General features: G+C 71.0%; 51 protein-coding genes and 1 pseudogene. 37 read left to right on the top strand and 15 right to left on the bottom strand.

What is annotated here, in order from left to right; genetic code table 11:
* Positions 1–168: 168 nt before the first annotated feature.
* The gene (locus ABZ027_RS33560; RefSeq protein WP_356774987.1) at positions 169–1,527 is read right to left on the bottom strand and encodes a hypothetical protein; all 1,359 of its coding nucleotides are present in this window, start codon (positions 1,525–1,527) and stop codon (positions 169–171) included.
* Between ABZ027_RS33560 and ABZ027_RS33565 the strand changes: the two genes are divergently transcribed.
* Positions 1,495–2,226, top strand: a complete 732-nt coding sequence (locus ABZ027_RS33565) for a hypothetical protein (RefSeq protein WP_356774989.1) — start codon at positions 1,495–1,497, stop codon at positions 2,224–2,226. The two genes, ABZ027_RS33560 and ABZ027_RS33565, sit on opposite strands and share 33 nt — an antisense overlap.
* Positions 2,227–2,289: 63 nt before the next feature.
* Here ABZ027_RS33565 and ABZ027_RS33570 read toward each other — a convergent pair whose 3' ends face one another.
* Positions 2,290–3,582: a DUF1015 domain-containing protein gene (locus ABZ027_RS33570; RefSeq protein ID WP_356774991.1), complete on the bottom strand. Its 1,293-nt coding sequence runs from the start codon at positions 3,580–3,582 to the stop codon at positions 2,290–2,292.
* 72 nt (positions 3,583–3,654) lie between these two features.
* Between ABZ027_RS33570 and ABZ027_RS33575 the strand changes: the two genes are divergently transcribed.
* From ABZ027_RS33575 to ABZ027_RS33590, 4 genes are all read left to right on the top strand, one after another.
* Positions 3,655–4,686, top strand: coding sequence for an HAD hydrolase-like protein (locus tag ABZ027_RS33575; protein WP_356774993.1), 1,032 nt, complete (start codon positions 3,655–3,657; stop codon positions 4,684–4,686).
* A gap of 70 nt (positions 4,687–4,756) precedes the next feature.
* Positions 4,757–5,800 carry an iron chelate uptake ABC transporter family permease subunit gene (locus tag ABZ027_RS33580; RefSeq protein ID WP_356774995.1) on the top strand — a complete coding sequence of 348 codons (1,044 nt, stop codon included), beginning with the start codon at positions 4,757–4,759 and terminating at the stop codon, positions 5,798–5,800.
* Positions 5,797–6,834: an iron chelate uptake ABC transporter family permease subunit gene (locus ABZ027_RS33585; RefSeq protein ID WP_356774997.1), complete on the top strand. Its 1,038-nt coding sequence runs from the start codon at positions 5,797–5,799 to the stop codon at positions 6,832–6,834. The genes ABZ027_RS33580 and ABZ027_RS33585 overlap by 4 nt, the downstream gene beginning before the upstream one ends.
* Positions 6,831–7,697 (top strand): ABC transporter ATP-binding protein, encoded by an 867-nt coding sequence (locus ABZ027_RS33590; RefSeq protein WP_356774999.1) that lies wholly within the window; start codon positions 6,831–6,833, stop codon positions 7,695–7,697. The genes ABZ027_RS33585 and ABZ027_RS33590 overlap by 4 nt, the downstream gene beginning before the upstream one ends.
* On the opposite strand, the gene ABZ027_RS33595 is transcribed toward ABZ027_RS33590, so the two are convergent.
* Positions 7,681–8,028: an SCP2 sterol-binding domain-containing protein gene (locus ABZ027_RS33595; RefSeq protein WP_356775001.1), complete on the bottom strand. Its 348-nt coding sequence runs from the start codon at positions 8,026–8,028 to the stop codon at positions 7,681–7,683. The genes ABZ027_RS33590 and ABZ027_RS33595 overlap by 17 nt on opposite strands.
* Positions 8,029–8,115: 87 nt before the next feature.
* Here ABZ027_RS33595 and ABZ027_RS33600 point away from each other — a divergent pair, with 87 nt between their 5' ends.
* The 6 genes from ABZ027_RS33600 (at position 8,116) to ABZ027_RS33625 (ending at position 14,390) form a co-directional block, all read left to right on the top strand.
* Positions 8,116–8,496, top strand: a complete 381-nt coding sequence (locus ABZ027_RS33600; protein WP_356775093.1) for a hypothetical protein — start codon at positions 8,116–8,118, stop codon at positions 8,494–8,496.
* A 7-nt stretch (positions 8,497–8,503) separates the two neighbouring features.
* Entirely contained in the window at positions 8,504–9,319 is an 816-nt protein-coding gene (locus ABZ027_RS33605; RefSeq protein WP_356775003.1) for a TlyA family RNA methyltransferase, read from the top strand.
* Positions 9,316–10,221 (top strand): NAD kinase, encoded by a 906-nt coding sequence (locus ABZ027_RS33610; RefSeq protein WP_356775005.1) that lies wholly within the window; start codon positions 9,316–9,318, stop codon positions 10,219–10,221. Before ABZ027_RS33605 ends, ABZ027_RS33610 begins: the two co-directional genes overlap by 4 nt.
* A 237-nt stretch (positions 10,222–10,458) precedes the next feature.
* Positions 10,459–12,177, top strand: a complete 1,719-nt coding sequence (gene recN, locus ABZ027_RS33615) for a DNA repair protein RecN (RefSeq protein WP_356775095.1) — start codon at positions 10,459–10,461, stop codon at positions 12,175–12,177.
* A 68-nt stretch (positions 12,178–12,245) separates the two neighbouring features.
* Positions 12,246–13,001, top strand: a complete 756-nt coding sequence (locus tag ABZ027_RS33620) for a hypothetical protein (RefSeq protein ID WP_356775097.1) — start codon at positions 12,246–12,248, stop codon at positions 12,999–13,001.
* 252 nt (positions 13,002–13,253) lie between these two features.
* Complete coding sequence (locus tag ABZ027_RS33625; RefSeq protein WP_356775007.1) at positions 13,254–14,390, top strand: glycosyltransferase family 4 protein; 1,137 nt, start codon at positions 13,254–13,256, stop codon at positions 14,388–14,390.
* 6 nt (positions 14,391–14,396) lie between these two features.
* On the opposite strand, the gene ABZ027_RS33630 is transcribed toward ABZ027_RS33625, so the two are convergent.
* Positions 14,397–16,037 (bottom strand): PucR family transcriptional regulator, encoded by a 1,641-nt coding sequence (locus tag ABZ027_RS33630; protein WP_356775009.1) that lies wholly within the window; start codon positions 16,035–16,037, stop codon positions 14,397–14,399.
* 137 nt (positions 16,038–16,174) lie between these two features.
* Positions 16,175–16,753: a TetR/AcrR family transcriptional regulator gene (locus tag ABZ027_RS33635; protein ID WP_356775011.1), complete on the bottom strand. Its 579-nt coding sequence runs from the start codon at positions 16,751–16,753 to the stop codon at positions 16,175–16,177.
* A gap of 90 nt (positions 16,754–16,843) precedes the next feature.
* Between ABZ027_RS33635 and ABZ027_RS33640 the strand changes: the two genes are divergently transcribed.
* A complete protein-coding gene (locus ABZ027_RS33640) occupies positions 16,844–17,290 on the top strand; it encodes a DUF1772 domain-containing protein (RefSeq protein WP_356775013.1) in 447 nt (148 codons plus the stop codon).
* A gap of 89 nt (positions 17,291–17,379) precedes the next feature.
* On the top strand, positions 17,380–17,805 hold the full coding sequence (locus ABZ027_RS33645; protein ID WP_356775015.1) for a DUF4267 domain-containing protein: 426 nt from the start codon (positions 17,380–17,382) through the stop codon (positions 17,803–17,805).
* 14 nt (positions 17,806–17,819) lie between these two features.
* Here ABZ027_RS33645 and ABZ027_RS33650 read toward each other — a convergent pair whose 3' ends face one another.
* Positions 17,820–19,202: an FAD-binding oxidoreductase gene (locus ABZ027_RS33650; RefSeq protein WP_356775017.1), complete on the bottom strand. Its 1,383-nt coding sequence runs from the start codon at positions 19,200–19,202 to the stop codon at positions 17,820–17,822.
* Positions 19,203–19,272: 70 nt separating this feature from the next.
* Positions 19,273–21,075 (bottom strand): glycoside hydrolase family 15 protein, encoded by a 1,803-nt coding sequence (locus tag ABZ027_RS33655; RefSeq protein ID WP_356775099.1) that lies wholly within the window; start codon positions 21,073–21,075, stop codon positions 19,273–19,275.
* A 515-nt stretch (positions 21,076–21,590) separates the two neighbouring features.
* Here ABZ027_RS33655 and ABZ027_RS33660 point away from each other — a divergent pair.
* The 10 genes from ABZ027_RS33660 to ABZ027_RS33705 all read left to right on the top strand — a co-directional run bounded on the left by ABZ027_RS33660 (position 21,591) and on the right by ABZ027_RS33705 (position 33,739).
* Entirely contained in the window at positions 21,591–23,273 is a 1,683-nt protein-coding gene (locus tag ABZ027_RS33660) for a CTP synthase (protein ID WP_356775101.1), read from the top strand.
* Between the two features lie 140 nt (positions 23,274–23,413).
* Complete coding sequence (locus tag ABZ027_RS33665) at positions 23,414–24,040, top strand: NUDIX hydrolase (protein WP_356775019.1); 627 nt, start codon at positions 23,414–23,416, stop codon at positions 24,038–24,040.
* Positions 24,041–24,230: 190 nt separating this feature from the next.
* A complete protein-coding gene (locus tag ABZ027_RS33670) occupies positions 24,231–26,318 on the top strand; it encodes a tetratricopeptide repeat protein (RefSeq protein ID WP_356775021.1) in 2,088 nt (695 codons plus the stop codon).
* Positions 26,319–26,453: 135 nt separating this feature from the next.
* Positions 26,454–27,578: an alanine dehydrogenase gene (gene ald, locus ABZ027_RS33675; protein ID WP_356775023.1), complete on the top strand. Its 1,125-nt coding sequence runs from the start codon at positions 26,454–26,456 to the stop codon at positions 27,576–27,578.
* A 402-nt stretch (positions 27,579–27,980) separates the two neighbouring features.
* Positions 27,981–29,105: a ParA family protein gene (locus tag ABZ027_RS33680; RefSeq protein WP_356775025.1), complete on the top strand. Its 1,125-nt coding sequence runs from the start codon at positions 27,981–27,983 to the stop codon at positions 29,103–29,105.
* Positions 29,090–29,680 (top strand): hypothetical protein, encoded by a 591-nt coding sequence (locus ABZ027_RS33685; RefSeq protein WP_356775027.1) that lies wholly within the window; start codon positions 29,090–29,092, stop codon positions 29,678–29,680. The genes ABZ027_RS33680 and ABZ027_RS33685 overlap by 16 nt, the downstream gene beginning before the upstream one ends.
* Before the next feature lie 18 nt (positions 29,681–29,698).
* Positions 29,699–30,775, top strand: coding sequence for a segregation/condensation protein A (locus ABZ027_RS33690; RefSeq protein ID WP_356775029.1), 1,077 nt, complete (start codon positions 29,699–29,701; stop codon positions 30,773–30,775).
* Positions 30,772–31,437, top strand: a complete 666-nt coding sequence (scpB, locus tag ABZ027_RS33695; RefSeq protein ID WP_356775031.1) for an SMC-Scp complex subunit ScpB — start codon at positions 30,772–30,774, stop codon at positions 31,435–31,437. The genes ABZ027_RS33690 and scpB overlap by 4 nt, the downstream gene beginning before the upstream one ends.
* Positions 31,437–32,552 (top strand): pseudouridine synthase, encoded by a 1,116-nt coding sequence (locus ABZ027_RS33700; RefSeq protein ID WP_356775033.1) that lies wholly within the window; start codon positions 31,437–31,439, stop codon positions 32,550–32,552. Before scpB ends, ABZ027_RS33700 begins: the two co-directional genes overlap by 1 nt.
* 170 nt (positions 32,553–32,722) lie before the next feature.
* Positions 32,723–33,739: an ADP-ribosylglycohydrolase family protein gene (locus ABZ027_RS33705; RefSeq protein WP_356775035.1), complete on the top strand. Its 1,017-nt coding sequence runs from the start codon at positions 32,723–32,725 to the stop codon at positions 33,737–33,739.
* Positions 33,740–33,808: 69 nt separating this feature from the next.
* Here ABZ027_RS33705 and ABZ027_RS33710 read toward each other — a convergent pair whose 3' ends face one another.
* Positions 33,809–34,213 carry a Rieske (2Fe-2S) protein gene (locus ABZ027_RS33710; RefSeq protein WP_356775037.1) on the bottom strand — a complete coding sequence of 135 codons (405 nt, stop codon included), beginning with the start codon at positions 34,211–34,213 and terminating at the stop codon, positions 33,809–33,811.
* A 214-nt stretch (positions 34,214–34,427) separates the two neighbouring features.
* Between ABZ027_RS33710 and aroH the strand changes: the two genes are divergently transcribed.
* From aroH to der, 5 genes are all read left to right on the top strand, one after another.
* Entirely contained in the window at positions 34,428–34,796 is a 369-nt protein-coding gene (gene aroH, locus ABZ027_RS33715) for a chorismate mutase (RefSeq protein WP_356775039.1), read from the top strand.
* Entirely contained in the window at positions 34,793–35,878 is a 1,086-nt protein-coding gene (locus tag ABZ027_RS33720; protein ID WP_356775041.1) for a prephenate dehydrogenase, read from the top strand. The genes aroH and ABZ027_RS33720 overlap by 4 nt, the downstream gene beginning before the upstream one ends.
* A gap of 132 nt (positions 35,879–36,010) precedes the next feature.
* Positions 36,011–36,697: a (d)CMP kinase gene (gene cmk / locus ABZ027_RS33725; protein WP_356775043.1), complete on the top strand. Its 687-nt coding sequence runs from the start codon at positions 36,011–36,013 to the stop codon at positions 36,695–36,697.
* 62 nt (positions 36,698–36,759) lie between these two features.
* A complete protein-coding gene (locus ABZ027_RS33730; RefSeq protein WP_356775103.1) occupies positions 36,760–37,350 on the top strand; it encodes a lysophospholipid acyltransferase family protein in 591 nt (196 codons plus the stop codon).
* A 103-nt stretch (positions 37,351–37,453) separates the two neighbouring features.
* Positions 37,454–38,929, top strand: a complete 1,476-nt coding sequence (gene der / locus ABZ027_RS33735) for a ribosome biogenesis GTPase Der (protein ID WP_356775045.1) — start codon at positions 37,454–37,456, stop codon at positions 38,927–38,929.
* A 69-nt stretch (positions 38,930–38,998) separates the two neighbouring features.
* Here der and ABZ027_RS33740 read toward each other — a convergent pair whose 3' ends face one another.
* Both ABZ027_RS33740 and ABZ027_RS33745 read right to left on the bottom strand, forming a co-directional pair.
* Entirely contained in the window at positions 38,999–39,376 is a 378-nt protein-coding gene (locus tag ABZ027_RS33740) for a hypothetical protein (protein ID WP_356775047.1), read from the bottom strand.
* A gap of 85 nt (positions 39,377–39,461) precedes the next feature.
* On the bottom strand, positions 39,462–40,244 hold the full coding sequence (locus ABZ027_RS33745; RefSeq protein WP_356775049.1) for a hypothetical protein: 783 nt from the start codon (positions 40,242–40,244) through the stop codon (positions 39,462–39,464).
* A 540-nt stretch (positions 40,245–40,784) separates the two neighbouring features.
* On the opposite strand from ABZ027_RS33745, the gene ABZ027_RS33750 reads away from it, so the two are divergent.
* The 3 genes from ABZ027_RS33750 to ABZ027_RS33760 all read left to right on the top strand — a co-directional run bounded on the left by ABZ027_RS33750 (position 40,785) and on the right by ABZ027_RS33760 (position 43,310).
* Entirely contained in the window at positions 40,785–41,483 is a 699-nt protein-coding gene (locus ABZ027_RS33750) for a transglycosylase family protein (protein ID WP_356775051.1), read from the top strand.
* 116 nt (positions 41,484–41,599) lie between these two features.
* Positions 41,600–42,163, top strand: coding sequence for a transglycosylase family protein (locus tag ABZ027_RS33755; RefSeq protein WP_356775053.1), 564 nt, complete (start codon positions 41,600–41,602; stop codon positions 42,161–42,163).
* A gap of 106 nt (positions 42,164–42,269) precedes the next feature.
* Positions 42,270–43,310, top strand: coding sequence for a YafY family protein (locus tag ABZ027_RS33760; RefSeq protein ID WP_356775055.1), 1,041 nt, complete (start codon positions 42,270–42,272; stop codon positions 43,308–43,310).
* A gap of 43 nt (positions 43,311–43,353) precedes the next feature.
* Here the strand turns inward: ABZ027_RS33760 and ctaD are convergent.
* Positions 43,354–45,021, bottom strand: a pseudogene (gene ctaD, locus ABZ027_RS33765) (cytochrome c oxidase subunit I); the annotation flags it as partial.
* Positions 45,022–45,311: 290 nt separating this feature from the next.
* Between ctaD and ABZ027_RS33770 the strand changes: the two are divergent.
* Entirely contained in the window at positions 45,312–45,527 is a 216-nt protein-coding gene (locus ABZ027_RS33770; RefSeq protein WP_356775057.1) for an I78 family peptidase inhibitor, read from the top strand.
* 123 nt (positions 45,528–45,650) lie between these two features.
* Here ABZ027_RS33770 and ABZ027_RS33775 read toward each other — a convergent pair whose 3' ends face one another.
* Both ABZ027_RS33775 and ABZ027_RS33780 read right to left on the bottom strand, forming a co-directional pair.
* A complete protein-coding gene (locus tag ABZ027_RS33775; protein ID WP_356775059.1) occupies positions 45,651–46,655 on the bottom strand; it encodes a phosphatase PAP2 family protein in 1,005 nt (334 codons plus the stop codon).
* Between the two features lie 247 nt (positions 46,656–46,902).
* Positions 46,903–48,108, bottom strand: coding sequence for a mannosyltransferase family protein (locus tag ABZ027_RS33780; RefSeq protein WP_356775061.1), 1,206 nt, complete (start codon positions 48,106–48,108; stop codon positions 46,903–46,905).
* Between the two features lie 271 nt (positions 48,109–48,379).
* Between ABZ027_RS33780 and ABZ027_RS33785 the strand changes: the two genes are divergently transcribed.
* Positions 48,380–50,023, top strand: coding sequence for an MFS transporter (locus tag ABZ027_RS33785; RefSeq protein WP_356775063.1), 1,644 nt, complete (start codon positions 48,380–48,382; stop codon positions 50,021–50,023).
* A gap of 112 nt (positions 50,024–50,135) precedes the next feature.
* Positions 50,136–51,308 carry an acyl-CoA dehydrogenase family protein gene (locus ABZ027_RS33790; RefSeq protein WP_356775065.1) on the top strand — a complete coding sequence of 391 codons (1,173 nt, stop codon included), beginning with the start codon at positions 50,136–50,138 and terminating at the stop codon, positions 51,306–51,308.
* 46 nt (positions 51,309–51,354) lie between these two features.
* Here ABZ027_RS33790 and ABZ027_RS33795 read toward each other — a convergent pair whose 3' ends face one another.
* Together ABZ027_RS33795 and ABZ027_RS33800 are read right to left on the bottom strand one after the other, a co-directional pair.
* A complete protein-coding gene (locus tag ABZ027_RS33795; protein WP_356775067.1) occupies positions 51,355–51,795 on the bottom strand; it encodes a cell division protein SepF in 441 nt (146 codons plus the stop codon).
* Positions 51,796–52,143: 348 nt separating this feature from the next.
* Positions 52,144–53,097 carry an ABC transporter substrate-binding protein gene (locus ABZ027_RS33800; RefSeq protein WP_356775069.1) on the bottom strand — a complete coding sequence of 318 codons (954 nt, stop codon included), beginning with the start codon at positions 53,095–53,097 and terminating at the stop codon, positions 52,144–52,146.
* 431 nt (positions 53,098–53,528) lie between these two features.
* Here ABZ027_RS33800 and ABZ027_RS33805 point away from each other — a divergent pair, with 431 nt between their 5' ends.
* From ABZ027_RS33805 to ABZ027_RS33815, 3 genes are read left to right on the top strand one after another with little or no spacing between them, the layout of a single operon-like run.
* Positions 53,529–54,386 (top strand): amino acid ABC transporter permease, encoded by an 858-nt coding sequence (locus ABZ027_RS33805; RefSeq protein ID WP_356775071.1) that lies wholly within the window; start codon positions 53,529–53,531, stop codon positions 54,384–54,386.
* Positions 54,383–56,149, top strand: a complete 1,767-nt coding sequence (locus ABZ027_RS33810; RefSeq protein WP_356775073.1) for an FAD/NAD(P)-binding protein — start codon at positions 54,383–54,385, stop codon at positions 56,147–56,149. Before ABZ027_RS33805 ends, ABZ027_RS33810 begins: the two co-directional genes overlap by 4 nt.
* 31 nt (positions 56,150–56,180) lie before the next feature.
* Positions 56,181–56,942, top strand: a complete 762-nt coding sequence (locus ABZ027_RS33815; protein WP_356775075.1) for an amino acid ABC transporter ATP-binding protein — start codon at positions 56,181–56,183, stop codon at positions 56,940–56,942.
* Positions 56,943–57,112 lie beyond the last annotated feature (170 nt).

The following is a 57,112-nucleotide window of genomic DNA, read 5'->3' on the forward strand; positions in this document are numbered from 1 at the left end:
GATGGTACTGCAGGGGGGACCCTGTGGGAGAGTAGGACGCCGCCGAACAATTTTTGGAAGGACCCCTGGTCCCCAGCGTTCAGCTGGGGACCAGGGGTCCTTTTGTTTTTCCAGAGCGCATCGGGTACCCGGCTGCGCGAGAATGACTTGCAGTACCGAAGACAGGAGTCACCCATGTCCACCAACTCTCCCGACGATCGACCGGAGCGCGACCAGCGGCGACGGGACAGTGGTGACCGGGGTGACCGCGGCGGCTTCCGCGGAGATCGTGGTGGCTTCCGTCGCGACAACGACCGTGGTGGGTACGGTCGTCGAGACGACCGCCGAAGCGATGACCGCGGTGGTGACCGTGGTGGCGACCGCAGTGGTGACCGTGGTGGCTTCCGACGTGACGACCGGCGGGATGACCGTCGCGACGACCGCCGTGATGATCGTCGGGGCGACGACCGTGGTGGCGATCGTGGTGGTTTCCGCCGGGACGACAACCGGGGCGGCTACGGCCGACGGGATGATCGACGTGAAGGCGATCGCGGACCGCGTCCCGCATTCCGACGGGACGACCGTTCTGCGGGCCCCCGACGGGACGACCGTCCTGCCGGGCCGCGCAGGGACGACCGTTCCGCCGGGCCGCGCCGTGACGATCGCCCCGCCGGGCCACGTCGTGACGATCGTGACCGTGGCCCCCGACGTGATGGAGACCGTCCCACCTTCCGCCGCGACGACCGCGGGGAGCGCCGGGACGACAACCGTGGTGGTTTCCGCCGGGACGACAACCGGGGTGCCGGCTATGGGCGTCGTGACGACCGCCGTGATGACCGCGGTGGTTTCCGGCGTGACGATCGCCGTGACGACCGTGGGGGTGACCGCGGTGGTTTCCGGCGGGACGACCGCCGCGACGATCGGCGTACCGACGATCGCCGGGACGGTGACCGTGGTGGTTTCCGGCGGGACGACCGCCGTGATGACCGCCGCGACGATCGGCGTACCGACGATCGCCGGGACGGTGACCGTGGAGGTTTCCGGCGGGACGATCGGGACCGGGACCGGGGGTTCCGGAGTGACGACCGTGATCGTGGCTTCCGTCGTGATGACCGCGGTGGCGACCGGGGTGGCTTCCGGCGTGACGATCGGGACCGGGAACGCGGTGGCGACCGTCGTGATGACCGCGGTGGCGATCGCGGTGGCTTCCGGCGTGATGACAACCGCGGTGAGCGGGGCGGGTTCCGGGGTCGGGACGACCGTGGTGCCCGTGGGCCTCGCCGGGACGACCGGGGTGAACGTCCCGGTGGCTTCCGTGGACGTGATGACCGGCGCGGCGGCGACGACCGGCGCGGTGGCGGTCGCTTCCGTGACGAGCGTGACCGGGACCGGGAGCCGATCAGGCGGCTGCCGATCCCCGAGGACGTCACCGGCGACGAGATCGACAAGGACGTACGGCAGGAACTGCAGAGCCTGCCGAAGGGGCTCGCCGAGGATGTCGCCAAGAACCTGGTGATGGTGGCCCGGCTCATCGACGAGGACCCCCAAGGCGCCTACGGCTACTCCAAGGTGGCCCTGCGGCTCGCGTCGCGGGTTGCCGCCGTACGAGAGGCGGCCGGATTCGCGGCGTACGCGAACCAGAAGTACAGCGAGGCCCTTGCGGAGTTCCGGGCAGCGCGGCGGATGACCGGCAACGTGGACCTGTGGCCCGTCATGGCCGACTGCGAGCGTGGGCTCGGGCGGCCGGAGAAGGCGCTGGACATGGCCGGTGCCGCCGAGGTGCACAAACTCGACAAGGCCGGACAGGTGGAGATGCGGCTCGTCGCGGCCGGCGCCCGGCGTGACATGGGGCAGTTGGACGCGGCGATCGTCACGCTGCAGAGCCCCGAGCTGGCCTCCCACTCCGTACAGCCGTGGACCGCGCGGCTGCGGTACGCGTACGCCGACGCCCTGCTCGCCGCCGAGCGCGAGGACGAGGCGCGGGAGTGGTTCGCCAAGGCCGTTGAGGCCGACAAGGACGGCAGCACCGACGCCTCGGACCGGCTCGCCGAGCTCGACGGGGTCGAATTCGTCGACGCCTTCGACGAGGACGAGAACGAGAACGAGAACGAGGGTGAGGGCGAGGGCACGGTCGAGAGCGAGCGCTCGTCCGGCGTCCAGTCCCAGGAAGCCTCCGTGGAGCAGGCCGAGGACGGCGACCGGGACGACGACAAGAACGATGACGTGAACGGCGACGGCAAGGACTGACGGCCTTGAGAGAAGGGTGGGATCCCGGGTTCGGGATCCCACCCTTTCTGCTGTCCGGGGCGGCTACAGGTCCAGCGCGCGCAGTACCAGACCCGACGCCGGTTTCGGCCCGAACGAGGTCGACTTGCGGGGCATCGTGACGCCCAGGCGGGCCAGATCGCGGACGACCTCCTCGCGGACGGGGTGCATCAGGACGGCCGTACCGCCGTCACGCTCGGCCTTCTCTATCGTGGCCGCCGTGTCGTGGATGTAGGCGACGCGGGCGGGGTCGTCCTCGGGGATGTGCCAGACGTGGTCGAGGAGAGCGGCGTGCAGGACGGTCGCGTCGAGGGTGCGCCAGGCGGCGGGATGCTCGACGGGGACGGTGCGGGACAACAGGGCAGGATCCGGGCGGTCGATCAGGTGGAACGCGCCGTCGCCGGCCAGCAGGAACGCGTTGCCCTCACCAGCCGCCTCCGCCAGGGCCTCCAGCGCCTGCGCCAAGGGGACGTCGATGCGGCGTACCCGGAACAGGCCGTCCAGGGCGGTCACCGCGTCCGCGACGGGCAGACCGTGCAGGAGACGATGGATGGCACGGACGCGCAGGGGGTAGCGGGCCGTGTCGACGAGGAGGACCAGGCCGTAGTCCCATGGGCTGGGGGAGGGGTGCTCCGCGCGTAGACGCCGATAGGTGGCCCAGCGGTGGTGGCCGTCGGCGATGAGGGCCTGGTGGCGGGCCAGGTCGGACTGGACGCGGCCCACGTCGGTGGGATCGGTCACCGACCACAGACGGTGGCGGTAGCCGTCCTCCGTGGTCGTCGCGAGCAGCGGGGGCTGTTCGGCGAGCCGCTCGACCAGCTCGGTGGTGGCGGACGCGGCGCCGTCGCCGCGGTAGGTCAGGAGCAGGGGCTCCAGGTTCGCCGACGTGGCCCGCATGAGGGCGGCACGGTCGGCGACGACATGAGGCATGACGTCCTCATGGGGCAGGACCACACCCTCCGACGGGTCCGACAGGCGCAGGGCGCCGATGATGCCGCGCTGGAGCAGGAGATCGCCGTCGCTCTGTTCGTAGACGTACAGGCCCGGTTGGGAGTCGGCGGTCAGGACACCCTCGGACAGCCAGCCGCTCAGGGTGCGGGCCGCCTGTGCGTTGCGTTCGGTGGGGGTCGCGGCCTGCGGGAGAATCAGTCGGACGATGTTGTGCGGGTCGGCGGACTGCAGGTGGTGCACGCCGTCGGGGCGTACGACGACGTCGTACGGAGGAGACGTCACGGCGGCCAGGTTGCCGACCCGGTCGGGGTCGTAGCGCAGGCCTCGGAACGGGGTGAGTTCCAGGCCTCGGGGCGCCGTTGCTTCCGAGTGACCTGCTGAGTTCATCCCGGCATCGTACGTGTGTCAGTGGCATGCGGGATGATCGGGGGAAAGCCGTCGAACGAGGAGCGATGCGGAATGAGCCAGCGTGTCAGGACGAGGCCCGAGGGCAGTGGGCAGGCCCTGAGCGAGGGGTACGACACGGCGCTGCTCGATCTGGACGGGGTGGTGTACGCGGGCGGGAACGCGATCGCGTACGCCGTGGAGTCGCTGGCCACCGCGCGCGAGGGCGGAATGCGGCTCGCGTATGTCACCAACAACGCGCTGCGCACGCCGGACATCGTGGCCGAGCACCTCACCGAGCTGGGCATACCGACGGGAGCCTCGGATGTCATCACCTCCGCGCAGGCGGTCGCACGGCTGATCGCCGAGCAGGTGCCGTCCGGTGCGCGCGTGCTCGTGATCGGCGGCGAGGGACTGCGGGTGGCGCTGCGTGAGCGCGGACTCGAGCCGGTGGAGTCGGCGGACGACGATCCCGCGGCGGTCGTCCAGGGATACGGCGGGCCCGACCTGACGTGGAGTCGCTTCGCCGAGGCCTGCTATGCCATCAGGCGGGGGGTGCCGTGGTTCGCCTCCAACACCGACCTGACGATCCCGAGCGCGCGCGGCATCGCGCCGGGCAACGGGGCGGCGGTGGAGGTCGTGAGGATCGCGACCGGTGCCGATCCGCAGGTGGCGGGGAAGCCGCTGCCGCCGATGCACCGGGAGACGATTCTGCGGACCGGTGCCGAGCGCCCGTTGGTCGTCGGGGACCGGCTCGACACGGACATCGAGGGGGCGTTCAACGGGGAGGTCGACTCGCTGCTCGTCCTGACCGGGGTCACGGACGGACCGCAGTTGCTGGCCGCGCCCCCGCAGCACCGGCCGACGTATGTCGACGCCGATCTGCGGGGGTTGCTCACCGGGCAGCCGGAGGTCACCGAGGACGGGAAGGGCTTCCGGTGCGGCGGCTGGACGGCGCAGGCCGGGACCGCGGGGAGGCTGGAGCTGGACGGCGACGGCGAGGCCTTGGACGGGCTGCGGGCGCTGTGCGCGGCGGCCTGGACGGCGGCCGGTGAGGGTGTGTGCGAGCTGGACGGGGGTAAGGCCCTGGCACGGCTGGGTTTGTGAACCCAGTGTCCCGTGGGCCTTCCTGACACCGGGATCGTGGCTGAATGCGAGGGTAGGCTAACCTAACTACGTGTTGGTCGACAGTCCCCCCGAACAGCGCGCGGAGACCGCCCCCGCGCCCCCCAGCCGCAGGGCGATACGCGTCGTCGGTTTGCTCGTCTCGGTCGTGACGCTGATGCTCGTCGCGGTGGCGAGCATCGCGATCGGCGCCAAGGCGCTCTCCGTCCCAGAGGTCTGGCACGGCCTGTTCGAGGAGTCGGGGACGTACGCCGACGTCGTCGTCGCCGACCGGCTGTCGCGGACCGTGCTGGGCTTGCTCGTGGGCGCCGCGCTCGGGCTGTCCGGGGCCGTGCTGCAGGCACTGACCCGCAATCCGCTGGCCGATCCCGGACTGCTCGGCATCAACGCGGGGGCGTCCGCCGCGGTGGTCACCGCGATCTCGTTCCTCGGGGTCACCTCGCTGAGCGGGTATGTGTGGTTCGCCTTCCTCGGCGCGGCCGCTGTCGGGGCCGTGGTCTGGTTCCTGGGCGGCAGCCGGGGGGCCACGCCGGTGCGGCTCGCGCTGGCCGGCACCGCGATCAGTGCCGCGCTCTACGGCTATCTCCAGGCCGTGATGATCCTGGACAACGCGGCGTTGAACAGGATGCGCTTCTGGACGGTCGGTTCACTGTCCTCGGCGAACGACTCGACCATCGCGCAGGTGCTGCCGTTCCTGCTGGCCGGCTCGGTCCTCGCGCTCGCCCTGGCCCGGCCGCTCAACGCCGTGGCCATGGGTGACGACACCGCCAAGGCGCTGGGCGCCAACCTGATCCGCACCCGGGCGCTGTCGATGCTCGCCGCGACCGTGCTGAGCGGGGCCGCGACCGCCGCCTGCGGGCCGATCGTGTTCGTGGGGCTGATGGTCCCGCACGTCGTCCGGTCCTTCACCGGACCCGACCTGCGCTGGATCCTGCCGTACGCGACGATCCTGTCACCGGTGCTGCTGCTGGGCTCCGACGTCCTCGGCCGGGTCGTCGCACGCCCCGCGGAGGTGCAGGTCGGGATCGTCACCGCGCTCATCGGGGGACCCGTGTTCATCTTTCTCGTACGTCGGCGGAGGCTGGCCCAGCTGTGAAGACCACCCGTGTCCTCAGGACCCCCGGCGGGCTCTCGATCCGGCTGGACGTCCGTGCCCTCGTCGTCGTCGCACTCCTGCTGCTCGCCGCGCTCACCGCGAGTGTCGTGCTGATCGGCACCGGAGACTTCCCGATCCCGCCCGCCGACGTGCTCAAGTCGCTGGTCGGCGACGGCAACGCGGGCCAGGAGTTCATCATCAACGAGCTGCGGCTGCCCCGGGTCCTCGTGGGACTCCTGGTGGGCGCCTCCCTCGGACTCGGGGGTGCGCTGTTCCAGGCCATCTCCCGCAATCCGCTGGGCAGTCCGGACGTGCTCGGGCTCGGGCAGGGAGCGGCGGCCGGTGCGCTGATCGTGATCGTGCTGATGAACGGGGACGCTGCCGAGGTCACCGTCGGGGCACTCCTGGGCGGTCTCGTGACCGGGCTCGCCATCTACCTGCTCGCCTGGAAGCGGGGCGTGCACGGCTATCGACTGGTGCTGGTCGGCATCGGTGTGGCCGCGATGCTCACGGCGCTCAACAGCTATCTGCTCACCATCTCCGACCTCACCGACGCGGCCAGTGCCGTGGTCTGGATGACCGGGTCGCTCGACGGGCGGGACTGGGAGCAGGTGTGGCCCCTGCTCGGGCTGTGCGCCGTGTTCGTACCCCTCGTCCTCGCCAACGCGCGCGGGCTGCGGATGACGGAGATGGGTGACGACGTGTCGTACGCCCTCGGAGTGCGCGTCGAGCGGCTCCGGATGATGCTGCTGGTGGTCGCCGTCCTGCTCACCGCGACCGCCACGGCGGCGGCCGGGCCGATCAGCTTCGTGGCGCTCACCGCGCCCCAACTGGCCCGCCGGCTGACCCGCTCGCCCGGACCGAACCTGCTTGCGTCCCTGTGCATGGGCGCCACCCTCCTGGTCGCCGCCGACTGGATCTCGCAACGCGCGTTCGGAGCGGGCCAACTGCCCGTCGGCGTGGTCACCGGCGCCCTCGGCGGGGTCTACCTGCTGTGGCTGCTGGTCATCGAGCGCAAGGCGGGCCGGATATGAGCGTCGACAGCAGAGCCGGTAACGGGCCGAACAATCCAAGGAGCACAGTGAACCGCCTGTCCGCCGAGAACGTGACCCTCGCCTACGATCAGCGGGTCATCGCCGAACAGCTGTCGGTGGAGATACCCGACAACTCCTTCACCGTGATCGTCGGTCCGAACGCGTGCGGCAAGTCCACGCTGCTGCGGGCCCTGTCACGGATGCTCAAGCCGAGTCAAGGCCGGGTGCTGCTCGACGGACAGGTCATCCAGTCGATGCAGGCGAAGAAGGTCGCCCGCACCCTGGGGCTGCTCCCGCAGTCGTCGATCGCGCCCGACGGGATCACCGTCGCCGACCTGGTCGGCCGCGGCCGGTACCCGCACCAGGGAATCCTGCGCCAGTGGTCGCCCGAGGACGAGCGGGTCGTCCAGGAGTCGATGGCGCAGACCGGGGTCGCCGAACTGGCCGACCGCTACGTCGACGAGTTGTCAGGCGGCCAGCGGCAGCGCGTGTGGATCGCGATGGCGCTCGCCCAGCAGACGCCGTTGCTGCTGCTCGACGAGCCGACGACCTTCCTGGACATCCAGCACCAGATCGACGTCCTCGACCTGTGTGCCGAACTGCACGAGGAGCAGGGCCGCACGCTGGTCGCCGTGCTGCACGACCTCAACCACGCCGCGCGCTACGCCACCCATCTGATCGCCCTGAAGGGCGGCGCGGTCATCGCCGAGGGCGCGCCGAACGACATCGTCACCGCCGAACTGGTCGAGGAGGTCTTCGGACTGCGCTGCCAGGTCATCGACGACCCGGAGACGGGCACGCCGCTGGTGGTTCCGGCGGCGCGCAAGGCCCGGACGGCCGAGGTGGTCACAGAAGCTTCCTGAGAGTGAACAGGTCCTTCAGTCCCGCCTCCAGCTTCACCCGGCCCGAACCCCAGGCCTTGGCGAAGTTCAGCTCGCCGTTGACCAGGGCCACCAGGTCGTCGCCCGCCATGGCGAGTCTGATCTGCGCCTTCTGAGGTGGCGGCCCCTGGAGGGTGTCCGCCACCTCGATCCGGCCGTCGACGAGCCGGCCGACGAAGGTGACGTCGAGGTCGGTGATGTGGCAGCTCACCGAGCGGTCCAGGGCCGCGGCCGTGCGGACGTCCCCCTCGGCGGTCTGCAGGTTGTCCGAGAGCTTCTCGAGTGCGGCGCGGCACTCCTCGATCGTGGCCATCGCGATCGACGTTACCCCAGGGCTTCGAGGTAGCGTCTGGGCATGAGCGACTCTGTGCCCGAGTTCGCGGTCCGGGCGGAAGCGGAGATTCCGGTGTCGGACGCGCCGGCCTCGGCGGACGTACCGGCTCCGACGGCCGTACCTGACCCACCCGGGGCACCCCACGCACCCGAGGCCGGGGCACCCCACGTACCCGAGGTACGCGACGCGCCGGACGAACCGGACGGCCAGGCGGAACCGGAGCCCGATCCCGCCGCGCCCGCCCCGCTGGACGTGCCCCGCACCCCGACCGGGAACGCCGAGGTGGACGCCCAGCTGGCCCGGCTCGGGGACACCGACCACCTCGCCACGGACGGCCACATCGAGGTGTACGAGGATGTACACCGAGGGCTGCGCGACGCGCTGACCGCGCTCGACGCCCGCCCGGGACTTCCGGCGCCCGCCGGCCAGTACGAAAACAGGAGCTGAACCGAACGTGGCAGGAGTCGCACGTCGCCGTCTCGACGCGGAGCTGGTCCGCCGGAAGCTCGCGCGCTCCCGTGAGCACGCCGGGCAGCTGATCGCCGCCGGGCGGGTCACAATCGGCAAGACCGTCGCGACCAAGTCCGCCACCCAGGTGGAGACGGCGGCGGCGATCGTGGTCTCGGACGACGACAGCGACCCCGACTACGTCTCGCGCGGCGGTCACAAGCTCGCCGGCGCGCTCGCGGCGTTCGTTCCGCAGGGGCTCGTCGTCGAGGGGCGGCGGGCGCTGGACGCCGGCGCGTCCACCGGCGGCTTCACGGATGTCCTGCTGCGCGCGGGAGCCGCGCACGTGGTCGCGGTGGACGTCGGATACGGACAACTCGCATGGTCTCTCCAGAGCGATGAACGCGTCACCGTCAAGGACCGTACGAACGTACGCGAGTTGACGCTCGAAGTGATTGATGGGGAACCAGTGGATCTTGTCGTGGGGGATTTGTCCTTCATCCCGCTCGGACTGGTACTGCCCGCGCTGGCGCGGTGCGTGAAGCCGGACTCCGACCTGGTGATGATGGTCAAGCCGCAGTTCGAGGTGGGTAAGGAGCGGCTCGGCAGTGGGGGAGTCGTACGGAGTCCGCAGCTGCGCGCCGACGCTGTGCGCGCGGTGGCGCGGCGGGCCTGGGAACTGGGGCTCGGCGTGAAGGGTGTCACCGCCAGTCCGCTGCCCGGACCGTCCGGGAATGTCGAGTATTTTCTGTGGCTGCGGTCGGGGGCGCCCGAACTGGACCCGGCCGACGTCGATCGTGCTGTGGCGGAGGGGCCGCGTTGAACCAGAACCGAGCTCGTACTGTTTTCCTGCTCGCCCACACCGGGCGGCCCGCGGCGATCCGCAGCGCCGAACTGGTGGTGAAGGGGCTGCTGCGCGAGGGCATCGGCGTGCGGGTCCTGGAGTACGAGGCCGCCGACCTGCCGTTGCCCAAGGAGGTCGAGCTGGTCAAGGAGGCGACTCCGCAGTGCCTCGACGGGTGCGAGCTGTTGATCGTGCTCGGGGGCGACGGAACGCTGCTGCGCGGCGCCGAGTTCGCCCGGGCGTCCGGGGTGCCGATGCTCGGCGTCAACCTCGGGCGCGTCGGATTCCTCGCGGAGGCCGAGCGGGACGACCTCGACCGGGTCGTCGAGCGGGTGGCCACGAAGGCGTACGAGGTCGAGGAGCGGATGACGGTCGACGTCGTCGTGCACCGCAACGGGGACATCGTGCACACCGACTGGGCGCTGAACGAGGCGGCCGTGCAGAAGGTGTCCGCCGAGAAGCTGCTCGAAGTGGTGCTCGAGATCGACGGGCGGCCGGTCACCGGGTTCGGGTGCGACGGCATCGTGCTGTCCACTCCGACCGGGTCGACCGCGTACGCCTTCTCGGCGGGCGGGCCGGTGGTGTGGCCCGAGGTGGAGGCGTTGCTGATGGTGCCGATCAGTGCGCACGCGCTGTTCGCGAAGCCGCTGGTGACCTCGCCGGACTCCGTGCTGGCGGTGGAGGTGCTGCCGCACATCCCGCCGGGCGTCCTGTGGTGCGACGGGCGGCGGACCGTCGAGTTGCCGCCGGGGGCGCGGGTCGAGGTACGGCGGGGGGCCGTGCCGGTGCGGCTGGCCCGGCTGCACCACGCGTCGTTCACGGACCGGTTGGTCGCGAAGTTCGCGTTGCCGGTCTCCGGATGGCGGGGGGCGCCCCACTAGAGAGGCCCCAGCGATCCCTCGGGGCGCGGAGCGTCCGGGCCACGCGGCGGTCGTGGCCGGTCGCGTCCACGCGGCCGAGCCTCACATCGACACAGCCCCGAGCCCGGGCCACCTCCACTCGCCCGGGTGACAACCGTCGGCTGTGCACATTCGTTACCTGCACCTTCACACAACAGAGGCGGGGGCCGTCGCACTTCCCCTCCCTGACCTCGTAAGGTCGTGTCCGTGTTGGAGGAGATGCGGATACGGTCGCTCGGAGTCATCGACGACGCGGTCGTGGAGCTGTCGCCCGGCTTCACCGCCGTCACGGGTGAGACGGGTGCGGGCAAGACCATGGTGGTCACCAGCCTCGGGCTGTTGCTCGGTGGGCGTGCCGATGCGGCGCTGGTGCGGATCGGGGCGAAGAACGCTGTCGTGGAGGGGCGGATCAGCATGTCCGCCGGCGACTCGGCTGTCGTGCGGGCCGAGGAGGCCGGGGCCGAGCTCGACGACGGCGCGCTGCTGATCAGCCGTACCGTGTCCGCGGAAGGGCGGTCCCGGGCGCACCTGGGCGGGCGCTCCGTGCCGGTGGGGCTGCTCGCCGAGCTCGCCGACGACCTGGTGGCCGTGCACGGGCAGACCGACCAGCAGGGGCTGCTGAAGCTGTCCCGGCAGCGGCAGGCCCTCGACCGGTACGCCGGGGACGCCGTCGCCGTGCCGCTGGCCAAGTACACCGAGGCCTACCGGCGGCTGCGGGCGGTGTCCGTGGAGCTGGAGGAGATCGTCACGCGCAGCCGTGAGCGGGCTCAGGAAGCCGACCTGCTGCGGTACGGGCTCGACGAGATCGCCGGCGTCGAACCGCGGGCCGGGGAGGACGTGGAGCTGGCGGAGGAGGCGGAGCGGCTCGGACACGCCGAGGCGCTGTCGTCCGCCGCCACGGCCGCGCACGCCGCCCTCGCCGGCAACCCCGAGGACCCCGAGGGCATCGACGCGGCGACCTTCGTCGCGGGCGCGCAGCGGGCCCTGGACGCCGTACGGACGCACGACCCGTCGCTGGCCGCGCTCGCGGACCGGATCGGGGAGATCGGGATCCTGCTGGGTGACGTCGCGGGGGAGCTCGCCGGGTACGCCGACGATCTGGACGCCGATCCGCTGCGGCTGGCGGCCGTCGAGGAGCGCCGGGCCGCGCTGACCGCGCTGACCCGGAAGTACGGCGAGGACGTCGCCTCGGTGCTGGCGTGGGCCGAGCACAGTGCCGCGCGGCTCACCGAACTGGACGGGGACGACGAGCGCACCGGGGAGCTGACCGCCGAACGGGACGCACTGCGGGCCGAACTGGGCGGGCTGGCGCAGGCCTTGACCGACGCGCGGACGAAGGCCGCGGAACGGTTCGCGGCCGCGGTGACCGCAGAGCTCGCCTCGCTGGCGATGCCGCACGCGCGGGTGTCCTTCGACATCCGCCAGACCGAGGACCCTGAGGGCGTCGAGGTCGGGGGCCGCGCGGTCGCCTACGGGCCCGCCGGTGTGGACGAGGTCGAGCTGCTGCTGGCCCCGCACCCGGGGGCCCCGGCCCGGCCGATCGCCAAGGGCGCCTCCGGGGGTGAACTGTCCCGGGTGATGCTGGCGGTGGAGGTGGTCTTCGCGGGGAACGATCCGGTGCCGACCTATCTCTTCGACGAGGTCGACGCGGGCGTCGGCGGCAAGGCCGCGGTGGAGATCGGGCGGCGGCTGGCCCGGCTGGCGAAGAGCGCGCAGGTGGTGGTCGTGACGCACCTGCCGCAGGTCGCCGCGTTCGCCGACCGGCAGTTGCTGGTGGAGAAGACCAACGACGGCTCCGTCACCCGGTCCGGAGTGAAGGTCCTCGAGGGGGAGGAGCGGGTCCGGGAGCTGTCCCGGATGCTCGCCGGCCAGGAGAACTCGGAGACGGCCAGGGCCCACGCGGAGGAGCTGTTGGCCACGGCCAGGGCGGATGGCTAGAGCCTGAGGTCGGTGCCTGTTGCCTGAGTGCGTCGGGCTGCGGCGTGTCCTCGTAGGGTGATCGGATGATGAGCCGTACGCGCGGAACCAGTCGTGGTCGCCGGATCAGTTCGTTGGGGCTCGCCGCCGCCGTCACCCGTGTCGCGACCGCCGCCCTCCGTGCCGAGCCACCCGGCGGGCGTGAGCGCTGGGCTCGGACCAACTACGCGGGTCGGTCGGTCGAGTTGTACGCCGGGCCCGCGTGCGCCTTCGCGGCCGCCACCGGGACGGCGCGGGTGAGGCCTGCCGCCGGATTCGCGGTGCTGGCCGCCGGGGTGTGCGGGGCGTACGACGACGTCGCCGGGGCCGGTGACCCCCGGCGCGGGTTCCGTGCGCATCTGACCGCCCTGCGGGAGGGCGAGGTCACCAGTGGGGCCGTGAAGCTGCTCGGGATCTCCTCGGCGGGGCTCGTCGCGGGCGCGTTGCTGAAGGAGCGAGCGGTCGACAAGGTGCTCGCGGGTGTGGTGATCGCCGGAACCGCGCACCTGGTGAACCTGGTTGACGTACGGCCGGGGCGGGCCGCCGCAGCGGTCGTCGCGCTCGGCGCGCCGGGACTGCTGCGGGCGGGGCCGGGGGCGGAGTTGGCCGCCGCTGCCGTGGGTGCGGCGCTGGCCGTGCTCCCCGACGACCTCGGCGAGCTGGCGATGATGGGCGACACGGGCGCCCACGCGCTGGGTGCCGCGCTGGGCACGGCCGTCGTCGCGGGCAACGGGCGGGCGGGGCTGGTCGTCCATGCCGCCGCTCTGGTCGCCGCGGCCGTCCACGGGGAGGCGCGCGGCGCGTAGTGGGTGCGTCCCCCAGGGTGAACAGTGTGGGCACATGTGTGCGGAATTATGTCCTCCCTCACTCGTGTGGGTGACCCGGGCCGCCGTGCCGCCAGGGCGTACGGCCGACGGCGTTCCCGGAACACCCGTACGTACTGGCATCCTTGGACCAGAACGCAGTACGCGTAGGAAGCGCGCGGTACACCCCCTCCGCCCGAACCTTCTGTACGTTTCCTCGTGACCGCCCGAAGCCGAACCAGGAGCCCCGGCCACGTGACCCCCGTGAGCAGCCACTCACCGCTCGGCCAGTCGCCGCTGCGCACCGTGCAGGTGCTCGGCGGAGGCAACGCCGCCAGCAGCGCGCATGTGCGCTCCCTGGCCTCCGGGCTGGCGGCGCGGGGCGTGCGGGTCACCGTGTGCGCCCCCGTGGAGGCCGACCGCGCCTACGACTTCACCGGCGCCGGTGCCGACCACGTGCACGTGCCGCGCAGCAGCGACCCGGGGGCGGTGGCCGCGCTGCGGCAGGCGTGCACCGACGCCGACCTGGTGCACGCGCACGGACTGCACGCCTCCTTCCGCGCCGTGCTCGCGCTCAGCGGACGGCGCACCCCGCTCATCGTCACCTGGCACGACCGCGCGTACGCCGAGGGTGCCCGCGCCCACTTCCTGCGGCTTCTCGAGCGACGGGTGGTGAAGGCCGCGACCGTGGTGCTCGGCACCACCTCCGTCCTGGTGGACCGGGCTCGCCGTACCGGAGCGCGGGACGCACGTCTGGCCGCCGTGGCGCTGCCCGGCCCGCGCGAGACCGTGGAGCCGGAGGACCCCGACCGGCCGCGGGCCAAGATCCGGGCCGAACTCGGTGCCACCGGACGTCCGTTGCTGATGGCCGTCGGATCCCTCGAACCACACCGGGGCTACGACACGCTGTTGGACGCCGCGCGCGTCTGGCGCCACCTCGACCCGGTGCCGCTGGTGGTGATCGCGGGAGAGGGGCCCTCGCGCGCCGAGTTGCAGTGGCGGATCGAAGGCGAGGGGCTGCCGGTCCGGCTCCTCGGACGGCGGGAGGACATCACCGAGTTGCTCGCCGCGGCCGACCTCGCCCTGCTACCGGGCGGCGAGGAGTCGCGGTCCGTCCTCGCCCAGGAGGCGTTCCACGCGCGCGTGCCGCTCGTCGCCACCGACTCCGGCGCCGTCCCCGAACTCGTGGGCGACGCGGCCGAACTGGTCCCGTCCGGCGATCCCGAGGCGTTCGCGGACGCCGTGGTACGCCTCCTCGGCGACCCCGAGCGTCAGCAGTCGCTGCGGGACAGGGGCGCCCGACAGGCGGCCACCTGGCCGTCCGAGGACGAGACCGTCGCGCAAGTGCTCAGCGTCTACGACGAGTTGACCCAGCCCAGGCCGTTGATCTAGGACCTGTCACGACACGAGCCGGCGTGCCCGCAGGGCCAGGCTCAACGCCAGTACCGTCTGCGGATCGTCGAGGTCGGTGCCCAGCAACTCCCCGATCCGCGCCAGCCGGTTGTACAACGTCTGCCGGTTGAGGTGGAGTTCCCGGGCCGTCTCCGCCTTGCGTCCCGCGTGCGCGAGATACGTCTCCAAGGTGGGCAGCAGCGGCGGTTTGGAGCGGTGGTCGTGGTCCCGGACCGGGCCGATCGCACGATCCACGAAGGCCGCCAGGTCCGGATGGTCGCGCAGCCGCCACAGCAGCAGGTCGATGTCCAGGCGGCGGGCGTCGTACCAGGGACGGTCCGACAGACCCTGAGCCGCCGTCGCCGTCTCCGCCGCGTGCCTGAGCCCCGCCGAGGCCGCCGCCCAGCCGCCGGCCTGCCCGACGACCACCACCGGCGGCTGCGCTCCCGGCCGCTGCATCCCGGCCCGCTCCACGCCCGCCCGCAGCGCCGCCGCGACCCGGTCCGCGACAGCCGGCCTCTCCGACTCCGAACGCAGGCCCAGCAGTACCGGGACACGGCCCTCCACCGGTCGTACGCCGAGCAGGACCGGTACCCCCACCGACGCCAGCTCCTCCGCGACCGCGCGCGCCAGGACCGCCCAGCCGCCGCCGGGGGACAGGGCGTCCCCGAGTCGCATGACCACGGGCAGCAGCGGGCCGTCGCCCGGTTTGAAGCCCAGGACGCGGGCCTGCGCGGGCGCGTCCTGGGCCGCGACCCGGCCCTCGGCGAGGTCGGTCAGGAAATCCCCGCGTCCCCGCGCGGCCAGTTCCTCCTCCTGGCGGGCCTGCATCAGGACCACGGCCAGGATGCCCGCGGCCCGTTCGGCGGCCATGCGGTGCACGGGCGCGAGCGGCGCGCGTACCGGCAGCAGGACGAGGCGGGCCCGGACCGCTCCCGCCCCCGGCCCGCCGCCCGGCACGTCCACCACGACCGAGCCGGCCGGCGGGTTGTCCTTGTGCTGGCCGCGCAGCCCCTCCCACACCTGGAGCGGGTCCGCGCCCTCGGGGCCGGACCCGGCGGCGAACAGGAGCCGGCCGTCCGTCGTCTCCAGGAAGACCGGGTTGTCGCAGAAGTCGGCCAGGATGCCGAGGACCTGCGGTATCCCGCCGCCGCCCAGCAGGGCTTCGGTGCAGCGGCGGTGCACCTCCTCCGCCCGCTGGAGCAGGGCGTAGTGGCCGTTGACGATCTCGGTGTGGATCTCCTCGGTGACCGTCACGAACGGCACCTCGCGATGCAGTTGGACCAGCGGGAGACCGGCCGCGCGTGCCGTGTCGACCAGGGCCGCGGGGAGGCGGGCGAAGCGCGGGCCGAGCTCCACGACGAGGGCCGCGATGCCGCGTTCGGCGAGGGTGCGCACGAACACGCGCTGGTCGGCCGGGCGCGTCCCGAGGCCGTAGCCCGTGGTCAGCAGCAGCTCGCCGCCCTTGAGCAGCGAGGCGATGTTGGGTACCTCGCCCGCGTGCACCCAGCGGACGGTCCGATGCAGCCGGTCGGCGCCCGCGAGGACCTCGGGCAGACCGCTGCGCAGGCCCGGCAGCTCCAGGGCGCGCCGCACGGTGATGCCGCCGCCCTGATTCTCGAATCGGTGGTCCGTGCCGCTGTCCATGCAGCGGACGCTACCCGCGGACCAGCCCGGGAGACATCTCCGGCGATCGCGGGGCGAGCCGCGCGGTCAGGGGACGACCGGCCGCAGCGCGGCGCCGGGTGGCGGCGGGGCATCACGGCCCCCGCCGACATGGTGGGTCAGACAATCGCGAGCCGGTCCACCAGCAACTCCACCCTCCACTCGGCGTCCTCCGGTGGCAGCCGTCCCGCCCGGGTCAGGGTGGCCAGGCCGTGCAGGGCCGCCCAGAACGTCTCGGTGAACAGCCCCGGGTGGACGCCGTCCCCGGCGACCTCGCCCAGCGTCTCCAACAGCGCGGCGAAGGCGTCCTTGAGCGGCTTTGGGGTTTCCTCCTGCGCGTACGCCAGGCCGCCGTCGAGCTGGAACAAGGCGTCGTAGACCGCCGGGTTGCGTGCGGCGAAGTCGAGGTAGGCGCGGGCGAGGGAGGCGACCCGCTCGCGCGGGCTGCCCGCCTTGGCGGTCGCGGCCCGCACGGCCACGGCCATCTCGGTGGCGCCCTCGATGGCGACGGCGCCGATGATCTCGCGTTTGCCGCGGAAGTGGCTGTAGAGGACGGGCTGGCTGTACTCGATGCGTTCGGCGAGCCGGCGGGTGGTGACCGCGTCCCAGCCCTGCTGCTCGGCGAGTTCGCGGGCCGTCGCCACGATGAGGCGCTCGCGCTCCGCCCGTTCGCGTTGCTTTCGTTCCTGTACCGACATGATTCGATCCTAGCACCGCTAGACAAGCGAGCGGCAGTAGTACTAGCGTTGCCTCATCACCTAGCAGTGCTAGATCCAGAAGGGATCATCATGCTCAACGCTCTCGAGGTCTTCACCACCGTGGTCGTCGGTCTGATGGTGGGGGTGGAGTTCTCCGTCGCCTTCGTCATGAACCGGATCTTCAACGCCCTTCCGGACGACAGCAACCAGTTGGCCCACGCCCACGGGGGCCGGATGCTCGGCGCCGTGATGCCGTTCTGGTACATCGGCTCGCTCGTCCTGAGCGCCGTCTGGGCCATCGCCGGATGGCGCGACGGCGGTGCCGGCCTCGTCGTCACCGCCGCCGCGCTACTGATCGTCAGCGTGATCATGTCGATCCTGCTGCTCGTCCCGATCAACAACCGGAACAAGGCCTGGACCCCTGAGAGCCGGCCCGCGGACTGGAAGGAGCAGCTGAACCGCTGGGAGCGCTTCCACTACGTCCGGGTCGCCGTCATCATCGCCGCCTTCACCCTGCTGGTCACCGCCCTTGTCTGACACCGAAGCCGCCCCGACCTCGGGCCTCGCACCGCTCAGCGGCGCCACGAAGCTCACCGAGCTGACGAAGACTCGCAAGGAGAAGAACCATGTCACTGAAGAAGATCAACACCGTCCTGGCCGCCGCCTTCATCCTCTTCATCCTCTGGTTCGGGACGGAGTTCATCCTGAGCCCGGAGACGACGGCGCCGACCTTCGGCCTGCCGAGCTGGCCGTCCGGTGACGGCGGCGGCTTCCTGGTCATCAAGGGAATCCGCGACGTCGTCTTAGCCCTGGTCCTCGGCGTCCTGCTGGTGACGGGCCACCGCCGGGCGCTGGGCCTGGCGCTGCTGGTGGAGGCCCTCGCCGCGTACGGCGACATGGCCACCGTGCTGGCCCACCACGGCTCCGTGGCCACCGCGCTCGGCATCCACTGCCTGACCGCGACACTGATGGTGGTCAACGGACTGCTGATCATGCGCGAGACCCGCAAGGTCGCGGCCGCTCCGGCAACGCCCGCCCCGCAGCCCGTCTGATGCCGCGACAGCTCTCAGCCCGGCCTGATGTTGTGGTTGAAGCGGAAGACGTTGTCGGGGTCGTACCGCCGCTTCACCTCCGCCAGCCGCCGACTGTTCTCGGCGCCCACGCCGGCCACGACCCGGTCGCCGCCCTCGTCACCGATGAAGTTGAGGTAGACCGCGCCGGTGCTCCACGGCCCGACGGCGGTACGGACATCCCGCACCCACTGGACGCAGCGCTCGTCGTCCGCGGGGTCCTCCCACAGCCCGAAGGGGTGCACGCCCCACGGTGCGTCCCGGTAGGGCACGGGATACGTGTGCGGCCCGGTGCCGATCGCGCCGCCCTGCGGGAACAGCGCGTGCAAGGTGCCGGTCGGTACGGGCATGGCCTCCCCCTGGGCGCAGAAGGCGGCCACGAAGTCGTCGGGCGCGCCCGTCAGGTACTCCGCCGACCAGTAGTTCCGCATTCCGGGAGGATCGTCGATCATGCACTGGACGTCGGCGTACGGCATCGCCCCGACGACCTCCGACTCGTGCGGCAGTGCCAGCAGCGGCTCGGCCACCTTGCGCATGTCGGCCTCGGACCCGGCGTACGTCAGCAGCACCCCGCACAGCAACGTCCCGACCAGATGCGGCGGCACGAACTCCTCGGGCGGGCCGGTGAGATAGATGACGGCGCCACCGGCCTCGTCGGGACCGGCGGTGATGACGTCGCGGAAGGTACGCGTGGCCTCCAGGCCGTGCTCGGGGAGGTACAGCAGCAGCGCGATGGAGAACTCGGGCAGCTCGTGCAGCTTCAGGGTGATCGCGGTCGCGACGCCGAAGTTCCCGCCGCCGCCGTGCAGGGCCCAGAACAGGTCCGGGTTCTCGTCGTCACTCGCGTGCACCCTGCTGCCGTCGGCTGTGACCAGTTCCACGCCCAGGAGGTTGTCGACGGCCAGTCCGCAGTGCCGGTCGAGCCAGCCCGTGCCGCCGCCCAGGACGAAGCCGCCCACACCGGTCGTCGACACCCGGCCACCGGTGGTGGCCAGACCGTGGGGCTGGGTGGCGCGGTCCAGGTCGCTCATCGTGGCGCCGCCCGCGACCCGTACCGCCTCGGCCGCGGGATCGACCGTCACGGCGCGCATGTGACGCAGGTCGACCACCACCGCCCCGTCGCCCAGCGCCATGCCCGCCACGCTGTGCCCGCCGCCGCGTACCGCGACCGGCAGATCGAGGCTCCGGGCGAAGCGCAGCGAGCGCACCACATCGGTCTCGTCCACACACTGCGCGATCACCGCCGGCCGCCGGTCGATCATGGCGTTGAAGACGGTCCGGGCGTCTTCGTACCCGAGGTCCTCCGGGGTGAACACGTCGCCGACGAGATCCTCGCGCAACGCGGTCAGAGCCGCGCCCGCCTTGGAGGGGGAAGCCATGGTCGCTCCCTTCCGAGAAGGGGCAATTGTTCTGCTTCCAGCCTAGGCGGGCACGGTCCGCGGGGCTCGCTCAGCCGCCGTACGCCCCCGAGGCCGTCAGGCGCAGGGCCGTGTCGATGAGGGGCACATGGCTGAAGGCCTGGGGGAAGTTGCCGACCTGGCGTTGCAGGCGCGGGTCCCATTCCTCCGCCAGCAGGCCGAGGTCGTTGCGCAGGGACAGGAGCTTCTCGAACAGCTTGCGTGCCTCGTCCACGCGGCCGATCATCGCGAGGTCGTCCGCCATCCAGAACGAGCAGGCCAGGAAGGCCCCTTCGTCACCGGGCAGGCCGTCGACGCCTTCGTTGTCGCCCGAGGTCGGGTAGCGCAGGATGAAACCGTCCGAGGTGGACAGCTCCCGCTGGATCGCCTCGATCGTGCCGATCACGCGCTTGTCGTCCGGCGGCAGGAAGCCCATCTGCGGGATCAGCAGCAGGGAGGCGTCCAACTCCTTCGAGCCGTACGACTGGGTGAAGGTGTTGCGCTCCTTGTCGTAGCCCCGCTCGCACACGTCCCGGTGGATGTCGTCGCGCAGTTCACGCCACTTCTCCAGCGGGCCGTCCGCGTCCCCGGACTCGATCAGCTTGATCGTGCGGTCGACGGCGACCCAGGCCATCACCTTGGAGTGCACGAAGTGGCGACGCGGGCCGCGCACCTCCCAGATGCCCTCGTCCGGCTCGTCCCAGTGCTGCTCCAGGTAGCGGATCAGCTTCAGCTGGAGCAGCGAGGCGTAGTCGTTGCGGGCCAGGCCCGTCATGTGGGCCAGGTGCAGGGCCTCGGTGACCTCGCCGTACACGTCCAGCTGGAGTTGGTGCGCGGCGCCGTTGCCGACCCGGACCGGCCCGGAGTCCTCGTAGCCGGGCAGCCAGTCCAGCTCGGCCTCGCCCAGCTCGCGCTCACCCGCGATGCCGTACATGATCTGCAGGTTCTCCGGGTCGCCGGCGACGGCCCGCAGCAGCCATTCGCGCCAGGCGCGGGCCTCCTCGCGGTAGCCGGTGCGCAGCAGCGAGGAGAGCGTGATGGCCGCGTCCCGCAGCCAGGTGTAGCGGTAGTCCCAGTTGCGGACACCGCCGATCTCCTCCGGCAGGGACGTGGTGGGCGCGGCGACGATGCCGCCGGTCGGGCCGTAGGTCAGCGCCTTCAGGGTGATCAGCGAACGGATCACGGCCTCGCGGTAGGGGCCGTGGTACGTGCAGTGCTCGACCCACTCCCGCCAGAAGTCCTCCGTCGCCTCCAGCGACTGCTCCGGCTCCGGCAGCGGCGGCGGCTCCTTGTGCGAGGGCTCCCAGGAGATGGTGAACGCGATCCGGTCCCCGGGGGCGACGGTGAAGTCCGCGTACGTCGTCAGCGACTTCCCGTACGTCTCGGCCTCTGTGTCGAACCACACGGAGTCCGGACCGGCGACGGCCACCGTACGGCCCTCGTGCTTGTGCACCCACGGCACGATCCGGCCGTAGGAGAAACGCATCCGCAGCGCCGAGCGCATCGGGACCCGGCCCGAGACACCCTCCACGATCCTGATCAGCTGCGGAGCGCCGTCACGCGGAGGCATGAAGTCGATCACCCGGACCGTGCCGCGTGGGGTGTCCCACTCGGACTCCAGGATCAGGGAGTCGCCGCGGTAGCTGCGCCGGGCCGCGGTGGGCGGCTCGTCCCCGGACGCGTGTGCCGGGCCGATCCGCCAGAAGCCGTGTTCCTCCGTGCCGAGCAGACCGGCGAAGATGGCATGCGAGTCGAAGCGGGGCAGGCACAGCCAGTCCACCGTGCCGTCCCGGCAGACCAGGGCGGCGGTCTGCATGTCTCCGATGAGTGCGTAATCTTCGATGCGCCCGGCCACGTGCAACTCCAGTCGAACGGCCACGTCACCCCCGGAACAGGGGGCTGTCGCTTGCGGTAAAAGGGGTTTGGTCTTGGTACTGCGTCGTTGAGCGGTGAATCAAAACAGTCCTACCGCTGTGAGGCAAAACGACAACTGTTGCTCAACGAACTGACGAGCTCTCGTTGTTCCGGTGATGACGGGAGGGGGGTGGGTCCCGTGTTGCCGGCCTGGCTCGGCAGTGAGTGTCCGAGCAGGATACGACGCACGTAGATGATCTGCGTGCTGCCCCGGGCAACGCGGGTGAGCCGAACGGGTGAGCGTGGGGTGAGAAACACGTGAGAGCGTGCGGGTCTGTGGCGGTCTGTGTGCGGAGCGTGGCCGGAAATCGCCGCGCCCGGTCGCTGATACCCTGGTAGCCCGTGGACCGGTGGGCACGAAACCCCCGAACCGCAGCGACGGCGCCTCCGGATAGCTTCCGGTTCGGCAGCCGCACCGCAACCCCAGACCGCGACCACGGGAGCCCCGCCTTGGCCATGCCGCCCGCTGCTTTTCGAAACAGCCCCGCCACGACGACAAAGCACATCTTCGTGACCGGGGGTGTCGCCTCCTCGCTCGGCAAGGGCTTGACGGCCTCCAGCCTCGGCATGCTGCTCAAGGCGCGTGGCCTGCGCGTCGTGATGCAGAAACTCGACCCGTACCTGAACGTCGACCCGGGCACGATGAACCCCTTCCAGCACGGTGAGGTGTTCGTCACCAACGACGGCGCCGAGACCGACCTGGACATCGGCCACTACGAGCGCTTCCTCGACCGTGACCTGGACGGCTCCGCCAACGTCACCACCGGCCAGGTGTACAACACGGTGATCGCCAAGGAACGGCGTGGCGAATACCTCGGCGACACCGTCCAGGTCATCCCGCACATCACCAACGAGATCAAGCACCGCATCCGCCGCATGGCGACCGACGAGGTCGACGTCGTGATCACGGAGGTCGGCGGCACGGTCGGCGACATCGAGTCGCTGCCCTTCCTGGAGACGGTCCGCCAGGTCCGGCACGAGGTCGGCCGGGACAACGTCTTCGTCGTCCACATCTCCCTCCTGCCGTACATCGGCCCCTCGGGCGAGCTGAAGACGAAGCCGACCCAGCACTCGGTCGCCGCGCTGCGGAACATCGGTATCCAGCCAGACGCGATCGTGCTGCGCTGCGACCGCGAGGTACCCACCGCGATCAAGCGCAAGATCTCCCTGATGTGCGACGTCGACGAGGCCGCGGTGGTCGCCTGCCCCGACGCCCGCTCGATCTACGACATCCCGAAGACCGTGCACGGCGAAGGCCTGGACGCCTATGTCGTCCGCAAACTGGACCTGCCGTTCCGCGACGTGGACTGGCGGACCTGGGACGACCTGCTCGACCGCGTCCACAACCCCGACCACGAGATCACCCTCGCCCTGGTCGGCAAGTACATCGACCTGCCCGACGCCTACCTCTCGGTCATCGAGGCGCTGCGCGCGGGCGGCTTCGCCAACCGGGCCCGCGTGAAGATCAAGTGGGTCACCTCGGACGACTGCAAGACCCCGGCCGGCGCCGCCCAGCAGCTCGAGGACGTGGACGGCATCTGCATCCCCGGCGGCTTCGGCGACCGCGGTGTGCTCGGCAAGGTCGGCGCCATCCGCTACGCCCGCGAGCACAAGATCCCGCTGCTCGGCCTGTGCCTGGGCCTCCAGTGCATCGTGATCGAGGCCGCGCGCAGCCTCGCTGACATCCCGGACGCCAACTCCACCGAGTTCGACCCGGCCACCTCGCACCCGGTCATCTCCACCATGGCCGAGCAGCTCGACATCGTCGCCGGCGAGGGCGACATGGGCGGCACGATGCGGCTGGGCATGTACCCGGCCAAGCTCGCCGAGGGCTCGATCGTGCGTGAGGTGTACGACGGCAAGGAGTACGTCGAGGAGCGCCACCGGCACCGCTACGAGGTGAACAACGCCTACCGCGCGGAGCTGGAGAAGAGGGCGGGCATCCAGTTCTCCGGCACCTCGCCGGACGGCAAGCTCGTCGAGTACGTCGAGTACCCGCGCGAGGTCCACCCCTATCTGGTCGCCACCCAGGCGCACCCGGAGCTGCGCTCGCGTCCGACGCGTCCGCACCCGCTGTTCGCCGGGCTCGTGAAGGCGGCCGTCGAAAGGACAGTGGCAGCGCGGGAGAATTCGAAGTAACACACCAGTTGTACGGTGGCCGGGGTGCGATCCTTCAAAAGGTGACCGCCCCGGCTGCTTTTTCACCCGTGGCCGCAGCGCGTCGGACGGCTTCCGGCCGCCTGCGTCGCGTGGTTTCCGTACGTCTGGAAGGACAGGGCATGACGATCAAGGACACCCCCGAGGAGTGGCGGATCCGGTCGACCCAGACCCCCTTCGTGGGCAACAAGACCTCCGTCCGCACGGACGAGGTGGTCATGCCCGACGGCTCGGTGGTCAACCGCGACTACCAGGTCCACCCCGGTTCGGTGGCCGTCGTCGCCCTCGACGGGGAGGACCGGGTCCTGCTGATCAAGCAGTACCGCCACCCTGCGCGGCAACGGCTGTGGGAGATCCCGGCCGGCCTGCTCGACGTGCCCGGCGAGAACCCGCTGCACGCGGCCCAGCGCGAACTGTACGAGGAGGCGCACGTCAAGGCCGAGGACTGGCGGGTGCTGACCGACGTCTACACCACCCCCGGCGGTTGTGACGAAGCCGTACGGATCTTCCTCGCCCGCGACCTGTCCGAGGCCGACGGGGACCGCTTCGAGGTGGAGGACGAGGAGGCCGACATGGAGCACGCGCGGGTGCCGGTCGACGACCTGGTCCGGGGTGTGCTGGCGGGCGACCTGCACAACAACTGCCTCGTGGTGGGCGTGCTGTCGCTGGTCGCGGCGCGGGGCGGCGACGGGCTCGACGCACTGCGCCCGGCTGAGGCGCCGTGGCCCGCACGCCCATTCGACTCCTGAACGCCCGCGCCCGCACTCCGGAACATTCCGAACATTCACACCCCTCCCGGTGTGACCATCCGCTGATCCGATTGAGGGATGTGTCCGCCGCGCTCCGCCCGGAACGTAGCAGAGCGTGAACTAGGCTCTGGAAACGCCCGAACCGGAGTCCCGGCGGGCTTGCGCGTGCGGTGGGACGGGAGTGTGGCCCGTGACGGATCAGGTGGTGGACGCAGACGGTGCACGGCTGTCGGCACAGGCTCCCCGGGACGACCAATTCCTCGGCCGCACACGGGAATTGAAGGAACTGCGCGCCGACATCGAGCGCGCCGGACTGGACACGATCTCCGGCCGCAAGGCCCCCCGCGCGCGCGTGCTCCTCATCGCCGGCAGGCCCGGTTCGGGACGCACCGCCCTCGCCGCGGAACTCGCCCGACAGGTCGCCGACCGTTACCCGGACGGGGTCCTGCGGGCCCGCCTCGGCGAACCCGACGGCACCCCCGTCCCGGTCGAGCGCACCGCCCGCGAACTGCTCGCCGCCCTGGAGGTGCCGGCCCCGGCCGGAGCCGCCGAGGACGACCTCACCGCGGCCCTGCGCGAGGCGCTCGCCGACCGCCGGACGCTGCTCCTGCTCGACGACGCGGCCACCGCCGAACAGGTCGACGCCCTGCTGCCGGACACCCCGGAGTGTCTGGTCGTCGCCGTCTCCGGGGGCCCGCTGACCGGGATCGCGGACGTCCGCCCCTGCACCCTGGGCGGCCTCGACACCAAGTCGGCGGTGGAACTGCTGTCCCGGCACACCGGGTCGGTCCGCATCACCGTCGATCCGCGGGCCGCCGAGGGACTGGTGGTGACCTGCCAGGGTCAGCCCGCCGCGCTGACCCTGGCCGGTGGCTGGCTCGCGGCCCGCCCCAAGTCGGCCGTCTCCGACTTCGCCAAGCACCTGCACGCCGAGGGGGAGGAGGGCACCCCGCTCAGCCGGGTCTTCCGGCTCGTGTACGCCTCCCTGCCCGGTCCCGCCGCCCGGATACTGCGCCTGCTCGCCCTCGCCCCGGCCGGCCTGGTCGACCCGCACACCGCGTCCGCGCTGGCCGGCTGCTCGGTGACCGGGGCCCGCACCACCCTGGACGACTTCGTCGCCCTCGGTCTGCTCAGGCCGGTGGACTCGCCGCTGCCGCAGTACGAGGTCCCCGGGTGTCTGCACCCCCTGCTGAAGGCGCTCACCGAGACCCAGGACCGGCCCGCCGAGCTGCAGCTGGCCCGGGCCCGCATGCTGGAGCGGACCGTGCGGCTGCTGCAGTCCTGCCGGGCGATCACCGAGACCGACAGCCCCGAGGCCCGCGAGAAGCTCCTGGGCATGCCCCCCGCCCTGCGCTTCCCGACCCCTCGGGCGGCCGCCCAGTGGCTGACCCTGCGCAAGCCCGCCCTGCTGGCCGCGGCCCGGCTCGCGGTCGCCGACGGAGAGCTGGACACCCTCGCCCGGCGTCTGATGTCCCAGCTCGTGCGGGCCCTGGTGGCCCACTGCGGCACCCGGGCGGTCGCGGCCGACCTGTACGGCGTCCACCGCCTCGTCCTCGACGTGGCCGAGCGCCAGAACCTGCCCCGGGAGAAGGCCGCCGCGCTGCTGAACCTCGCCGACCTGGACGCCAGGACCGGCCGCACGAACGAGGCACTGGCGCGCTACCGGGCGGCGCTGGACGCGGGACGGGAGGCGAACGACCCGTACGCGACCGGCCGCGCGATGGAATCCGTGGGCGGGGCCCACCTGGAGCTCGGGGACCACGACCGGGCGGCCGACTGGTTCGGCCGCGCCCTCGCCCAGCGGCTGGCCCGGGACGAGCGCGCGGACGCCGCCCGGCTGTACGGCCGTATCGCCGCCGCGCACACCGTCGCGGGTCGTTACGACGAGGCGCTGCGGGGCTGGCGGGCGGCGGTGGCCGGGCACCGCAAGAACGGCGATGTGGCGGCCCACGCGCGGGCGTTGAGCGAACTCGCGCGCGTCCAGGAGTACGCCGGACGTCCCGAGGACTCGCTGCGCACCTGCCACGAAGCGCTGGAGTGGGCGCGCCGCGCCGAGGACGTCCGTCTCCAGGCCGCGCTCCAGCTGCGGCTCGGCGACACGCTGGAGCGTCTCGGCGATCCGGCGGCGGCCTCGCTGCACCGGGGTACGGCCGAGCGGCTGTTGGGCGACGAGCTGCAGACGCCCGAAACACAGGCCGAGCCGGAGCCGGAGCAGGCCGTTCAACTGACGCAAGACGCGAACGCCTGCGAAATCCGCAGTGCATCCGCTGAAGATTGATGCAATGAAAGGCTAGACAGCGGGAACACCTTCATTAGACTGGCTCTGCCGCGCGCTCTCCTGCGGTGTGTCCTGGTGTGCCCGAGCATGCCTGGGTATGTCATGTAATGCCCCCCATTCCCTGAGCCAAGGACCGTGATCGACGTGAAGGTCGGCATCCCCCGCGAGGTCAAGAACAACGAGTTCCGGGTGGCCATCACCCCCGCCGGCGTGCACGAACTGGTGCGCCACGGCCACCAGGTCGTCATCGAGCGGGGTGCCGGGGTCGGCTCCTCCATCACGGACGGCGAGTTCGCCGCGGCCGGTGCCCGGATCCTGGAGACCGCCGACGAGGTGTGGGCCACCGCCGACCTGCTGCTCAAGGTCAAGGAGCCCATCGCCGAGGAGTACCACCGCCTCCGCAAGGACCAGACGCTCTTCACGTACCTGCACCTGGCCGCGTCCAAGGAGTGCACCGACGCCCTGGTCGCGTCCGGCACCACCGCGATCGCCTACGAGACGGTCGAACTGCCCAGTCGCGCCCTTCCGCTGCTCGCCCCCATGTCCGAGGTCGCGGGCCGCCTCGCCCCCCAGGTCGGCGCCTACCACCTGATGCGCGCCAACGGCGGCCGAGGGGTGCTGCCCGGCGGTGTCCCGGGCGTCCTGGCCGCCAGGGCCGTCGTCATCGGCGGCGGTGTCTCCGGCTGGAACGCGGCGCAGATCGCCATCGGCATGGGCTTCCACGTGACCCTGCTCGACAAGGACATCAACAAGCTCAAGGAGGCCGACAAGGTCTTCGGTACGAAGATCCAGACCGTCGTCTCCAACGCCTTCGAGCTGGAGAAGGCCTGCCTGGAGGCCGACCTCGTGATCGGCGCGGTGCTCATCCCCGGCGCCAAGGCCCCGAAGCTGGTCACCAACGAGCTCGTGTCCCGCATGAAGCCGGGAAGTGTCCTTGTCGACATCGCGATCGATCAGGGCGGCTGCTTCGAGGACTCCCGTCCGACCACCCACGCCGAGCCGACCTTCCCGGTCCACAACTCGGTCTTCTACTGCGTCGCCAACATGCCCGGCGCGGTGCCCAACACCTCCACCTACGCGCTCACCAACGCGACCCTGCCGTACATCGTCGAACTCGCCGATCATGGCTGGGTTGCGGCGCTGCGCCGGGATCCCGCGCTCGCCAAGGGGCTCAACGCGCATGACGGCAAGGTCGTTTACCGCGAGGTCGCGGAGGCACACGGGCTGGAGCACGTGGAGCTCGACGCGCTGCTCGGCTGAGCGGCGACCTTTAAGTCTCCTTTTGGTAAAGGTCGATACGTCAACAGAGGTCGTCAACCCCGTGCACCTGGCCGGACCTTGCCCGACATGGTCCGGCCAGGTGTGTGTATGGTCACTTTGCGGCACTCGGTCAACTCGCCTCGAACGTAACCCTTGAACCGATTCGTACACCGGTGAAACCCACCGTGCGACGGCCGTACGCCCTTGACAGAGGGATGTTTCATTGCCGACACATCCTGCCGGGTCCGGTGGATTGTGTTGCTGCGGACGCCCGACACGCCATAGAGTCGCCAACCGTCGGCATGGTGCCACGCCGACCTGTCTAGAAGTTTCCTGGTCACCAAGGAGGTAAGACGACTTGTGAATGAGTCGACATTTTCTCCCGGGGGTGGTCAACCAGGAATGCCTGCAGGGGCCCAGGGCCCCGAGGGGCTCGAGGCTGTCGGCTCCGTCGCGGTGCGCACCTTCGCAGCCCAGCAGAGTCCGCAGGTGACTCGGACACACCACAGCATGGATGGCCATCACGTGAACGCCATGGCCGGCGACGGAAGTGGCGCGCCCCACAACCAATTCGCCGACTACGACGAACTGCCCGACGGGCACTTCTACGACCCCGACGCCGAGTACGAGCCCGATCCAGAGTACGCGGCCACGCTCGCGCCCGACGCCGCCCGGCAGCGCCGAGAGCGCGTCGGTCCGACCGGACGCCCGCTGCCGTACTTCCCGATCCCGGGACCGCTGACCAACCACGGCCCCGCGACGATCATCGCGATGTGCAACCAGAAGGGCGGCGTCGGCAAGACGACGTCGACCATCAACCTGGGTGCCGCCCTCGCGGAGTACGGCCGTCGTGTGCTGCTCGTGGACTTCGACCCGCAGGGCGCGCTGTCGGTGGGTCTCGGTGTCAACCCGATGGAGCTCGACCTCACCGTCTACAACCTGCTCATGGAGCGGGGCATGGCGGCCGACGAGGTGCTCCTGAAGACGGCGGTCCCCAACATGGACCTGCTGCCCAGCAACATCGACCTGTCCGCCGCCGAGGTCCAGCTGGTCTCCGAGGTCGCGCGCGAGTCGACGCTGCAACGCGCCCTGAAGCCGCTGCTGGCCGACTACGACTACATCGTGATCGACTGTCAGCCCTCGCTCGGCCTGCTCACGGTGAACGCCCTGACGGCCGCGCACAAGGTGATAGTGCCCCTGGAGTGCGAGTTCTTCGCTCTCCGTGGTGTCGCGCTGCTGACGGAGACCATCGAGAAGGTCCAGGAGCGGCTCAACCCGGAGCTGGAGCTCGACGGGATCCTCGCCACGATGTACGACTCACGTACCGTGCACAGCCGTGAGGTGCTCGCGCGGGTCGTCGAGGCGTTCGACGACCACGTCTACCACACGGTCATCGGGCGCACGGTCCGCTTCCCGGAGACCACGGTCGCCGGTGAGCCGATCACCACGTACGCGTCCAACTCCGTCGGCGCCGCCGCCTATCGTCAGCTCGCCAGGGAGGTGCTCGCCCGGTGTCACGCCGAGTGAGTCTGCCGGGGGCCGACGAACTGTTCCGTACGACCGGGGGGACGGCGCTCCAGCCGTCCGCTCCCCGGCGCCCGGTCAACGGCGAGGCCCGGGTGCCGGCGCCCGCGGGGGAGTCGGACGGGGCCGCGGCCGCGGCGCCGTCCTCGTCCGAGGACGCACCGCAGTCGGTGCCGGCCCAGGATGGTGACGGTGACGGCGCGGAGCATGTGGCGGCCGACTCGGAGCCGGCCGGGGCCGGCGAGTCCCGCAGCCGGGGCACTGACCCCGCCGGACGTCGTCAGGCCCCGCAGGAAGGTTCTGCCTCGGGTGCGGGCGCGGCGGCCCCGCGCGGCAAGCGCGGACGGGCGGCCTCGCGCCGTCCCAGCGGGCGGGAGCGGCACGACGAGAAGATCACCGTGTACGTCTCCGCCGAGGAGCTGATGGATCTGGAGCACGCGCGTCTGGTGCTCCGGGGCGAGCACGGACTGGCGGTCGACCGCGGTCGGATCGTCCGCGAGGCCGTCGCCGTGGTGCTGGCCGACCTGGAGTCGCGCGGGGACGCGAGCATCCTCGTACGACGGCTGCGCGGGCGGTAACGGTAGCCTGCGGGGGCCATGACCTCGAACGACGTTCCCCCGGGCGCCGGCGCAGCCGCCGGCCGTCGGCGTGCGCTGGGCAGGGGGCCGGGAGCAGTTCCGGCTCCTGCGGAAGCCCTCGCTCCGTCGGCGGAGCCCTCCACCGAGGCCTCGATTCCCGCGCCGGTGGAGATTCCCGCCCCGGTGCGGTCCGAGGCGCCCGGAGACCCCGAAGAACCCGGGCAACTGGAAGAGCCCGAAGAGCCCAGAGACCCCGAAGACCCTGAAGACTCCGGCGACGGTGTCTTCAAGGTCCGTCTCGCCAACTTCGAGGGACCCTTCGACCTCCTCCTCCAGCTGATCTCCAAGCACAAGCTGGACGTCACCGAGGTCGCCCTGTCCAAGGTGACCGACGAGTTCATGGCGCACATCCGGGCGATGGGCCCGGACTGGGACCTCGACCAGACCACCGAGTTCCTGGTCGTCGCCGCCACGTTGCTGGACCTGAAGGCGGCCCGGTTGCTGCCCGCCGCCGAGGTGGAGGACGAGGCCGACCTGGCTCTGCTGGAGGCCCGGGACCTGCTGTTCGCCCGGCTTCTCCAGTACCGCGCGTACAAACAGATCGCCGACATCTTCAGCCACCGGCTCGACGACGAGGCCCGCCGCTACCCCCGTACCGTCGGACTCGAGGCGCACCACGCCGAACTGCTGCCCGAGGTGGTCATCAGCATCGGCGCGGAGGGCTTCGCGAAGCTCGCCGTCAAGGCGATGCAGCCCAGGCCCCGGCCGCAGGTGTACGTCGACCACATCCACGCGCCGCTGGTCAGTGTCCAGGAGCAGGCGCAGATCGTGGTCGCACGGCTCAGGGAGCGGGGCGAGGCGAGCTTCCGGGCGCTGATCGAGGACACCGACGACACCCTGACCGTCGTGGCGCGCTTCCTGGCGCTGCTGGAGCTGTACCGGGAGAAGGCCGTCGGGCTGGAGCAGGAGACGGCCCTCGGGGAGCTGCTGGTGCGCTGGACCGGCGGAGACGGGGGCGATACGCCGAAGGTCACCGACGAGTTCGACCGGCCGCCCGAAGTACCGAAGGACGACCCCAAGGAGGAGAAGGCGTGAGCGAGGAGACGACCGACGTTCCGGCCGGGCCGCGCACGGTCGCCGACCTCGACCTCAAACCGGCCCTGGAAGCCGTCCTCATGGTCGTGGACGAGCCCGCGACCGAGGAGCACCTCGCGAAGATACTCCAGCGGCCGAAGAGGCAGATCGGGGACGCGCTGCGGGAACTGGCCGACGAGTACACCGTCCAGGGGCGCGGTTTCGAGCTGCGGCTGATCGCGGGCGGCTGGCGTTTCTACAGCCGCCCCGAGTACGCGCCGGCCGTCGAGGGCTTCGTCCTGGACGGTCAGCAGGCCAGGCTCACGCAGGCGGCGCTGGAGACCCTGGCGGTGGTCGCCTACCGCCAGCCGGTCAGCCGCAGCCGGGTCTCCGCGGTGCGCGGAGTGAACTGCGACGGCGTGATGCGCACCCTGCTCCAGCGCGGTCTGGTGGAGGAGGCGGGCACGGAACCCGAAACAGGTGCGATCCTGTACGTGACGACGAACTACTTCCTGGAGCGGATGGGCCTGCGCGGTCTGGACGAGCTCCCGGAGCTCGCGCCCTTCCTCCCGGAGGCGGAGGCGATCGAGGCCGAGACACAGGAAGGCGTACCGTCGTTCGATCCGGACGCCCCGGACCCGGACGACGGTCCCACGACGAACCCGACGACGACGGAACTTTGATGCGAAGCAGCGGTAGCGGTAGCGGCAAGAGCGGTGGGCGCGGTAACCACCGCGGGGCCGGCAACAACAGGGACCAGAAGCAGGGCCAGAGCAAGGGTCAGGGCCAGAGCAGGGGCCAGGACCAGGGCAAGGGTCAGGGTCGTCCCAGCAAGCCCCGCCCCGAGGAGCGCCGCTACGACGTGGGCCCCGGCGCGTCTCATGAGGGCCCGAAGGCCGGGCGTGGCGGCGCGGCCCGCGGCGGTGCCAAGGGCGGCCCGAAGCGGCCCCAGCAGAGCAGGCGGACGGCTCCGGCGACCTCACGCGAGTACGAGACGCGCGCCGAGGAGCGCAACCGCGAGCGGTACGCGGGCAAGAAGGACGTCAAGCTCCCCAAGACCTTCCCGGGCGCCGAGCAGGAGGGTGAGCGACTGCAGAAGGTCCTCGCACGCGCGGGCTACGGCTCCCGGCGGGCCTGCGAGGAGCTGATCGAGCAGGCGCGGGTCGAGGTCAACGGCGAGATCGTGCTGGAGCAGGGCAAGCGGGTCGACCCGGAGAAGGACGAGGTCAAGGTCGACGGCCTGACCGTGGCGACGCAGTCGTACCAGTTCTTCTCGCTGAACAAGCCCGCCGGTGTCGTCTCGACGATGGAGGACAACGAGGGCCGGCAGTGCCTCGGCGACTACGTCACCAACCGTGAGACCCGGCTCTTCCACGTCGGTCGGCTCGACACCGAGACCGAGGGCGTCATCCTGCTCACCAACCACGGCGAGCTGGCGCACCGGCTGACACACCCCAAGTACGGCGTGAAGAAGGTCTACCTCGCGCACATCGTGGGTCCGATCCCGCGTGACCTGGGCAAGCGGCTCAAGGACGGCATCCAGCTGGAGGACGGGTACGCGAAGGCGGACCACTTCCGGGTCGTCGAGCAGACAGGCAAGAACTACCTGGTCGAGGTGACCCTCCACGAGGGTCGCAAGCACATCGTCCGTCGCATGCTCGCCGAGGCGGGCTTCCCGGTCGACAAGCTGGTGCGGGTCTCCTTCGGGCCGATCACCCTCGGCGACCAGAAGTCGGGCTGGCTGCGGCGGCTGTCCAACACGGAGGTCGGGATGCTGATGAAGGAAGTGGACCTGTAGGTAACCCCGCGAAGGCGTGGGCGAGTTGCGCCGAGGCGCAGGCGGCCGGTTTCCCGTCACGGGGCCGGCCGCTTTCTTGCGTACGCCTGCCGCCGCCCCTTATGGTCAAGGTGACGATTAAACGGGCCTCGTCGCTCGTCCAGTCACTTCGGGAAGGACACCACCCACCCATGACCATGACCGCCACGAAGCGTGCCGCCACCGGCGCGCTCACGGGGCTCGCCCTCGGCGACGCGCTCGGCTTTCCGACCGAGTTCAACGACGTGCCGTCGATCCTCGCCAAGTGCGGGCCGTGGCGGGAGATGGCGCTGCCGACGCCCGCGATCGTCACCGACGACACGCAGATGACGTTGGCGCTGGCGCGAGGACTGCGGGCGGCCATGGACCGCGGGGTACTCGGGCCCGACCTGGTCGAGCCGGTGCGGCGGGAGTTCATCGCCTGGAACCGGTCGCCGGAGAACAACCGGGCGCCGGGCAACACCTGTCTGAGGGCCTGCGAGCTGCTGGAACGTGAGGACCGGCCCTGGCAGGACGCCAGCCAGATCGGCTCCAAGGGTTGCGGCGCCAACATGCGGGTCGCACCGGTCGGGCTCGTCCCCGGGCTGAGCGACGAACAGCGCGCGGGTGCCGCCCAGTTGCAGGCCGCGCTCACCCACGGCCATCCGACGGCACTCGCCGCGTCCGACCTCACCGCCCATGCCGTACGGCTGCTCGCGCAGGGGGCCGAGCCCGCCGCGCTGACCGGGCTGCTGCGGTCGTACGCGGACGACAACCGCAGCCACTACCACGAGCGCTGGCTCGGTGATCTGTGGACGCGCGGCCACGACTCCTCGCCCGAGCAGTTCATCGCCCGCGGATGGGACGAGTGCGTGGGGGTCCTGGACCGTCTCCAGGAGGCGCTGCGGACTCCCTCGCCCGAGACCGACCCGTGCCTGGCCACCGGGGCGGGCTGGATCGCCGAAGAGGCGCTGGCGACCGGGCTGTTGTCCTTCCTGCTCTTCGTCGACGAGCCGCTGACGGCCCTGCGGCGCGCCGCCTGCACCTCGGGCGACTCCGACTCGATCGCCTGTCTGGCGGGCGCGTTCGCGGGCGCGCACCTGGGTGCGGAGGTGTGGCCCGCGCAGTGGGCGGACCGGATCGAGTACCAGAGCGAGCTGGCGACGTTCGGGGCGCTCTGGGACGCCTGACGCGCCCCGGCGCCTGCCGGTCGGGCGCCGGAGGGCGGGCCGGTGTCGAACGGACGGCCCAGATGATCCTCAGGCCAGGCGGATCGAGCCGTCCCGCACCGTGATCTTCTTCTCGGGCAGCGGTCGCGTCGCCGGATCGTGGACCACCGAGCCGTCGGTGATGCTGAACTTGCTGCCGTGACAGGTGCAGTTGATGGTGCCGTCCGAGACGCCGGCCACCGGACACTGGGCGTGCGTGCAGATGTTCGAGAAGCCCTTGAACTCGCCCTGCTGGGGCTGGGTGACGACGATCCCCTCGTCCTTGAAGATCTTGCCGCCGCCGACCGGGATGTCCGCCGTCCTGGCCAGTTCCTGCCCGGGGGTGGCGTTCGAGGACGAGGAGTCCTTGCCCCCGCCGCACCCCGCGGTCAGCGCCGCGGCGCCTGCCCCGCCCGCCGCGAGAAGGAGGGTGCGCCGCTTCGGGCTGTCGGTCATGTCGTCACTCCGAACGTGCGGAAGAACCAGTGGGCTGAGATCGGCGGGATGAGCAGCAGCATCCTGACACCGAAAGCACCGCGTTAGAAGCACCCCGGGACCCCGTGCCACAGGTGTGCGGAGGCGTCTCAGGGAACGGGCGCCGAGCGCCGGTCCGACGGAGGCTGACTACGCTTGATATATCCAGAGCCATACATCAGCAAGGAGCATCGCCGTGGCGGTACGAGCGGTCCGGGGCGCCGTCCAACTCGACAAGGACGAGGCCGGCCACATGGACGAGCAGGTCGGAGCCCTGCTCACCGCCATCATGGAGCGCAACGGTCTGACCGCCGACGACCTGATCAGCGTCTGGTTCACGGCCACGCCCGACCTGCACAGCGACTTCCCGGCGGCCGCGGCCCGCAAGCTCGGCACCGGTTTCGCCGACGTACCGCTGATCTGCGCCCAGGAACTCGACATCGAGGGCGCCATGCCCCGGGTGGTCCGGGTCCTCGCGCACATCGAGTCCGCCCGGCCCCGCGCCGACATCGCGCACGTCTACCTCGGTGCGGCAGGGGCCCTGCGCAAGGACATCGCCCAGTGAGGACCGCACTGGTCATCGGAACCGGCCTCATCGGTACGTCCGCCGCGCTCGCCCTGACCCAGCGCGGCGTCGTCGTCCACCTCGCCGACCACGACCCCGAGCAGGCCCGCACCGCGGCCGCGCTCGGCGCCGGCACCGACGAGAGCCCCGAAGGGCCCGTGGACCTCGCGATCGTCGCCGCCCCGCCCGCCCATGTGGCCGGGGTGCTCACGGACGCCATGCGCCGGGGTGTCGCCCGCGGCTACATCGACGTGGCCAGCGTCAAGGGCGGCCCGCGCCGCGAGCTGGAGGAGCTCGGCCTGGACCTGTCGCCGTACATCGGCACCCACCCGATGTCCGGCCGCGAGAAGTCGGGACCGCTGGCGGCCACCGGCGACCTGTTCGAGGGCCGCCCCTGGGTGCTGACGCCGACCCGCGACACCGACACCGAGGTCCTGAACCTCGCTCTGGAGCTGGTCTCGCACTGCCGCGCGGTGCCGGTGGTGATGGACGCCGACGCCCACGACCGGGCCGTCGCGCTCGTCTCGCACATGCCCCACCTGGTCGCCAGCATGGTCGCCGCCCGTCTGGAGCACGCCGAGGAGGCCGCCGTCCGGCTGTGCGGACAGGGCATCCGGGACGTGACCCGGATCGCCGGCTCCGACCCCCGGATGTGGATCGACATCCTGTCCGCGAACCCCGGTCCGGTCGCCGACCTCCTCGGGGACGTCTCCGCGGACCTCGACGAGACGGTGCGGGCCCTGCGCGCGCTGCAGTCCTCCGACGAGGACAAGCGCCGCGAGGGCACCCTCGGCATCGAGGGCGTCCTGCGGCGCGGCAACGCGGGCCAGGTCAGGGTGCCCGGCAAGCACGGGTCCGCCCCGCGGGCGTACGAGGTCGTGGCCGTCCTCATCGACGACCAGCCCGGTCAGCTGGCCCGCATCTTCGCGGACGCCGGGATGGCCGGGGTCAACATCGAGGACGTCCGTATCGAGCACGCGACCGGCCAGCAGGCGGGCCTGGTGCAGCTGATGGTGGAGCCGAAGGCGGCGCCCGTGCTGACGGTGGCGCTGAAGGAACGGGGCTGGGCCATCCGGCAGTGACCGCCCGCACCCGAGCGGGCCCCTCCTCCCGTCATCCGCCTGTCGGAGGGCGCCCGGGGAGCCAGTAACCTTGTGCGGGGCACGTCCGCGCCCCGCACACCCCAGCGCACCGCACCAGGAAGGTGTCCCCCCGTGGAAAACGGCGCCGCCCAGCCCGTGATTGTCGCCATAGACGGCCCCTCCGGCACGGGTAAGTCGAGCACGTCCAAGGCCGTCGCCGCGCAGCTCGGCCTGAGCTACCTGGACACCGGCGCCCAGTACCGGGCGATCACCTGGTGGATGGTGACCAACGGGATCGACACCGAGGACCCCACGGCGATCGCCGCCGTGGCCGGCAAGGCGGACATCGTCTCCGGCACCGACCCGGCGAACCCGACGATCACGGTCGACGGCACCGACGTGGCCGCCGCGATCCGCACCCAGGAGGTCACCTCCAAGGTCAGCGCGGTCAGCGCGGTGCCCGACGTGCGGGCCCGGATCACCGAACTGCAGCGCTCCATCGCGGCCGGCGCCGAGAAGGGCATCGTCGTGGAGGGCCGCGACATCGGTACCACCGTGCTGCCCGACGCCGACCTGAAGATCTTCCTGACCGCCTCCGCCCAGGCCCGCGCGGCCCGGCGCAGCGGCGAGCTCAAGGGCGCCGACGTCAACGCCACCCGCGAGGCCCTGATCAAGCGGGACGCGGCCGACTCCAGCCGTAAGACCTCGCCGCTCGCCAAGGCGGACGACGCGGTCGAGGTGGACACCACCGAGCTCACCCTCGCGCAGGTCATCGAGTGCGTCGTCACGCTCGTCGAGGAGAAGCGGGACGCGAAGTGAGTGGTCCGTCCGTGCCCTCCCAGAAGGGCGCCGAGGTCGGGCGGCGCATCGGCGTCGGCCTGATGTACGGCCTGTGGAAGCCGCGGGTGCTGGGTGCCTGGAAGGTGCCCGCGACCGGACCGGTGATCTTCGCCGTCAACCACTCCCACAACATCGACGGCCCGATGGTCATGGGCGTGGCGCCCCGGCCGACGCACTTCCTGATCAAGAAGGAAGCCTTCATCGGTCCGCTCGACCCGTTCCTGCTCGGCATCGGGCAGGTCAAGGTCGACCGCGACACCACCGACCGCACGGCGATCACCCAGGCACTGGGCGTGCTGGACAACGGCGGTGTCCTCGGGATCTTCCCGGAGGGCACCCGGGGCGAGGGGGACTTCGCCGCACTGCGCGCCGGGCTCGCGTACTTCGCGGTACGCGGCCGCGCCCCGATCGTCCCGGTGGCCGTCCTGGGAAGTTCCGACCGGCCCGGACGGTTGGTCAAGGGGCTGCCTCCGCTGCGCAGCCGCGTCGACGTCGTCTTCGGTGATCCCTTCGAGGCGGGCGACGGCAGCGGACGGCGTACGCGCCGGGTGCTCGACGAGGCCACCGAACGCATCCAGAAGCAGCTCACCGCGCACCTGGACAACGCCAGGCGGCTGACCGGCCGCCGGTGAAAAAGCCGGGCGTCCACGAGGACGCCGGGCGACACCGAGTAGTGGATCAGCCGGAGAAACCGGACGCTCCACCGATCACCACGATGAACGAGGTACCGACTTCATGAACGACCACATCCACTCCGACGGTTCGGGCGAGGAGCACGACCACGGAGCGCTTGGCGACGCCGAGTACGCGGAGTTCATGGAGCTCGCCGCGGAAGAGGGCTTCGACATCGAGGACGTCGAGGGCGCGATCGAGGCGGCCGGGCACGGTCCGCTTCCCGTCCTCGCCGTCGTCGGCCGCCCGAATGTCGGCAAGTCGACCCTGGTGAACCGGATCATCGGCCGCCGTGAGGCCGTCGTCGAGGACAAGCCGGGCGTCACCCGCGACCGGGTCACCTACGAGGCCGAGTGGGCGGGCCGCCGCTTCAAGGTCGTGGACACCGGCGGCTGGGAGCAGGACGTCCTCGGCATCGACGCCTCGGTGGCCGCCCAGGCCGAGTACGCGATCGAGGCCGCCGACGCCGTCGTGTTCGTCGTCGACGCCAAGGTCGGCGCCACCGACACCGACGAGGCGGTCGTACGGCTGCTGCGCAAGGCCGGCAAGCCCGTGGTCCTGGCCGCCAACAAAGTCGACGGCCAGAGCGGCGAGGCCGACGCGGCGTACCTGTGGTCCCTGGGACTCGGTGAGCCGCACCCCATCTCCGCGCTGCACGGCCGCGGCACCGGCGACATGCTGGACGCCGTCCTGGAGGCCCTGCCGGAGGCGCCCGAGCAGAGCTTCGGCACCGCGGTCGGCGGGCCGCGCCGCATCGCCCTGATCGGCCGCCCGAACGTCGGCAAGTCCTCGCTGCTGAACAAGGTGGCCGGCGAGGAGCGCGTCGTCGTCAACGAAATGGCGGGCACCACCCGCGACCCGGTCGACGAGCTCATCGAACTCGGCGGCGTGACCTGGAAGTTCGTCGACACGGCGGGCATCCGCAAGCGCGTCCACCTCCAGCAGGGCGCCGACTACTACGCCTCCTTGCGCACCGCGGCCGCCGTCGAGAAGGCCGAGGTGGCGGTCATTCTGATCGACGCCTCCGAGCCCATCTCGGTCCAGGACCAGCGGATCGTCAGCATGGCCGTGGACGCGGGCCGCGCGATGGTGATCGCCTACAACAAGTGGGACACCCTCGACGAGGAGCGCCGCTACTACCTGGAGCGGGAGATCGAGACCGAGTTCGGTCAGGTCGCCTGGGCGCCCCGGGTGAACGTCTCGGCGCAGACCGGCCGGCACATGGAGAAGCTGGTCCCGGCCATCGAGACGGCCCTCGCCGGCTGGGAGACCCGGGTCCCCACGGGCCGCCTGAACGCCTTCCTCGGTGAACTGGTCGCCGCCCACCCGCACCCCGTCCGGGGCGGCAAGCAGCCCCGCATCCTCTTCGGCACCCAGGCCGGCACCAAGCCCCCGCGGTTCGTGCTGTTCGCCTCCGGCTTCATCGAGGCGGGCTACCGGCGCTTCGTCGAGCGCCGCCTGCGCGAGGAGTTCGGGTTCGACGGCACGCCGATCCACATCTCGGTGCGGGTGCGCGAGAAGCGCGGCCGGAAGAAGTGACGCGGGTATGAGGAAGGGCGGTCCCGACCGGGACCGCCCTTCCTCATACCGCCGTCCCCCCGGACCGTCTCAGGCGCCCCTGCGCGGCCCGGGCGGCAGCGCCGCCGGGACGTGGTGCATCCCGGTGCCGTGCGCGTGGTGCTGCTGCCCGATCTGCCCCACCCGCTGCCACTGCGACTGCTGCCGGGCGCTGTACGCCCCCGCGCTGTAGGCGCTGTAGGTGTTGTTGAACGAGCCCGTGCTGTGCGGGGTGTTCCCGAAGGCGGTGAAGCCCAGCTCGTCCTCGCCGCTGCGGTCACCCGGCAGCGTACGGAACGACTTGACGTACTCGGCGTAGAGCGCGTCGTAGATCGGCGTGGCCGATGGGCCGCCCAGGAGGTCCTGGGTCGACCGCGCGGACGGAACCGAGTGATAGGACTGGCGGCGGGGAACGTCGTAGATGTGCACGTATGTCCAAACGACCCCGAGCCATCGGGGATGCGGCTGTCAGCGCCCTTTAGGGGCGCTGTCGCAGACGCGGGAACGCTGCGGCTCAGGTCCCCGCGAGCGGCAGCGCCGCCGCGACCAACTTGCCGTTCGCCGCGGCCTTGTCCAGTGCGCCCCGCAGCAGGTCCTCACGCGGCTGCCGGCCGATCGACCCCACCGGCGCGGCGAACAGCAGCACTTGCTGGTGCTTGTTGGCCGCGGCCCGCCAGCCCTCCGTCACCTGGAGCGGCTGGTGTGCCTGCCACCAGGCGACCGGCTGCCCGCCGTTCGGCGACGGCTGCAGCACCGCGTGCAGCTGACCCACGGCCAACAGCACCGACCAGCCGTGCAGGACGGAGGGCACGGACTCGATGGCGGTCACCGGCATGAACCCCTGCTCGATCAGGAGCGGCAGGAAGTCGTCACCGGCTCCCGTCGCGCCGGGCCGCACGATCGGCGCCGTCGGCTCGACGACCAGCGCGGGGTGCAGCTCCCCGGCGATCAGGACGAGCCCGCTGGTCACTCCGAGCACGGCCTGCTCGGGCGCGGCCCGGTCCGGCTCCAGGTCGACGCTCGCGCCGTTGATGGACCGCACCGCCCCCTGCAACTGCTCCTCGGTGACCTGCACGACCTGGGACGGCAGGCAGCTGGAGTGGGCGAAGGCCAGGACGGCGGTCTCGTCGCCGATGAACAGGACGGTGCTGGTGCGCTCCTGTGCGGAGTCGCCCGGGGTACGGCACGACGTGCAGTCGTAGCTGCCGGGGGCGTTCTCTCCGGCGAGCAGCCGGTCGGCTTCTTCGTCGCCGATCTCGGCGCGTACCTCGTCGCTGACGTCGAGCATGCGCGGCACGGGTGGCTCCCTCGGGATGCGGTGCGTGGTGGGACCGGGTGGCTCCCGGCCCGTGAAACCGGGTGGGTCCCGGGCTCATGAATGAGACAACGGGTGACCTGTGGCGGGAGTCACGGCCGCGCGCCGAATGGAATCGAAGCGTCAAACGTGCACGGTCACAGAAGGTGCGCAAGCTGGTGCGCACGGTCAACTGCGCGGAAGCGCAAGGGGGTTGGTGTGGTGAACTGAGTCACAGTCAGCAGCGTCGGCTGGTCGACAAATCCGGAAATCAACGAATGAAGTGGGTGACCGGAAATCGCCGGTACTCGCGGTAACGGTGAACTGGCCTGGAAGGACAAGCGATTGCTTGATCTTGACCGGTCGCCCTCATACATTTCTCCGCCGAGTGCAGACAGCACCGCTCGGGTACGTCCGCCAACCGCACCACACAGGCTCTCAGCACCACCTTCCGGCGGACGGGGCGGAGCGCGACGACCGCGTACGAACGCGGGCCGTGGCGAACCGCCTTGGGGGACCCCGAGTCCTTGGAGAGGGAACTACATGTCCGAATGTGCCGATACCACCCGCGACAACGTTCGTAAGGCGCAGAAGGCTCCCGGCAGGAGCCAGGCCCGTACCACGGCGGTTCTCGCCGGGGCGGCACTGCTCGCCCCGCTCGGAGTGCTGGCCTCGACCGGCAACGCCGTGGCGGCGGACGGCGGGGTGTGGGACCGCATCGCCCAGTGCGAGAGCGGCGGCAACTGGCACATCAACACCGGCAACGGCTACTACGGAGGACTCCAGTTCTCCGCCTCCACCTGGCGGGCGTTCGGCGGCACGGCCTACGCGGCGACCGCCGACCAGGCCGGCCGGGACCAGCAGATCGCCGTGGCCACCAAGGTCCAGCAAGCCCAGGGATGGGGCGCCTGGCCCACCTGTTCGGCACGGGCCGGAGCGGCCGGGAACGCACCCGCGACCTCCTCCTCCGGTTCGACGACCACCAACTCCGCCCCGAAGCCCTACAAGGCACCGGAGCGCTCCGCCGCCGCGCCCGAGCGTTCCACCAAGGCACCGGAGCGTTCGACCTGGCACGCCACCCGTGGCTCGTCCCGAGGCGACTACACCGTCCGCGCGGGCGACACACTGAGCGGCATCGCCGCCCGGCACGGGACCACCTGGCAGCGGCTGTACTCCGCCAACAAGGCCGCCATCGGCGGTGATCCCGACACGATCGTGCCCGGGCAGCGCCTCGACATCTGAGCGTCGCTCCCCGTCCCGGGCACGGGGCCCCATCCGGTCCGCCGACCGGGTGGGGCCCTCGGGCTTCTCGGACGTGCCGGGACGGCCCCGAGGTACCGGCTGCTTAGCGTGGCCCGATGTACCCCAAGCCGACCGAGCTCGCCCTGGCCGCCGCCGCCCTGCTCATCCTCGCCCCCGGCGCGGCGTACGCCGCACCGCCACCGCCGTTCCCCGGGCCGCCGCAGCGACGGGTGCCCTACGAGTGCGCGAAGGACCAGTGGCCCTGGGGCTGCGTCGCCCAGTGCGAGAGCGGCGGGCGCTGGCACGTGAACACCGGCAACGGCTTCTACGGGGGGTTGCAGTTCTGGCAGCCCACCTGGAAGGAGTACGGCGGCCTGAAGTACGCCCCGCGCGCGGACCTGGCCACCCGGGCGGAACAGATCGCCGTCGCCCGGAAGGTGCTGGCCGTCCAGGGCTGGAACGCCTGGCCGGCCTGCTCGGCGCGCTACGGGCTCAAGGGCCGTATGCACACCGTGAAAACCGGCGACACCCTCTCCTCGATCGCCCGTAAGTACGGCGTCAAGGGCGGCTGGAGGAAGCTCTACGAGGCGAACAGGAAAACCGTCGGCCCCCGTCCGGGGCTGCTGTTCCCCCACACGTTGCTGGTCATCCCGAAGGGCTCGGCCCGGTCCCACGCCTAGGCAGTGGTCGGTCCATCGCTTCCACTGCCCAGCCGACCCGTTCCTGACCGTCCATCACGACCCATCGAGGACAGTGGCTGTCCGCGATCGCCGGCAGACTCGGAGCATGTTGGAGACCTCGGCACGTCTGCTGCGTCTGCTCTCCCTGCTCCAGGCCCACCGCGAATGGTCCGGTGCCGATCTGGCCGACCGTCTCGGTGTCACCCCGCGCACCGTCCGCCGGGACGTGGACCGGCTGCGTGAACTGGGCTACCCCGTCAACGCCAGCCCTGGCACCGGCGGCGGCTACCAGCTGGGCGCGGGCGCCGAGCTGCCCCCGCTGCTGCTGGACGACGACGAGGCCGTCGCGGTCGCGGTGGGCCTGCGCACGGCCGCCGGGCAGGGCATCGACGGCATCGGTGAGACCTCGGTGCGGGCGCTCGCCAAACTGGAGCAGGTGCTGCCGGGCCGGCTGCGTCGCCGGGTGAGCGCCCTGAACGCCTTCACCGTGCCGATGCTGCGCGGTCCCGCTCCCTCCACCGTGGACCCGGCCGTCCTCACCGAGCTCGCCCACCTCTGCCGGGACGCCGAGCGCCTGCGCTTCGAGTACCGCGATCACGACGGCACGCCCAGCCGCCGTACCGTCGAACCACACCGCCTGGTGTGCAGCGAGCGCCGCTGGTACCTGGTCGCCTGGGACGTCGACCGGGACGACTGGCGTACGTTCCGCGTCGACCGCGTCACTCCCAAGCCACCGCACGGCCCGCGCTTCGCCCCGCGCACACCGCCCGCCGACGATCTCGCCGCGTACGTCTCCGCGGGGATCTCCACCCGCGCGTACGCCTCGCACGCGGCCGTCCGGCTGCTGGTGCCGCTGGCGGAGGCCGCCGAGCGCCTGCCCGCCTCCGCCGGCACCCTGGAGCCCGATGGGCCGGGCGCCTGTGTCCTGCGCACCGGCGCCCCGAACCTCGACGTGATGGTGATCCACGTGATGATGCTGGGCTTCGAGTTCGAGGTGCTGGAGCCGGCCGAGCTGACCGAGGCGATCAGGACCGCTCGGGACCGGCTTGCTCGCTCTTTGGCTCGGGCTGGGGGATCTGGGCCGCGTACTCGGGATGGTGCAGATCGAACGCCGGGGCCTCGGAACGGATCCGGGGCAGCGTGGTGAAATTGTGCCGGGGCGGCGGGCAGGAGGTCGCCCACTCCAGGGAGCGGCCGAAGCCCCAGGGGTCGTCGACGTCGACCTTCTCGCCGTACCTGGCGGTCTTCCAGACGTTGTAGAGGAACGGCAACGTGGACAGGCCCAGCAGGAACGCGCCGATCGTCGAGAGGGTGTTGAGCGCGGTGAAGCCGTCGGCGGCGAGGTAGTCCGCGTAGCGCCTGGGCATGCCCTCCGCGCCCAGCCAGTGCTGCACCAGGAACGTGGTGTGGAAGCCGACGAACAGCGTCCAGAACTGGATCTTGCCGAGCCGTTCGTCGAGCATTCTGCCGGTGAACTTCGGCCACCAGAAGTAGAAGCCGGCGAAGGTCGCGAAGACGACGGTGCCGAAGACGACGTAGTGGAAGTGGGCGACCACGAAGTACGAGTCGGTGACGTGGAAGTCCAACGGCGGCGAAGCCAGGATCACCCCGGTCAGCCCGCCGAACAGGAACGACACCAGGAAGCCGACCGCCCACAGCATCGGCGTCTCGAAGGACAGCGAGCCTCTGAGCATGGTGCCGGTCCAGTTGAAGAACTTCACGCCCGTCGGCACCGCGATCAGGAAGCTCATGAACGAGAAGAAGGGCAGCAGCACCGCGCCGGTCGCGAACATGTGGTGCGCCCACACCACCACCGACAGACCGGTGATCGCCATCGTCGCCCCGACCAGCGTCAGATAGCCGAAGATCGGCTTGCGGCTGAAGACCGGGATGATCTCCGTGATGATGCCGAAGAACGGCAGCGCGATGATGTACACCTCGGGATGCCCGAAGAACCAGAACAGGTGCTGCCACAGCAGCGCCCCGCCGTTGGCCGCCTCGAAGACCTGCGCGCCGAACCGCCGGTCCGCCTCCAGGGCCAGCAGCGCCGCGGCCAGCACCGGGAACGCCAGCAGGACCAGGATCGACGTGAACAGGGTGTTCCAGACGAAGATCGGCATCCGGAACATCGTCATGCCGGGTGCGCGCATCCCGATGATCGTGGTGATGAAGTTGACGGCGCCGAGGATCGTGCCGAAGCCGGCCAGCGCCAGGCCCATGATCCACAGGTCGGGGCCGACGCCGGGGGAGTGCACGGCGTCGTTGAGCGGCGCGTAGGCGAACCAGCCGAACGCGGCCGGTCCGGACGGCACCAGCAGCGAGCCCAGCACGATCAGGCCGCCGAAGAGGAACAGCCAGTACGAGAGCATGTTCAGCCGGGGGAAGGCGACGTCCGGGGCGCCGATCTGCAGCGGCATCAGCTCGTTGGCGAAGCCCGCGAAACTCGGTGTCGCGAACAGCAGCAGCATGATCGTGCCGTGCATCGTGAACAGCTGGTCGTACTGCTGGTTGTCCATGATCTGCAGCCCGGGGCGGGCCAGCTCGGCGCGCATCAGCAGCGCCATGACACCGGCGATCAGGAAGAAGAGGAACGACGTGATCAGGTAGAGGTGGCCGATCTTCTTGTGGTCGGTGGTGGTCAGCCAGTCGACGATCACGCGCCCGCGGGTCCGACGTTCCCCGGGTCGTGCCGGCGCCCGCACGGTCTGCGTCACCATCGCTCGCTCACCCCTTCGCTGGTCGCGCTCCGGGCCCGCTGAAGCCCCGCCACGCGTACCCGCGAGCTGCCGCCTTGATGCTCGCGTCGACACGTGCTCCGTCCGGGGGAGTACGGGGGGTTCTGTGCCGCGACCGTGCATTTCCTATGCGGTGTCAGTTCCCGTGGACCGGTCCGGAATCGCTGGGCGGAAAGGGGAGAGGAACGGTTCTCCGGAAACTTTCCGCCGGTGCTTTTCCCGCGGTCGGCGCGACACGCGGGAATTGCGTTCGAATCCCAGCGGAAGGCCTACGAAACCGCTCGTACGTGTGACGGAGTTAGCCCGAACCGAGGGTCGTTGTTCTGTGACAGAAGCGTGACAGGGCACGGACGAGTGAGCTGCGGCACAAGCCCGGACTTCCCCGGTCGGCGGACAGCGCCTAGCGTGGCCGTATGGCATCCATTCCGACACCTCCCGCCGAACCCGACGACAGTCCGGACACCTATGTCGGCCTCGACGCCGACACGGCCGAACGGCTCGCCCGCGAGCGGGGGTGGTCGACGGTCCGCTCGCTGCCGCCGGGGACCATCATCACGATGGAGTACCGGAGCGGTCGGCTGAACTTCGAGGTGAAGGACGGCCAGGTGGCCCGGGCCTGGAAGGGCTGAGACCCGCATACGGCGACGGCCCCGCTCCTGTCGAGGAGCGGGGCCGTCGCCGTGCGGGGCTGGGCTGTGCGTACCGGCCCCGCCGACTGGAAGGGGGCCTTCCAGGCGTGCGCGGTGCGGGGGTCAGCCGCCGGTCACGGGGCGGGCGGCCGGGCCGGTGCCCCGCGCGACGCGGTCCGGGTGCGGTGGCCTGCGGCTGCCGACCGGGGTGACCGGCGTGCGCTCCGAGCGGGTCGTGTGCGGGCCCGGGGCCAGGTAGACGGGTGCCCGGGGGGTGCGGGCCGCGGTCTCGTTGGTCTGCGGAACGGTACGCGGCTTGAGTCGCACGGGCGTCTTGACCGGGGAGAGCGGCGCGGGCGCCGGGCTGCCACGGCGGGCGCGCCAGCGGTCGCGCAGATCGAAGATCTCGTCCTCGGCGCGGGCGATCAGCGGCTCGCACCAGGGCAGTGCCAGCAGCACCAGCAGTCCGGCGACCCAGCCGAGCAGCACGTCGCTGAGCCAGTGCGTGCCGAGATAGACGGTGGCCATGCCGACGCCGAGCGACACCACCGCGGACACCGCGGACAGCCAGCGGCGCGCTCCCGGGGTGGAGGCCAGATACGCCAGGATGCCCCAGGTCACCACGGCGTTGGCGGTGTGGCCGCTGGGAAATATATCGCCGCCCAGACCCATCTCGTTCGAGCCGATGCTGGTCGCGTAGTGCGGGCCCAGCCTGCCCATGCCGTACTTGGCGGCGCCGACCGTGATGTTCAGCAGCAGCAGCGCCGCGCCCAGGGTGAGCAGCGGACGCAGGGTGTGCTGCCGCCAGGAACGCCAGCCCAGCCAGGCGGCGACCATGACGGCGGTCGGGCCGCGCTGACCGAGGACCACGTAGTAGTCGACGAACCAGTGGATGCCCGCCCACTGCTGGTACGGGCGGAAGAACATGACCTGCCAGTCGAGGCGGACCAGCCATGAGGTGATCACCACGAGCCACACCATCGCCAGATAGAACGCGAGGGTTCCGGCGAGCAGCGCGACTCGGTGCCGGCTCATCTTCGGCACATCGAGGTGGGCCGGTCGTTCCGGCTCACGGTCGAGCCTGGCGAACACCCGGTCCAGACGGGTGAGGTTTCGTTCGGTACGCACCCAATCGACGTTACAGCGAGTGAGCTCAGTTCCCGGTCGAATCCACGGCTTTGTGATGACCATGTGATGTGGGATTCCTCTCAGCGTGAGGTTTATTTCCGAGGAATCCGCAATACCGGAGGGGTGGCCCCTTCAATTCCTTTGATCGTTATGGCTGGGGGTTTTATGGCCCTTATGAATTCGTTCACCGAATCATGGGGTGGAATTACCCGTGCGCTCACTGACTCCGCGCACGCCGTGTAGTCGATCATGGCGGACCGCTGCCGTTCAGCCAGAACGCCCCGTACCCCGCCGAGGCCACCGCGACCGCGCCCAGAACCAGCACCGACCTGCGAGGACGCGAGCCGGCCAAGGCCCGGGCGAGAGGCAGCAGCAAGGGGAAGGCGGGCAGCAGCAGGCGTGGTTTCGAGCCGAAGTAGCTCGACGCGCACAGGGCGAGGGCGGTGACGACCCCCGCGTACACCAGCAGGGGCGGTGGCTGGCCCTGGCGGACGCAGACGACGTACAGCCGGACGACCAGCCCGACCCCGACGATCAGTCCCACGCCCGCCATGGCCGAGGGGAACGAGGTGAACTTGTCGGCGACGAAGCGGGCGAAGGCGTATCCGCCGTCGAAGCCGTTGCGCCAGCCGGCCTGCACGTCGAGATACCCGAGCGGACCCTTGCCGGTGTGGTGGCCGACCCACAGGACGTAGGCGGCCGCTCCCACGGGGGCGAGCAGCATGCCGAGGACGGGTGTCGTGGTCCGTGTGCCGCCCGGGGCCGCCCTCCGGTCCCGCGCCAGGGAGGCGATCGCCGCCACCCACACCGCCGCGACCGCCGCGAGCCCTACCGGCCGGGTCAGGCCCGCCAGCGAGGCCAGCGCGCCCGCCGTCATCCACCGTCCGGTCAGAACCGCGTACAGCGACCAGGCGGCCAGCGCGGTGAACAGCGACTCGCTGTACGCCATGGACTGCACGATCCCGACGGGCAGCACGGCCCACAGCAGGACCGCGTAGAGGCCGACCCGTCCGCCTCCCGCCGCCGGCCCGTGGTCGGCGCCGCTCTCCGTACGGCCGTACACGTGGTCCGTGACGGCGAAGATCCCCCAGGCCGCCGCGAGTGAGGCGAGCAGGGCGACGAGGAAACCCGCGTCGGCGTACGACAGCGGGGTCAGGGCCGCCAGCAGTCGCTCCAGCCACGGCAGCAGCGGGAAGAACGCGAGGTCGGAGTGGACGTCGCCGTTCGGCAGGCGCAGCTGGTAGCCGTATCCGAGCTCGGCGACCCGCGTGTACCACAGCGAGTCCCAGCGGGCGGTCAGCAGCGTGTACGCGCTCTTGTCACGGGCGGCGCTCCACAGGGCCAGCGTCAGCAGCCCCAGGGCGCGTACGGCCGCGTACCCGAGGAGGGCCGGGGCCGCCCGGCGCAGGGTCGCGGCGCCGGGCCGGGCCCCGCGCGTCTCAAGATCGGTCACGGGCCCGATTATCGACGGCGGTCCGAACCGGACGGTCCGTGGGGGTCCGGTGAGGGACCTGAGGAGAGAGGGGAGAAGTGGTGTACACCACACTGGTTCCGTACGGGTGTGAGAGGTCCGCCACTCGGCTGTGGGGCGGACTCGCGTACTCTGACGTGTCACTCGCCGTTCGCTGCGCGGGTCGGAGACCACCGCTTCACTCCGGCCGAGTCACGGGAGTCCCCGCCCGTGAGCCCCGCCGAACGCGAGGGAGCATCTGGGAGGTACGTGCATGTCCGGGACGACGACGGCTGCCGCTGCGCTGCGCCGTCGGGCGGCCGGGGCCGGCGCCAACCGCTGGGTCGTCCTGGTCGTCCTCTGCGTCAGCCTGCTCCTGGTCGCCCTCGACGCGACCGTGCTGCACGTGGCGGTGCCCGCCGTCACCGAGGACCTCAGGCCCGGCGCGATCGAACTGCTCTGGATCGTCGACGTCTATCCCCTCGTCTGCGCCTCGCTGCTGATCCTCTTCGGCACACTCGGCGACCGCGTCGGCCGCAGAAGGATCCTGCTGCTCGGGTACGGCCTGTTCGGCGTCGCCTCCGCCATGGCCGCCCTCGCCGGGACCGCCCAGACGCTGATCGTGGCGCGTGCGCTGCTCGGGGTCGGCGGCGCCATGATCATGCCCGCGACGCTGTCGATCCTGCGCCAGGTCTTTCCGGACCGGCGGGAGCGGGCGCTCGCGATCGGTATCTGGAGCGCGGTGGCGGCGGTCGGCGCGGCGGTCGGCCCGCTGCTCGGCGGCTTCCTCCTGGAGCACTTCTGGTGGGGCTCGGTGTTCCTCGTCAACATCCCGTTGATGCTGGTCAGCCTGCCGGTCGGGCGGTTGCTGCTGCCCGAGTCGAAGGGGGACGGGCGCGGACCCTGGGACGTGGTCGGCGCGTTGATGGCGGCGGCCGGGCTGTTCGGCCTGGTGCTGGGCGTGAAGCGGCTCGGCGGCGGGGAGCTGGACGCGTTCACGGCGGTGCCGCTGACCGTGGGGGCGAGCCTGATCGTCCTGTTCGTACGGCGGCAGCGGCGCCGGGCGCATCCGCTGGTGGACCTGCGGATGTTCGCGCGGCCGGCCTTCAGTACGTCGGTGGGCTGCATCGTGCTGGCCATGCTCGCGCTGGTGGGCCTCGAACTGATCGCCGCTCAGTATCTCCAGCTGGTGCTGGGGCTGTCCCCGCTGCAGACCGGGCTACGGCTGCTGCCGCTGACCGTCGCCGCGATGGCCGCGGGACTGGTGGGCGCGCGGATGCTGCGGCGGTTCGGACCACGGCGGATGGTGAGCCTCGGGTTCTGCCTGACGGCGGCGGCCGTCGTCCTGCTGACGGCGATGGGCGGCGAGGACAACCCCGCGCTGATGCTGTCCGGGTTCGTGCTGCTCGGCTTCGGACTGGAGACGACGCTGTTCGGGGCGTACGAGTCGATGCTGAGCGAGGCCCCGCCGGAGCAGGCGGGCGGGGCGGCGGCGATCGGCGAGACCTCGTACCAGCTGGGCGCGGGGATCGGGATCGCCCTGCTCGGCAGTGTGATGAACGCGGCGTACACACCCGGGGTGTCGTCGGTGCCCGGTGTTCCGGCGCCGGCGTCGGCGGCCGCGGGACATTCGCTGGGCGAGGCCTACGAGGTCGCCGGGCGGCTCGGCGGGCCCGCCGGGGCGGCCCTGCGGCAGACGGCTCGGGACTGCTTCGTGCACGGGCTGCACGTGACCTTGCTGGTCAGCGCGGGGCTGTTGGTGCTGGGCGCGGTGATGGCTCTGCGGTTGCCGCGGGTCATGCAGTGCGAGACCGCCGCGGCCGGGGATGAGACCGCCGCGGTGAAGGGCGGGAGTGCCGCGGTGGAGGCGGAGATCCCCGCGCCTCGGGAGGTCGCGGAGTCCCGCGTCTCCGCTTGACGCGACGCTCTCCCACCCGCGCCCGCGGGGATCCTGGACGTGCGGGACGGTCCGTCGTACCGTCGGGAGCGGACGTGTAACTAGCGGTGCTAGTTTATGAGAGGACGTGCTCATGCCCCCGTTCGACCCCGCGGATCCCCTCGGTATCGACGACCTGCTCGATCCGGAGGACCTGGCGATCAGGGCCACCGTGCGGGACTGGGCCGCCGACCGGGTGCTGCCCCATGTCGCCCAGTGGTACGAGAGCGGGGAACTGCCCGGGATCCGGGAGCTCGCCCGGGAACTGGGCGGGATCGGGGCGCTCGGGATGTCGCTCAGCGGATACGGGTGCGCCGGGGCGAGTGCCGTGCAGTACGGGCTCGCCTGTCTGGAGCTGGAGGCCGCCGACTCCGGTATCCGGTCGCTGGTGTCGGTGCAGGGATCCCTCGCCATGTACGCCATCCATCGGTTCGGCTCCGAGGAGCAGAAGCAGGGCTGGCTCCCGCGGATGGCCACCGGTGAGGTCATCGGCTGCTTCGGGCTCACCGAACCCGACCACGGCTCCGACCCCGCCTCCATGCGGACGTACGCCAAACGGGACGGCGGAGACTGGGTCCTCGACGGGCGGAAGATGTGGATCACCAACGGGTCCGTCGCGGGCGTCGCCGTGGTGTGGGCGCAGACCGACGACGGGATCCGCGGATTCGTCGTCCCCACCGACACCCCCGGTTTCGCCGCCCCGGAGATCAAGCACAAGTGGTCCCTGCGCGCCTCCGTCACCAGCGAGCTCGTGCTGGACGACGTACGACTGCCCGCCGACGCCGTACTGCCGGAGGGCGCGGGGCTGCGCGGTCCGCTGAGCTGTCTGTCGCACGCCCGCTACGGCATCGTCTGGGGGGCCATGGGCGCGGCCCGGTCGTGTTTCGAGGCGGCTGTCGGCTACGCGAAGACACGGGAGCAGTTCGGGCGGCCTATCGGCGGGTTCCAGCTGACCCAGGCCAAGCTCGCCGACATGGCCGTCGAACTGCACAAGGGGATTCTGCTCGCCCATCACCTGGGGCGGCGCATGGACGCCGGCCGCCTGCGTCCCGAGCAGGTCAGCTTCGGCAAGCTCAACAACGTACGGGAGGCGATCGAGATCTGCCGGACCGCCCGTACCATCCTCGGCGCCAACGGGATCTCGCTGGAGTACCCCGTGATGCGGCACGCGACCAACCTCGAGTCGGTGCTCACCTACGAGGGCACCGTCGAGATGCACCAACTGGTGCTGGGCAAGGCGCTCACCGGACTCGACGCCTTCCGGTAGCGACGGATCGGACCCCGCGGGGGCAGGGCCGGCGAGCGGCCCTGCCTCAGCTCTGGTTGAAGAAGCCGTCCGTGCGGTGCGCGGCCGAATTCTCGCTGATGATCTCCGTGTCGGCGGGGGTGAGCAGGAACACCCTGTTGGACACCCGGTCGATCGAACCGCGCAGGCCGAAGATGAGCCCGGCCGCGAAGTCGACGACACGCTTGGCGTCGCCCGCCTCCATGGCGGTGAGGTTCATGATGACCGGGACGCCGTCGCGGAACAGCTCGCCGATGGCGCGGGCGTCCCGGAAGCTGTCCGGGGTGACCGTGCCGATCCGGCGGCCTCTCTCCTCGGCGACGTCGGACGCCACCTTGACCCGCGGGTCCGTGACCCAGGCATCTCCGGGCTGCTCGGTCCCTTCGGAGTAGTCGTCGTCGTAGTAACGCTCGTCGTCGTTGTCGTCAACGAGGCCGAGCCAGGCACTCGCCTTGCGAACCGATCCCATGGACGCCTCCTCTCACAGCGGTCTTTCTTGCTTTCCGCATCCCCATGGTCATCCATGATGCGGACGGTGCGCCATGTGGATAGACGCCGCGCGGGGGGTTTGTGACGGTACTGGTGCACAGCGAATCCGTCGAGAGTCCAGGTGTCCCAAGGGTCGTTCCGCAAACAACTGCTGACTGTGAGTGAAATATGATTCTTCACGGCGTACGGGTGATGCCCGGTGCGTACGGGTGAACGGCGGGAGGTGGAGGAGGCGCCCTCTTCGCAGTTCAACGCCGTACGCACGCACTTTGACGGAGGCTCAGACCGAAGTGGCGGGAGAACGGCGTACGGCCGGATGCAGCCGACGCTAGTTCTTCAGTTCCGGTGGTGAGATCTGTGACGTGGTGATCGCCGAGCCCGTCGTACCCCACTTCTTCAGGATTTTGTTGTACGTCCCGTCCGCGATGAGCTTGTTGACCGCGGCCCGGAACGCGGGAGCCAGGTCGGTGCCCTTCTTGAAGGCGAAGCCGACGTCGAGGCGGTGGAACTCGTTGAGGAACTTCACGCCTTCCTGGCGGGCGACCGCGTAGCGCAGGCCGTTGATCGTGGACATCACGACGTCGCTGCGGCCCTGCTGGAGCGAGGACCAGATGGCCCCCTGCTCGTTGTAGGTCTGCACCTTGTACGCCGTCTTGCCGGCATCGGTGCACAGGTGACGGCTGTCCTCCAGGGTGGCCTCGAAGGTGGTGCCCGCGCCGGTCGCGATGTTCAGGCCGCACAACTGCCGCAGGTCGGTGACCTTGGAGAGCTTGTTGTCGGTGCGGGTGGCGAAGCCCTGGCCGTCGTTGATGTAGGTGACGAAGTCGATGGTCCTGCGGCGCTCGTCGGTCACCCCGAAGTTGCCGACGCCGAGGTCGTACTTGCCGCTGTCCAGGGCCGGCAGGATCGCCTCGAAGCTGGCCTGTTCGGTCTTGAGCTTGACGCCGAGGACCTTGGCGACGGCGTTCGCGAAGTCGACGTCCTGGCCGGCCAGGGTCTTTCCGTCGTCCAGGATCGAGGTGCCGGGCGGCTGGCCGGAGACGCTGACGGCGAGGGTGAGGCTCCGCGTGCCGGAGGGCAGCAGCTTGGCGGCCGCCTCGTCCTTCCGGACGGCGGAGACGACGTCCTTGACGGGGATCGCGTCGGACTGGGCGGCGGCGTTCGCCGCCCCGCCGGTGGAGTCGCCCGTACCGGAACCGCAGGCGGTGAGGAGCAGGGTCGCCGAAGTGACCAGGGTGAAAGCGGCAAAAAGGCTTTTACGGGCATGCGTGGGCGTGCGCATCGGGTGCGGTCTCCTGGGAGCAGAAGGCGAAGAAAGCGCTGAGTGAGGGGAGGGGAGCGCGTGTGAAGGCGAAGCGAGAGGGAGAACGCGAAAGCGCCCGCGACATCAGAGGATCGGGGCGCGCAGGGGGTCAGCTCAACAGGAAGAGGACCACACGCGACCGAAGTCGATGTGGGAGCGCTTGACCAGCCACTGCTGTGGATGCATGGGCCAAGTGGAACAGGCATCCGGTTGTGCGTCAACCGACTTGAGACGTACGGCTCACACTCTGGACAGCCTTGACAGTGACGGGAAACGGACCCGTACTCTCAAGGGGCGGCCCCGCTGAGGGGCTCGGCCGCATCCACCGCCGCGCTGTCGCGCGTCCGTGCGCACCGCCGTGTGAAGGCACCCACCCGAGTTCGACCACGTCGAAACCCCGGAGCCTTCGCATGTCCTCCGACACCCTCGCCAAAGCCCCCGCCGCACCGGACATCCCGGAACACGCGGATTCCCTGCGGATCGTCCCGCACCGCCGGTTCGGCCAGTGGACGGCCGCCGTCGCCGTGCTGGTGCTGCTGGCACTCGTCGTCAACTCCGTGCTGCGCAACGAGGCGTTCCAATGGGACGTCGTCGCCGACTACTTCACCTCGGACGCCGTGCTGCGCGGCCTGTGGCTCACCCTGTGGCTGACCGCGGTGGTGATGGTGCTCGGTTTCGCCCTCGGCACCCTGCTCGCGGCCTTCCGGCTGTCCGCCAACCCTGTGCTGAGAAGCGTCAGTTGGGGATACGTCTGGTTGTTCCGCTCGATCCCGATCCTGGTGCAGCTGCTGCTGTGGTTCAACATCGGGGCGCTGTACCCGCAGATTTTCGGCGTGAAGACCGTGAACCTGCTCGGACCGGTCACCGTCGCCATCATCGGCCTCACCCTGCACGAGGCCGCGTACGCCGCCGAGGTCGTCCGCGGCGGCATCCTCTCCGTCGACCGCGGACAGATCGAGGCCGCGCAGGCGCTCGGTCTGAGCCGGTGGCGCCGCTGGTGGCGGATCGTGCTCCCGCAGGCGATGCGCTCCATCGTGCCGCCGGCCGGGAACATGCTGATCGGCACCCTCAAGGGCACCTCCATCGTCAGCGTCATCGCGGTCCAGGACCTGCTCTACTCGGTGCAGCTCGTCTACCACCGCACCTACCAGATCATCCCGCTGCTGATGGTGGCCACCGTCTGGTACACCGTCGTCACCTCGGTGCTCAGCCTCGGCCAGCACTACGTCGAGAAACACTACGCGCGCGGCTCGGAGCGGACCCGATGAGCACGTACCGGCCCTCCCTGGTGATCGTCGGGGGCGGGCCGCGGGGGACCGGCCTGATCGAGCGGATCGCCGCCAACGCGCCCGAGCTGTACGCCGGTGAGGGCCTCGACATCCACCTGGTCGACCCGCATCCGCCGGGCGCCGGACGCATCTGGCGCCAGGCCCAGTCACCGCTCCTGTGGATGAACTCGCACGCCGAGGACGTCACCATGTTCACCGACGACACGGTCGACATGGCCGGCCCCGTCACCGAGGGGCCCACGCTGCACGAATGGGCCGGCATCGACGGCCGCACCTTCGCCGACCGGCGGATCCAGGGCGCCTATCTGCGCTGGGTGCACGAGCGGGCGGTGGCCGCCCTGCCGCCGGGCGTCACCGTCCACCACCATCCACGCCGGGCACTGCGCGTCGAAGGGCCGGCCGAGGGACGCCAGCAGGTGTGGCTGGAGGGCCGCCCCCGCCCGCTCCACGCCGACCTCGTCGTACTCGCCCTCGGACACCTCGACGCCGAACTCGACGACCAGCAGAGCGAACTGGCCGCCCACGCACGCGCCCACGGTCTCATCCACCTGCCGCCGGACTTCACCGCCGACAGCGACCTGTCCCCGCTCGCACCCGGCGAACCCGTCCTGGTCCGCGGCTTCGGGCTGGCCTTCATCGACCTGATGGTGCTGCTCACCGAGGGCCGCGGCGGACGGTACGACCAAGACACCTATGTTCCGTCCGGACGTGAGCCGGTCCTGTACGTCGGTTCGCGGCGCGGAGTGCCGTACCACTCGAAGATCGGCTACGACTGGACCGGCGAACGACCGCCGCTGCCCCGGTTCTTCGGCCCCGCCGAGGTGGACGGGCTGCTCGCCCGGCCGGGAGGCTTCGACTTCCGGCGCGATGTGTGGCCGCTGGTGGAGAAGGAACTGGGCTTCGCCCACTACCACCGGCTGTTCACCGTCCACCCCGAGCGGACCGGCGTGGCCTGGTCCGTCTTCGAGGAGAAGTACGCGGCCGTCGACGACCCGGCGGACCGGGCCGCACTGGTCGCCGCCGCCGTGCCCGACCCCGCCGACCGGCTCGACCTCGCCGCACTGGACCGCCCGCTGGAGGGGGTGCGGTACGACTCCTCCGAGGCGTTCCAGGACGGACTGCGGAGGTATGTCGAGGCGGACCTGGACCGCCGTCACGATCCCGCGCACAGCCCCGACCTGGCGGTCTTCCTCGGACTGCTGTCCGTGTACGGCCAGTTGGTCCGGCTCGGGGACGTCGGCCCCTGGTGGCACGGCTTCTTCAGCTATCTGGCCTCCGGACCGCCCGGACCCCGGCTCAGGCAGCTGCTCGCCCTCTCCCGCGCGGGCGTCCTGCGGTTCCTGGGAGCCGACATGACCGTCACCGCCGAGGGCGGGGTTTTCCGGGCGTCGAGCGCCACCGTGCCCGGGTTCACCGTCGAGGCCCGCGCGCTGGTCGAGGCGCGGCTGCCCGAGCCGACGGTCGAGCGCGCCCGCGACCCGCTGCTGCGCGCACTGCACGCCGACGGCGCGGCCGAGACGCCGGAGGGGCTGCTCCGGGTCAATCCCGCCGACGGGCGGCTCCTCGACCGGGACGGACGGCCGCATCCCCGGCGTTTCGCGCTCGGGCCCTACACCGACGGCCGCACTCCCGGCGCGTTCACCCGGCCGCGCACCGGGGGGCCCGCGTTCCGGCAGAACGACGCGACGGCCCGGGCCGCGCTGGCCTTCCTGGCCGCGCTCTCCGGGCGCGCGGCCGCATGAGACACCCACACTCACCCGAAGGATTTCCACGATGAGCGTCATGGTCGACATCAGGTCCGTACACAAGCGTTTCGGCTCGCTGGACGTGCTCAAGGGCGTCGACCTCGCCGTGCGCGCCGGCGAGGTCACCGTGATCCTGGGCCCGTCCGGGTCCGGCAAGTCCACACTGCTGCGGACCATCAACCACCTGGAGAAGGTGGACCGGGGCGCGATCAGCGTGGACGCGGAACTGGTCGGCTACCGGCGCTCCGGCGACAGACTGCACGAACTGCCCGAGCGTGAGGTGCTGAAGCAGCGCACGCGCATCGGCTTCGTCTTCCAGAACTTCAACCTCTTCCCGCACCTCACCGTGCTGGACAACGTCATCGAGGCGCCGGTGTCCGCGCTGAAGCGGCCCCGCAAGGAAGCCGTCGACAGCGCACGCCGGCTCCTCGACCGGGTCGGCCTCGCCGACAAGGCCGACTCCTACCCGAAGCAGCTCTCCGGCGGACAGCAGCAGCGGGTGGCGATCGCCCGGGCGCTGGCCCTGGAGCCCAGGCTGCTGCTCTTCGACGAACCGACCTCCGCGCTCGACCCCGAGCTGGTCGGCGAGGTCCTCGACGTCATCAGGGACCTGGCCCACCAGGGCACCACGATGATCGTCGTCACCCATGAGATCGGCTTCGCCCGCGAGGTCGCCGACACGGTGGTGTTCATGGACGACGGCCGGATCGTCGAACAGGGCCCGCCCGCCGACGTACTGGACCGGCCGCGGCACGACCGCACACGCGCGTTCGTCTCCAAGGTGCTCTGACTCCCGCCGCCGGGAGGAGACCCTGGCCTTCGCGGTCGGGGAGGGGGAAGCGGAATGTGCTGCGAGGAGCGGGTCGGTCGCCGGGATCGTAAAGACCGTTCAAAGGGTGACGGCCGAAAGGCGCCCTTGCGCCGACCGTCCGTTCGGCCGAATACTCCCCCTCAGCGCTT

Source organism: Streptomyces sp. NPDC006332 (assembly GCF_040612855.1).
In the GTDB taxonomy this organism is placed as follows: Bacteria; Actinomycetota; Actinomycetes; order Streptomycetales; family Streptomycetaceae; genus Streptomyces.

Excerpts from the sequence above, each read along its gene's own strand:
- ABZ027_RS33665 (WP_356775019.1), top strand. The coding sequence starts at position 23,414 with ATGACGATCAAGGACACCCCCGAGGAGTGGCGGATCCGGTCGACCCAG.
- ABZ027_RS33795 (WP_356775067.1), bottom strand. The coding sequence starts at position 51,795 with ATGGGATCGGTTCGCAAGGCGAGTGCCTGGCTCGGCCTCGTTGACGAC.
- ABZ027_RS33755 (WP_356775053.1), top strand. The coding sequence starts at position 41,600 with ATGTACCCCAAGCCGACCGAGCTCGCCCTGGCCGCCGCCGCCCTGCTC.
- ABZ027_RS33575 (WP_356774993.1), top strand. The coding sequence starts at position 3,655 with ATGAGCCAGCGTGTCAGGACGAGGCCCGAGGGCAGTGGGCAGGCCCTG.
- ABZ027_RS33805 (WP_356775071.1), top strand. The coding sequence starts at position 53,529 with ATGTCCTCCGACACCCTCGCCAAAGCCCCCGCCGCACCGGACATCCCG.
- ABZ027_RS33680 (WP_356775025.1), top strand. The coding sequence starts at position 27,981 with ATGCCTGCAGGGGCCCAGGGCCCCGAGGGGCTCGAGGCTGTCGGCTCC.
- ABZ027_RS33710 (WP_356775037.1), bottom strand. The coding sequence starts at position 34,213 with ATGACCGACAGCCCGAAGCGGCGCACCCTCCTTCTCGCGGCGGGCGGG.
- ABZ027_RS33750 (WP_356775051.1), top strand. The coding sequence starts at position 40,785 with ATGTCCGAATGTGCCGATACCACCCGCGACAACGTTCGTAAGGCGCAG.
- ABZ027_RS33650 (WP_356775017.1), bottom strand. The coding sequence starts at position 19,202 with ATGGCTTCCCCCTCCAAGGCGGGCGCGGCTCTGACCGCGTTGCGCGAG.
- ABZ027_RS33785 (WP_356775063.1), top strand. The coding sequence starts at position 48,380 with ATGTCCGGGACGACGACGGCTGCCGCTGCGCTGCGCCGTCGGGCGGCC.
- ABZ027_RS33590 (WP_356774999.1), top strand. The coding sequence starts at position 6,831 with ATGAGCGTCGACAGCAGAGCCGGTAACGGGCCGAACAATCCAAGGAGC.
- ABZ027_RS33570 (WP_356774991.1), bottom strand. The coding sequence starts at position 3,582 with ATGAACTCAGCAGGTCACTCGGAAGCAACGGCGCCCCGAGGCCTGGAA.
- ABZ027_RS33565 (WP_356774989.1), top strand. The coding sequence starts at position 1,495 with ATGGTGGCCCGGCTCATCGACGAGGACCCCCAAGGCGCCTACGGCTAC.
- ABZ027_RS33760 (WP_356775055.1), top strand. The coding sequence starts at position 42,270 with ATGTTGGAGACCTCGGCACGTCTGCTGCGTCTGCTCTCCCTGCTCCAG.
- ABZ027_RS33700 (WP_356775033.1), top strand. The coding sequence starts at position 31,437 with ATGCGAAGCAGCGGTAGCGGTAGCGGCAAGAGCGGTGGGCGCGGTAAC.
- ABZ027_RS33730 (WP_356775103.1), top strand. The coding sequence starts at position 36,760 with ATGTACGGCCTGTGGAAGCCGCGGGTGCTGGGTGCCTGGAAGGTGCCC.
- ABZ027_RS33810 (WP_356775073.1), top strand. The coding sequence starts at position 54,383 with ATGAGCACGTACCGGCCCTCCCTGGTGATCGTCGGGGGCGGGCCGCGG.
- ABZ027_RS33705 (WP_356775035.1), top strand. The coding sequence starts at position 32,723 with ATGACCATGACCGCCACGAAGCGTGCCGCCACCGGCGCGCTCACGGGG.
- ABZ027_RS33630 (WP_356775009.1), bottom strand. The coding sequence starts at position 16,037 with ATGGACAGCGGCACGGACCACCGATTCGAGAATCAGGGCGGCGGCATC.
- ABZ027_RS33645 (WP_356775015.1), top strand. The coding sequence starts at position 17,380 with ATGTCACTGAAGAAGATCAACACCGTCCTGGCCGCCGCCTTCATCCTC.
- ABZ027_RS33635 (WP_356775011.1), bottom strand. The coding sequence starts at position 16,753 with ATGTCGGTACAGGAACGAAAGCAACGCGAACGGGCGGAGCGCGAGCGC.
- ABZ027_RS33660 (WP_356775101.1), top strand. The coding sequence starts at position 21,591 with ATGCCGCCCGCTGCTTTTCGAAACAGCCCCGCCACGACGACAAAGCAC.
- ABZ027_RS33815 (WP_356775075.1), top strand. The coding sequence starts at position 56,181 with ATGAGCGTCATGGTCGACATCAGGTCCGTACACAAGCGTTTCGGCTCG.
- ABZ027_RS33770 (WP_356775057.1), top strand. The coding sequence starts at position 45,312 with ATGGCATCCATTCCGACACCTCCCGCCGAACCCGACGACAGTCCGGAC.
- ABZ027_RS33790 (WP_356775065.1), top strand. The coding sequence starts at position 50,136 with ATGCCCCCGTTCGACCCCGCGGATCCCCTCGGTATCGACGACCTGCTC.
- ABZ027_RS33595 (WP_356775001.1), bottom strand. The coding sequence starts at position 8,028 with ATGGCCACGATCGAGGAGTGCCGCGCCGCACTCGAGAAGCTCTCGGAC.
- recN (WP_356775095.1), top strand. The coding sequence starts at position 10,459 with ATGCGGATACGGTCGCTCGGAGTCATCGACGACGCGGTCGTGGAGCTG.
- der (WP_356775045.1), top strand. The coding sequence starts at position 37,454 with ATGAACGACCACATCCACTCCGACGGTTCGGGCGAGGAGCACGACCAC.
- ABZ027_RS33800 (WP_356775069.1), bottom strand. The coding sequence starts at position 53,097 with ATGCGCACGCCCACGCATGCCCGTAAAAGCCTTTTTGCCGCTTTCACC.
- ABZ027_RS33690 (WP_356775029.1), top strand. The coding sequence starts at position 29,699 with ATGACCTCGAACGACGTTCCCCCGGGCGCCGGCGCAGCCGCCGGCCGT.
- ABZ027_RS33640 (WP_356775013.1), top strand. The coding sequence starts at position 16,844 with ATGCTCAACGCTCTCGAGGTCTTCACCACCGTGGTCGTCGGTCTGATG.
- ABZ027_RS33620 (WP_356775097.1), top strand. The coding sequence starts at position 12,246 with ATGAGCCGTACGCGCGGAACCAGTCGTGGTCGCCGGATCAGTTCGTTG.